Genomic DNA, 57671 nt, shown 5'->3' on the forward strand with positions numbered 1-57671 from the left:
GTATTTTAATTTCCAACCAAATGATAAAAAATTGCGAAAGCGCAGTGCTTATTTTCCAACAAATATCACATCACGCAAAATATCGCATAGCAAAAACAATTTAAAAAATCACCTCTTAAAATGTAAATACGGAGCGTGAATTGCAATATAATCACATTTATACAAAAAATAAAATCAAACAAAAACAATGATATAAAATAAAATAAATCTATTTTATATTATATAAAAACCACTATTTTTTCGCTCTCCACCATCAACTCAGCCATTCTTTTTCGCCGCTCCGCCATATAGTTCCCTCACTGGCACATATCCTGCGAGGTCTTTATGCAACAAGAAGCATTAGGAATGGTAGAAACCAAAGGCTTAACCGCAGCCATAGAGGCCGCTGACGCAATGGTTAAGTCGGCCAACGTTTTATTAGTTGGCTATGAAAGGATCGGTTCAGGCCTGGTGACCGTCATCGTGCGTGGCGACGTGGGGGCAGTTAAAGCCGCCACCGACGCCGGTGCCGCCGCAGCCCGCCACGTGGGCGAAGTGAAAGCCGTACACGTCATTCCCCGCCCCCATACCGATGTTGAAAAAATCTTACCGAAGGGGAATAGCCAATGAGCAGCAATGAGCTGGTTGAACAGATCATGGCGCAAGTCATAGCCCGTGTGGCGACGCCAGAGCAGCAGGCGCTTCCCGATACCCCCCATCCCACAGGAGAGACGGCTATGGCAGAGAAAAGCTGCAGCTTAACGGAATTTGTCGGGACCGCCATTGGCGACACCCTCGGGCTGGTCATCGCCAACGTGGATGCCGCGTTGCTGGAGGCGATGAAGCTCGAAAAACGCTATCGCTCTATCGGCATCCTCGGCGCCCGCACCGGCGCCGGGCCGCACATCATGGCCGCCGATGAAGCGGTCAAAGCCACCAACACCGAAGTGGTCAGCATTGAGCTTCCTCGCGACACCAAAGGCGGCGCCGGCCATGGCTCGCTGATTGTGCTGGGCGGGAATGATGTTTCCGACGTCAAACGCGGGATTGAGGTCGCGCTGAAAGAGCTGGACCGTACCTTCGGCGATGTCTACGGCAACGAAGCGGGTCATATTGAGCTGCAGTATACCGCGCGCGCTAGTTATGCCCTGGAAAAAGCGTTCGGCGCCCCACTGGGCCGCGCCTGCGGCATTATCGTCGGCGCCCCGGCGTCCGTTGGCGTGCTGATGGCCGATACCGCGCTGAAATCAGCCAACGTCGAGGTGGTGGCTTACAGCTCACCGGCCCACGGCACCAGTTTCAGCAACGAAGCCATTCTGGTGATTTCCGGCGACTCCGGCGCGGTGCGCCAGGCGGTGATCTCCGCCCGGGAAATCGGCAAAACCGTACTGGCGACGCTGGGCGCCGAACCGAAAAACGATCGCCCCTCCTACATTTAATACCCGCGAGGCTGATTCATGAGATCGAAAAGATTTGAAGCACTGGCGAAACGCCCTGTGAATCAGGATGGTTTCGTTAAGGAGTGGATTGAAGAGGGCTTTATCGCGATGGAAAGCCCTAACGATCCCAAACCTTCTATCCGCATCGTCAACGGCGCGGTGACCGAACTCGACGGTAAACCGGTTGAGCAGTTCGACCTGATTGACCACTTTATCGCGCGCTACGGCATTAATCTCGCCCGGGCCGAAGAAGTGATGGCCATGGATTCGGTTAAGCTCGCCAACATGCTCTGCGACCCGAACGTTAAACGCAGCGACATCGTGCCGCTCACTACCGCGATGACCCCGGCGAAAATCGTGGAAGTGGTGTCGCATATGAACGTGGTCGAGATGATGATGGCGATGCAAAAAATGCGCGCCCGCCGCACGCCGTCCCAGCAGGCGCATGTCACTAATATCAAAGATAATCCGGTACAGATTGCCGCCGACGCCGCTGAAGGCGCATGGCGAGGCTTTGACGAACAGGAGACCACCGTCGCCGTGGCGCGCTACGCGCCGTTCAACGCCATCGCCCTGCTGGTGGGTTCACAGGTTGGCCGTCCCGGCGTCCTCACCCAGTGTTCGCTGGAAGAAGCCACCGAGCTGAAACTGGGCATGCTGGGCCACACCTGCTATGCCGAAACCATTTCGGTATACGGTACGGAACCGGTGTTTACCGATGGCGATGACACCCCGTGGTCGAAAGGCTTCCTCGCCTCCTCCTACGCCTCGCGCGGCCTGAAAATGCGCTTTACCTCCGGTTCCGGCTCGGAGGTGCAGATGGGCTATGCCGAAGGCAAATCGATGCTTTATCTCGAAGCGCGCTGCATCTACATCACCAAAGCCGCCGGGGTGCAAGGCCTGCAGAATGGCTCCGTCAGCTGTATCGGCGTACCGTCCGCCGTGCCGTCCGGGATCCGCGCCGTACTGGCGGAAAACCTGATCTGCTCAGCGCTGGATCTGGAGTGCGCCTCCAGCAACGATCAAACCTTTACCCACTCGGATATGCGGCGTACCGCGCGTCTGCTGATGCAGTTCCTGCCAGGTACCGACTTCATCTCCTCCGGTTACTCGGCGGTGCCGAACTACGACAACATGTTCGCCGGTTCCAACGAAGATGCCGAAGACTTCGATGACTACAACGTGATCCAGCGCGACCTGAAGGTCGATGGCGGCCTGCGGCCGGTGCGTGAAGAGGACGTGATCGCCATTCGCAACAAAGCCGCCCGCGCGCTGCAGGCGGTATTTGCCGGCATGGGTTTGCCGCCTATTACGGATGAAGAGGTAGAAGCCGCCACCTACGCCCACGGTTCAAAAGATATGCCTGAGCGCAATATCGTCGAGGACATCAAGTTTGCCCAGGAGATCATCAACAAGAACCGCAACGGCCTGGAGGTGGTGAAAGCCCTGGCGAAAGGCGGCTTCCCCGATGTCGCCCAGGACATGCTTAATATTCAGAAAGCCAAGCTCACCGGCGACTACCTGCATACCTCCGCCATCATTGTTGGCGAGGGCCAGGTGCTCTCGGCCGTGAATGACGTGAACGATTATGCCGGTCCGGCAACAGGCTACCGCCTGCAAGGCGAGCGCTGGGAAGAGATTAAAAATATCCCGGGCGCGCTCGATCCCAATGAACTTGGCTAAGGGGTGAAAAATGGAAATTAACGAAACGCTGCTGCGCCAGATTATCGAAGAGGTGCTGGTGGAGATGAAATCAGGCGCAGATAAGCCGGTCTCCTTTAGCGCGCCTGCGGCTTCTGTCGCCTCTGCCGCGCCGGTCGCCGTTGCGCCTGTGTCCGGCGACAGCTTCCTGACGGAAATCGGCGAAGCCAAACCCGGCACGCAGCAGGATGAAGTCATTATTGCCGTCGGGCCAGCGTTTGGTCTGGCGCAAACCGCCAATATCGTCGGCATTCCGCATAAAAATATTCTGCGCGAAGTGATCGCCGGCATTGAGGAAGAAGGCATCAAAGCCCGGGTGATCCGCTGCTTTAAGTCTTCTGACGTCGCCTTCGTGGCAGTGGAAGGCAACCGCCTGAGCGGCTCCGGCATCTCGATCGGTATTCAGTCGAAAGGCACCACCGTCATCCACCAGCGCGGCCTGCCGCCGCTTTCCAACCTGGAACTCTTCCCGCAGGCGCCGCTGCTGACGCTGGAAACCTACCGTCAGATTGGCAAAAACGCCGCGCGCTACGCCAAACGCGAGTCGCCGCAGCCGGTGCCGACGCTTAACGATCAGATGGCTCGTCCCAAATACCAGGCGAAGTCGGCCATTTTGCACATTAAAGAGACCAAATACGTGGTGACGGGCAAAAACCCGCAGGAACTGCGCGTGGCGCTTTAACAAAGGATATCCCGATGAATACCGACGCAATTGAATCCATGGTACGCGACGTGCTGAGCCGGATGAACAGCCTACAGGACGGGATAACGCCCGCGCCAGCCGCGCCGACAAACGACACCGTTCGCCAGCCAAAAGTTAGCGACTACCCGTTAGCGACCCGCCATCCGGAGTGGGTCAAAACCGCTACCAATAAAACGCTCGATGACCTGACGCTGGAGAACGTATTAAGCGATCGCGTTACGGCGCAGGACATGCGCATCACTCCGGAAACGCTGCGTATGCAGGCGGCGATCGCCCAGGATGCCGGACGCGATCGGCTGGCGATGAACTTTGAGCGGGCCGCAGAGCTCACCGCGGTTCCCGACGACCGAATCCTTGAGATCTACAACGCCCTGCGCCCATACCGTTCCACCCAGGCGGAGCTACTGGCGATCGCTGATGACCTCGAGCATCGCTACCAGGCACGACTCTGTGCCGCCTTTGTTCGGGAAGCGGCCGGGCTGTACATCGAGCGTAAGAAACTCAAAGGCGACGATTAACANNNNGTAAGCATGCGCTATATCGCTGGCATTGATATTGGCAACTCCTCGACAGAAGTCGCCCTGGCGACGGTCGATGACGCAGGTGTGCTGAACATTCGCCACAGCGCGTTGGCTGAAACCACGGGTATAAAAGGCACATTACGAAATGTGTTCGGTATCCAGGAGGCGCTAACGCAGGCGGCAAAAGCGGCCGGCATTCAGCTCAGCGATATTTCGCTTATTCGCATTAACGAAGCCACGCCGGTCATTGGCGATGTGGCGATGGAAACCATCACGGAAACCATCATCACCGAGTCCACCATGATCGGCCATAACCCGAAGACACCCGGCGGCGTCGGACTGGGGGTCGGCATCACCATCACACCAGAGGCGCTGCTGTCCTGCTCCGCGGACACTCCCTATATTCTGGTGGTCTCCTCGGCCTTTGACTTTGCCGATGTCGCCGCGATGGTCAATGCGGCAACGGCAGCGGGCTATCAGATAACCGGCATTATTTTGCAGCAGGATGACGGCGTGCTGGTCAATAACCGGCTACAGCAACCGCTACCGGTGATCGACGAAGTTCAGCATATCGACCGGATTCCACTTGGCATGCTGGCGGCCGTCGAGGTCGCTTTACCCGGTAAGATCATCGAAACGCTCTCCAACCCCTACGGTATTGCGACCGTTTTCGATCTCAACGCCGAGGAGACCAAAAATATCGTGCCAATGGCGCGGGCGCTGATTGGCAACCGCTCGGCCGTGGTGGTGAAAACCCCCTCCGGCGACGTCAAGGCCCGCGCTATTCCGGCAGGTAATCTGCTGCTCATCGCTCAGGGGCGCAGCGTACAGGTTGATGTGGCCGCCGGGGCGGAAGCCATCATGAAAGCGGTTGACGGCTGCGGCAAACTGGACAACGTCGCGGGAGAAGCGGGCACCAATATCGGCGGCATGCTTGAGCACGTGCGCCAGACCATGGCGGAGCTTACCAATAAGCCAGCTCAGGAGATCCGCATTCAGGATCTGCTGGCCGTTGATACGGCGGTGCCAGTCAGCGTGACCGGCGGTCTTGCGGGAGAGTTCTCGCTGGAGCAGGCGGTGGGTATCGCCTCGATGGTCAAGTCGGATCGCCTGCAGATGGCCCTCATCGCCCGTGAAATTGAGCACAAACTGCAGATTGCGGTTCAGGTGGGCGGCGCCGAAGCGGAGGCGGCCATTCTTGGGGCGCTCACCACTCCCGGCACCACGCGCCCGCTGGCGATCCTCGATCTGGGCGCCGGGTCGACCGACGCCTCCATTATCAATGCGCAGGGAGAGATCAGCGCCACTCACCTGGCCGGCGCCGGCGATATGGTCACGATGATCATCGCCCGCGAGCTGGGGCTTGAGGACCGCTACCTGGCGGAAGAGATCAAAAAATATCCGCTGGCAAAAGTCGAAAGCCTGTTTCATCTGCGTCATGAAGACGGCAGCGTCCAGTTTTTTCCGTCGGCCTTACCACCGGCGGTATTTGCCCGCGTCTGCGTGGTGAAACCGGATGAACTGGTTCCTCTGCCCGGCGATCTGCCGCTGGAGAAAGTGCGCGCCATTCGCCGTAGCGCCAAATCACGCGTCTTTGTCACCAACGCCCTGCGAGCGTTACGCCAGGTGAGCCCTACCGGCAACATTCGCGACATCCCGTTCGTGGTGCTGGTGGGCGGCTCGTCCCTCGATTTCGAGATCCCCCAGCTGGTCACCGACGCGCTGGCGCACTACCGGCTGGTTGCCGGGCGCGGCAACATCCGCGGCTGTGAAGGCCCACGCAATGCGGTCGCCAGCGGATTACTCCTTTCCTGGCAAAAAGGAGGCACACATGGAGAGTAGCGTAGTCGCCCCCGCCATCGTCATTGCCGTCACTGACGAATGCAGCGAACAGTGGCGCGATGTCCTGCTGGGCATTGAAGAGGAAGGCATTCCTTTTGTTCTGCAGCCGCAGACCGGCGGCGATCTTATCCATCACGCCTGGCAGGCGGCGCAGCGTTCGCCGCTGCAGGTAGGCATCGCCTGCGACCGGGAACGGCTCATCGTGCACTACAAAAATTTACCCGCATCAACTCCGTTGTTTTCGCTGATGTATCACCAGAACAGGCTGGCCCGGCGAAACACTGGCAACAATGCGGCTCGTCTCGTCAAAGGGATCCCATTTCGGGATCGAAATGCTTAATCCACAGGAGAACGCAGTATGAATAACGCACTAGGACTGGTTGAAACGAAAGGCCTGGTTGGCGCCATTGAAGCCGCTGATGCAATGGTGAAATCCGCCAACGTGCAGTTGATTGGTTACGAAAAAATTGGCTCCGGGCTGATTACCGTGATGGTCCGCGGAGACGTCGGCGCGGTCAAAGCCGCCGTTGACGCCGGCAGCGCGGCGGCCAGCGTGGTCGGCGAGGTCAAGTCCAGCCATGTGATCCCGCGCCCGCATAGCGATGTTGAGGCCATTCTGCCGAAATCCGTCTGACCCTCAAAAAAGGAGCACCGCGTGAAGCAATCACTGGGATTACTTGAGGTCAGCGGTCTGGCCCTGGCCATCACCTGCGCCGACGCTATGGCGAAAGCGGCCGCCATCACGCTGCTCGCCCTGGAAAAGACCAACGGTTCCGGCTGGATGGTGGTGAAGATCGCCGGTGATGTGGCCTCTGTCCAGGCGGCGGTGATGACCGGGGCCGAACTCGCCGAACGGCAGCAGGGGCTGGTAGCGCAGAAGGTTATCGCCAGGCCCGGGGAAGGCCTGCTGCCGGCCCGCGTCCAGGCGCCTTCACAAGCGCCTGACGTCGCCGTGACGGAGGAGAACACGGCCCTCACAGACGCCCCCTCCCACTCTACGGAGCGGGTGACCTGCAACCTGTGCCTGGACCCACACTGCCCACGACAAAAAGGCGATCCCCGCTCGCAGTGCCTGCACGCCGGTAAACGAGGTGACGCGTAATGGATAAACAACAGCTGGCTTCGACAGTCAACAAAGTGCTGGATGAGATGCGCCAGCGTCCCATTCCAATCGGTATCTCCAGTCGCCATATCCATTTAGCGGCGGCTGACTATGCCAGGCTTTTTCCCGCGCAGCCCATCCAGCCGAAAAAAGCGCTGCTGCAGCCGGGACAATATGCTGCAGAGCAGACGGTGACCCTGGTTGGCCCCAAAGGGCGATTAAACAACGTGCGCCTGCTCGGCCCTTTGCGCCAGACCAGCCAGGTGGAAATCTCACGCACCGACGCCCGGATCCTCGGTATCGCCGCGCCGCTGCGCATGTCCGGCAATCTGCAGGGCACGCCGGGGATCCGCCTGATAAGCCCCTTTGCCGAACTGGAGCTGAGCGGCGGGACGATTGTTGCCCAGCGACATATTCATATGTCGCCACTTGATGCGTTGATCCTGCGCGTCTCCCATGGCGATAGCGTCGCGGTGGCGATCGAAGGCAGCGACAGGCGGCTTATCTTCGACAACGTGGCGGTCCGCGTTGCCCCGGATATGCGTCTTGAGATGCACATCGATACTGACGAGGCTAATGCGGCAGGCGCTGACGCTGCGCAAGCCTGGGCAACGCTGGTGACGAAGCCATGAACCACGCGATGCTGCAGCGTATCGTCGAAGAGGTCGCCGCCCGTCTGCGCCGTCGCGCCCTCAGCACGGCCACGCTCAGCGTGGCCCAGCTCGGCGAAGCGGATATCCGCAGCCTGCTGTGCCAGCACGCTTCGCTGCGCATCGTGCAGGTGGATTTACCGCTGCTGGAGCAGCTTGCCGGCCAGCGTGCGCTGGCGGCAGCCGGTTGCGCACTGCATGAGGCGATGGCCTGGGGCGTTCGGGTACAGCTAACGCTGCTTCCCGCCCTGCTCCCCGCGCTGGCGGTAAAAAAACTCGCCCGCTTGCCGCTGACGTTCAGCGATCCGCTTGGCCAGCCCGTCAGGCTTCACGCCGCGTCGGTGCTCACCTATACCGACGTAGCCCATTTCAGTGGCGGCTATCTGGTGCTGCGCCGCCGCCCCATTATCACCGCCCTCGCCCGCGAAGCGGCCGTNGCGCGGCATGTTCAATTGATTAAGCAGGAGTGAACTATGCATCTGGCACGCGTGACCGGCGCCGTCGTCTCGACGCAAAAATCGCCCTCTCTGAACGGCAAAAAACTGCTGCTGGTGCGCCGGGTAAGCGCGGACGACGATCGTCCGATTCTCCCCACGAGCGGCGATGAAGTGGCGGTAGATTCGGTTGGCGCTGGCGTCGGCGAGCTGGTGCTGCTCTGCAGCGGCTCGAGCGCACGCCACGTTTTCAGCGGCCCGAATGAGGCCATCGATCTTGCCGTCGTGGGCATTGTTGACTCACTTTCACGCTAAGGGGGCGCCTGTGGCTATCTATACCCGAACCGGCGATGCCGGCAGTACATCACTCTTTACCGGCCAGCGGGTCAGCAAGACGCATCCGCGCGTCGAAGCCTACGGCACCCTGGATGAACTGAACGCCATGCTGAGCCTGTGCGTCTGCGCCGTCGCTGAAGAGGAACAGCGCACCCTGCTCGAAGCCCTGCAGCAGCACATTTTTTGGTTCAGCGCGGAGCTCGCCAGCGACAGCGAACAGCCATCACCGGGTAAGCGCTATATCAGCAGCGAAGAGATTGCCCTGCTGGAGCAGACCATCGATCGCGAGATGGCCCGCGTGCCGGCGCTGCACCAGTTTGTATTGCCCGGACGCTGTGAAGCCGCCAGCCGTCTGCACCTGGCCCGCACCGTTGCCAGACGGGCGGAGCGCCGGCTGGTCGAGCTGGGGGCAGAGGTTACTATCCGTCAGATACTGCTGCGTTATCTGAACCGCTTATCTGACTGCCTGTATGCCCTGGCGCGCAGCGAGGATCATGCCGCTCACCAGCGCCGCCTTGTGACGGAGATCGCGGCCCGCTATCTGGCCGCCAGCAGGTCGCCTGCGCCCGACGCGCCCAAAGCCCAGGCCGGGTCGCTCTCCTTTCACGAGCTGCATCAGCTCATCCGTCAGGCCATTGAACACGCCCGCCAGCTGCAGGTGCCGGTGGTGATCAGCATCGTTGACGCACACGGCACCGAAACCGTGACCTGGCGAATGCCCGATGCGCTGCTGGTCAGCAGCGAGCTGGCGCCGAAAAAAGCCTGGACCGCCGTCGCCATGAAAACCGCCACCCACGAGCTCGCGACGACCGTACAGCCATGCGCTGCGCTGTACGGTCTGGAGAGCCATCTGCAGGGCAAAGTCGTCACCTTTGGCGGCGGATATCCGCTGTGGCGCGATGGCCAGCTAATAGCCGGCCTCGGCATTAGCGGCGGCAGCGTCGAGCAGGATATGGCTATTGCACAGGCTGCCATGGCGGCCATTAACGTGAGAACTCATCAATGAATACAGCAGAACTGGAAACCCTTATCCGCACCATCCTCAGTGAAAAGCTCGCGCCGACGCCCCCTGCCCCTCAGCAAGAGCAGGGCATTTTCTGCGATGTCGGCAGCGCCATCGACGCCGCTCATCAGGCTTTTCTCCGCTATCAGCAGTGTCCGCTAAAAACCCGCAGCGCCATTATCAGCGCCCTGCGGGAGACGCTGGCCCCCGAGCTGGCGACGTTGGCGGAAGAGAGCGCCACGGAAACCGGCATGGGCAACAAAGAAGATAAATATCTGAAAAATAAAGCCGCTCTTGAAAACACGCCGGGCATAGAGGATCTCACTACCAGCGCCCTCACCGGCGATGGCGGGATGGTGCTGTTTGAGTACTCGCCGTTCGGGGTTATTGGCGCCGTGGCGCCCAGCACCAACCCAACGGAAACCATTATCAACAACAGTATCAGCATGCTGGCGGCGGGTAACAGCGTCTATTTCAGCCCCCATCCCGGCGCGAAAAAGGTCTCGTTGAAGCTTATCGCCAGGATCGAAGAGATCGCCTACCGCTGCAGCGGGATCCGTAACCTGGTGGTGACCGTTGCCGAGCCGACCTTTGAAGCCACCCAGCAAATGATGTCCCACCCGCTGATTGCCGTTCTGGCTATCACCGGCGGCCCTGGCATTGTGGCGATGGGCATGAAAAGCGGTAAAAAAGTGATCGGCGCTGGCGCCGGCAATCCGCCGTGCATCGTTGATGAAACCGCCGATCTCGTCAAAGCCGCCGAAGATATCATCAGCGGCGCCGCCTTCGATTACAACCTGCCCTGTATCGCCGAAAAAAGCCTGATCGTCGTCGCCTCCGTCGCTGACCGCCTGATCCAGCAGATGCAGGATTTTGACGCGCTGCTGTTGAGCCGACAGGAGGCCGATACCCTGCGTGCCGTCTGCCTGCCCGACGGCGCGGCGAATAAAAAACTGGTCGGTAAAAGCCCGGCTGCGCTGCTGGCGGCGGCGGGTCTCGCCGTTCCGCCTCGCCCCCCTCGCCTGCTGATAGCCGAGGTGGAGGCGAACGACCCCTGGGTGACCTGCGAGCAGCTGATGCCGGTGCTGCCGATCGTCAGGGTCGCCGACTTTGACAGCGCCCTGGCGCTGGCCCTGCGCGTTGAGGAGGGTCTGCACCACACCGCCATTATGCACTCGCAGAATGTCTCGCGGCTCAATCTGGCGGCACGCACCCTGCAGACCTCCATTTTTGTCAAAAATGGCCCGTCTTACGCGGGAATCGGCGTCGGCGGCGAAGGGTTTACCACCTTCACCATCGCCACGCCAACCGGAGAAGGCACCACCTCCGCGCGGACGTTCGCCCGCCTGCGGCGCTGCGTGTTGACCAACGGTTTTTCCATTCGCTAACCGGGGGCGCCATGCATACCTTTTCTCTGCAAACGCGCCTCTACAGCGGCCCGGGCAGCCTGGCCGCGCTGCAGCGCTTTAGCCATCAGCACATCTGGATCGTCTGCGACGGCTTCCTGGCGCGCTCGCCGCTGCTTGACCGACTGCGCGCCGCGCTGCCCGCCAGCAACCGCGTCAGCGTGTTCAGCGATATTACACCGGATCCGACCATTCACACCGTGGCGAAAGGGATAGCGCAGATGCAGACCCTGCGTCCGCAGGTGGTGATCGGCTTCGGCGGCGGCTCGGCGATGGATGCCGCCAAGGCTATCGTCTGGTTCAGCCAGCAGGGCGGTCTGCCTGTCGACACCTGCGTGGCGATCCCCACCACCAGCGGTACCGGTTCGGAAGTGACCAGCGCCTGCGTCATCAGCGACCCGGAAAAAGGGATCAAGTACCCGCTGTTCCATGAGGCGCTCTGTCCCGACATGGCGATCATCGACCCGACGCTGGTGGTTAGCGTACCGCCCACCATCACAGCCCATACCGGGCTGGACGCGCTGACCCACGCCCTGGAGGCATGGGTCTCGCCGCAGGCCACCGATTTTACCGATGCGCTGGCGGAAAAGGCCGCCAGGCTGGTGTTTCGCGCCCTGCCCGTTGCGATTCGTCAGGGCGACTGCATTGCGACCCGCAGCAAAATGCACAATGCATCAACCCTCGCCGGTATGGCCTTTAGCCAGGCTGGCCTTGGGCTCAATCATGCGATCGCCCATCAGCTTGGCGGCCAGTTTCACCTCCCCCATGGCCTGGCCAATGCGCTGCTGCTGACCGCGGTGATCCGCTTCAATGCCGGCGAGCCGCGAGCGGCTAAGCGCTATGCACGCCTGGCCAGGGCCTGCCGCTTCTGCCCGCCCGCAGCTGGCGAACAGGAGGCTTTCCAGGCGCTGCTTACCGCGGTGGAAACGCTGAAACAGCAGTGCGCCATTCCCACCCTCAAGGGCGCGCTGCAGGAAAAGTATCCCCTTTTCTTATCGCGAATTCCCGCCATGGTGCCGGCCGCGCTGGCCGACGCCACCCTGCGCACCAACCCGCGTCCGGTCGATGGCGCGGCCATCGCGCAACTGCTGGAGAACCTGCAATGAGTGAAGCGATAGGGCCACTATCAAGCATTGATGCAGCGGAGATCCGCGAACGCGTTCGGGCCGCTGGCGTCGTAGGAGCCGGTGGCGCAGGCTTTCCGACCCACATCAAACTGCAGGCCCGGGTGGACACCGTGCTGGTGAACGCCGCCGAATGCGAACCGATGCTGAAGGTTGACCAACAGCTGATGGCTCAGCAGGCTGACCGACTGATTCGCGGCCTGGGTTACGCGATGACCGCCACTGGCGCCCGGGAAGGGATCATTGCCCTGAAGGCGAAATATGCTCCGGCGATTGCGGCATTAACCCCACGACTCCCGGAATGGGCCCGGCTGCATATTCTGCCTGACGTCTATCCGGCCGGGGATGAGGTGCTCACTATCTGGCTGGCGACGGGACGCCGCGTACCACCTGCCGCGCTGCCGGTCAGCGTCGGCGTGGTGGTCAATAACGTGCAGACGGTGCTCAATATCGCCAGAGCCGTGGAACAGGGCTATCCGGTAACTCGCCGGACGTTGACCGTCAATGGCGCCGTCGCCCGTCCGCTGACGCTGGCCGTACCACTGGGTATATCGCTGCGCGAGGTGCTGGATCTGGCCGGCGGCGCGACGGTTGACGATCCGGGGTTTATCAACGGCGGTCCGATGATGGGCTCGCTTATTACCTCCCTCGAGACACCGGTCACCAAAACCACCGGCGGCCTGCTGGTGCTCCCGGGCAACCATCCATTGATCCAGCGACGGCGGCAGGATGAACGAACGCTGCTCGCCATCGCCCGCACCGTCTGTGAACAGTGCCGTTTATGCACAGATTTATGCCCCCGGCACCTGATCGGCCATGAGCTTTCCCCTCATCTGCTGGTGCGGGCGGTGAACTATCGCCAGGCGGCCACCCCGTCGCTGCTGCTCAGCGCCCTGACCTGTTCGGAGTGCAACGTTTGCGAGAGCGTCGCCTGCCCGGTGGGTATTTCCCCCATGCGCATCAACCGTCTGCTGAAACGTGAGCTGAGGGCGAAAAACCTGCGCTACGACGGACCGCTGCGTCCGGCGGACGAGATGGCGAAGCACCGCCTGGTGCCGGTCAAGCGGCTCATCAGCAAACTGGGACTTGATCCCTGGTATCAGGAAGCGCCGCTGACGGCGGTGGAGCCGGAGGTGGCCTGCGTCACCCTGCCCCTGCGCCAGCATATCGGCATCAGCGCCGTGCCCTGCGTCGCGCCGGGAGAGCGGGTAACGCGCGGCCAGCTACTGGCGGATATCCCCGCCGACGCCCTCGGCGCGCCGGTGCACGCCAGTATTGACGGCCTGGTCTCCGCCATCACGGAGCAGGCCATTACGCTTGTAAGAGGTTAATCATGACCCAGGCTATCGGAATTTTAGAACTGACCAGCATCGCCAGGGGNATGGAGCTGGGTGACGTCATGCTGAAAAGCGCGAACGTACAGCTCCTGCTCTGCAGAACCCTTTGCCCCGGGAAATTCCTGCTGATGCTCGGCGGCGACGTCGGCGCCGTGCAGCAGGCAATCGCCGCCGGCACCGCGCGCGCTGGGGAGATGCTGGTGGACAGCCTGGTGCTGGCCAACATTCACCCCAGCGTACTACCGGCGATCAGCGGTCTCAACGTGGTCGGGCAGCGGCAGGCGGCGGGGATCGTCGAAACCTGGAGCGTGGCGGCGTGCATCAGCGCCGCCGACCACGCGGTGAAAGCGGCCAACGTCACCCTGGTGCGGGTCCATATGGCGTTTGGTATCGGCGGCAAATGCTACATGGTGGTGGCGGGTGATATCGCCGATGTCGACAACGCCGTCACGGTGGCCAGCGACAGCGCAGGCGAGAAAGGATTACTGGTTCACCGGGCAGTGATCCCGCGACCGCACGATGCGCTGTGGCAACAGCTGATGGAGGGATAATGGAACCGCAAACCCCTACCGAACGCATGATCCAGGAGTATGTCCCGGGCAAACAGGTCACTCTGGCGCATCTCATTGCCAATCCTGGCAAAGATCTGTTCAAAAAGCTGGGTCTGCCGGACGCGGTCTCCGCCATCGGCATTCTTACCATTACCCCCAGTGAAGCATCGATTATCGCCTGCGACATCGCTACCAAGTCCGGCGCGGTGGAGATCGGTTTTCTCGATCGCTTCACCGGCGCGGTGGTGTTGACCGGCGATGTCTCCGCCGTGGAGTACGCGCTCAGGCAGGTCACCCGCACCCTCGGTGAGCTGATGCGCTTCACCGCTTGCCCAATTACCCGGACCTGAGCCCATGAAACGCCTGATGCTAATCGGACCCAGCCAGTGCGGCAAAACCTCGCTGACCCAGGTATTGCGTGGCGAAACCCTGCGCTATCAGAAAACCCAGGCCATCGTCTGGACGCCGGCCGCCATCGATACCCCCGGGGAATATCTGGAAAACCGCTGCCTGTACAGTGCACTGCTCACCAGCGCCTGCGAGGCCGATGTCATCGCGCTGGTACTAAATGCCGATGCGCCCTGGTCACCTTTTTCTCCGGGGTTTACCGCCCCGATGAACCGCCCGGTCATCGGGGTGATCACTAAAGCCGATTTGGCCGCCCCGCCCCGTCTGCAACAGGTCCGGACATGGCTCGAGACGGCGGGCGCCGGACATATCTTTATCACCAGCGCGTTAACCGGCGACGGGCTTGATGACCTGTTCGCCTGCCTAAATGCAGAGGAATATCAATGACCTATAAAATCATGGCGATTAACGCCGGCAGCTCCTCCCTGAAGTTTCAGCTGCTTAACATGCCGCAGGGGGCGTTGCTCTGTCAGGGGTTGATCGAACGTATCGGCCTGCCCGAGGCCCGCTTCACGCTGAAAACGTCGGCACAGAAATGGCAGGAGACGCTGCCCATCGCCGATCACCATGAGGCAGTGACCCTCCTCCTGGAGGCGCTGACCGGCCGCGGGATCCTGAGCAGCCTGCAGGAGATCGACGGCGTTGGCCACCGCGTCGCCCACGGCGGCGAACGCTTCAAAGACGCCGCGCTGGTCTGCGACGATACCCTGCGGGAGATCGAGCGCCTGGCGGAGCTGGCGCCGTTGCATAACCCGGTCAATGCGCTGGGCATTCGTCTTTTTCGCCAGCTGTTACCCGCGGTACCGGCGGTGGCGGTTTTTGATACCGCCTTTCACCAGACCCTGGCGCCGGAGGCCTGGCTCTATCCCCTTCCCTGGCGCTATTACGCCGAGCTGGGCATTCGCCGCTACGGTTTTCACGGTACCAGCCATCACTATGTCAGCAGCGCGCTGGCGGAAAAGCTGGGCGTACCGCTGAGCGCCCTGCGGGTAGTAAGCTGCCATCTGGGCAATGGCTGTAGCGTCTGCGCCATCAAAGGCGGGCAGTCGGTGAATACCTCAATGGGCTTTACTCCCCAGTCCGGGGTGATGATGGGCACCCGCAGCGGCGATATCGACCCGTCGATCCTTCCCTGGCTGGTGGAGAAAGAAGGGAAATCCGCCCTGCAGCTCAGCCAGCTGCTGAATAATGAATCCGGGCTGCTGGGCGTCTCCGGTGTGTCATCTGATTACCGCGACGTCGAACAGGCAGCTGACGCCGGCAACGAACGGGCGGCTCTGGCGCTGTCGCTGTTTGCCGAACGCATTCGCGCGACTATCGGCAGCTATATCATGCAGATGGGAGGTCTGGACGCGCTGATCTTTACCGGCGGCATAGGCGAGAATTCCGCCCGGGCGCGGGCGACGATCTGCCGCAATTTGCATTTTCTCGGCCTCGCGCTGGACGACGAGAAAAACCAGCGGAGCGCGACCTTTATTCAGGCGGATAATGCGCTTGTCAAAGTGGCGGTGATCAACACCAATGAAGAGCTAATGATTGCCCGCGACGTCATGCGTCTTGCATTGCCGCAGGCGCGCGAGCTGGCGGTGTCGGCATAAACGACGCGCCTCCTCTTGCGGAGAATCATGGTAACCGGCGGGTCGCCATGCCACTATGCGCCCTGGCGAAGGTAAGCGGAAAGGTGAAAACGTGGCTGTTGCACAATGTCCCGCCTCGTGCGGAGAACTTATCCAGGGCTGGATCCTCGGCAGCGAAAAGCTGGTCTCCTGTCCGGTGGACTGGTACAGCACCGTCGAGGTCGAGACCGGGGTACCGCGAAAAGACGAGCGGCCGCTGTCGCGGGCGATGGTCGACCAGCTGCTGGCCCACTGGGGCTACCCCCCAGCGCTGAGCCAGCAGATCCGCATCACCCTGCACTCAACGATCCCGGTGGCCAAAGGGATGGCCAGCAGCACCGCCGATATCGCTGCCACCGCCGTCGCCACCGCCCATCATCTGGGCCATCTACTGGATGAGCCGACGCTGGCGCGCCTGTGCGTCGCGCTGGAGCCTACCGACAGCACCCTGTTTCGCCAGCTGACGCTGTTCGACCATAATACCGCCGCCACGCAAATCGCCTGTCCCCCTCCGCCGGCGCTCGACCTGTTAGTGCTGGAGAGCCCGCTGACGCTGCGCACCACCGACTATCACCAGCTGCCGCGCGAGCCGGGCCTGTTGGCAAACGCCTCCCGGCTGCAGCTGGCGTGGGAGAAAGTACAGCAGGCCTGCCACTGCGGCAACCCGCAGCTGCTGGGCGAAGCAGCGACCATCAGCGCCATTGCCAGCCAGCAGCTGTTGCCTAAGCCGGGGTTTGACGCGCTGCTGGACCTGGTGGAAAGCGCAGGGCTCTATGGTCTCAACGTGGCGCACAGCGGCAGCGTCGTCGGCCTGCTACTGGACCGCCGTCGGCATGACGTCGAATTTCTGCAATGGCGGCTGGCAGACAGCGACATCGCCGCCCACTGGCCGCAGCAGCATCTGTTGGCAATGGTGCCCGGGGGCGTCATCCTGCAGTAGGCCTCAGGCCAGCACCCGGCGCAACGCCGCCAGCAGCTGGTCGTTTTCCTCGGCGCTGCGGATCGCCACCCGGAAATAGCGGCTATCCAGCCCCGGGTAGTTGGCGCAGCTGCGGATCAGCACATGCTGGCGCAGCAGGGCATATTGCAGGTCAAAATCGGCTCTGTCGCAGCGCAAGAACAGGTAGTTAGCACGCCCGGGCCACACGGTCAGCCCGGCCATCTCCTGCAGCTGCGCATAGAAACGCGCTCCCTCCTCCTGCAGCCACTGCCAGGTGGCCCGCTGATACGCCCGATCCTGGAGAATAATTTCCCCGGCCAGGGCGGCATAGGCGTTGATGGACCACGGCATTTGTCGCGCGCGCAGTCGGGCCACCGCCTGGGCATCAGCGTTCAGCAGGTAGCCGAGACGCAGCCCCGGAATGGCATAAAATTTGGTCAGCGATCGCAAAACCCAGACGTGCGGATGCTGCGCCAGCAGAGGAATAAACCCCGGCTGGTCGGGGATAAAGTCGAGGAAGGCCTCATCGAGGATCAGGCTGATGTTCAGCGCCCGGCAGCGCTGCGCAATGGCTTCCAGCAGGCCCCGCTCCGGCAGCAGGCCGGTGGGGTTGTTCGGGGTGCAGAGAAACAGGCAGTCCAGCGCCGGAGTCAGGGCATCGAGGATCGCGTCGGTCAGCTGCCAGCCATCGCGCTCCCGCAGGGCATACTCCACCACCTCACAGTCCACCGTCTGCAGCGCCCGCCGGTACTCCGCAAAACCGGGAATGACGATCATCGCCCGCCGCGGCTTAACGCCGTGGACGAGGGTGAAGATCGATTCAGTTTCGCCGTTGCCGGCGAGGATATGCGCCGCCGGCAACTGATGGTGGGCAGCCAGCGCCTGATGCAGCTGTTGATACTCGACGTCAGGGTAGCGTTCGGCGCAGCCTGGGTTGTCAACGATCGCCTGCCTGAGCGAGGCAGGCATCCCCAGCGGATTGATGTTGGCGCTAAAATCCAGCAGCTCGCCGGGGGCTATGCCCAGCAGGGCGGCGGCCTCGCGGATATTGCCGCCATGGGCGCTTTTCAGTAAGGCCATGTCCCTTTCCTGTGTGGTTATCCGCGGCGGGCCAGCGTCGCGCCGTCGGCGAAGTAGGCTTTAATCCCGGCGAGGATCGACTCGGCCACCTCCTGCTGGAATTTGGCCGTTTTCAGTTTCCGCTCTTCTTCCACGTTACTGATAAACGCCGTCTCCACCAGAATGGAGGGGATATCAGGCGCCTTCAGTACCGCAAAGCCCGCCTGCTCTACCCGATTCTTGTGCAAATTATTGATATTGCCCATTTTCTCCAGCACCGCCTTTCCGAATTTGAGGCTGTCGGCGATGGTGAGGGACTGCACCATATCGAACATGGTGTGGTCGACATAGCGGTCGCCGCTCTTGCTGACCCCACCGATCAGATCCGAGGCGTTCTGCGTCTGGGCGAGATATTTTGCCGCGGTACTGGTGGCCCCCTTGGTGGAGAGGGCAAACACCGAAGAGCCGCTGGGCTGGCGGCTGGTAAAGGCGTCGGCGTGAATCGACACGAACAGGTCGGCGCGCTGCTTCTGCGCCTTGGCGACACGCACTTTCAACGGGATAAACACGTCTTCGTTGCGGGTCATATAGGCCTTCATATTGCCTTCTTTGTCGATCAGCGCCCGCAGGCGACGGGCGATCTGTAGCACCACATCTTTCTCGCGGGTGCGATACTTCCCCACGGCACCGGAGTCTTCGCCGCCGTGCCCGGGATCGAGCATGATGACAATCGGCCGGTCGCGCCCGGCTTTGCCCGGCTGCGGCCCGCTTTGCGCCGGCGGCACCTGCCGCTCCAGATCGCCTTTGTTGTAATCCTCGAGCAGCGCCAGCAGCGGATCCTGAACATCGGTAGCGTTGGCGGGGTAGAGATCCATCACCAGACGCTCTTTAAAGCCGGCCACCGGCGCGAGGGCAAACAGCTGCGGCTTAACGTTCTGCTTGAGTTCGAAGACCATGCGCACGGTTTGCGGATCAAACTGGCCCACCCGGGCGGACTTAATAAAGGGATCGTCAGCGCGGATCTGGCCCCCCATGCCCTTCAGTACCGAGTTCAGGTTAACCCCCTCCAGATCGACCACTACCCGTTCCGGATTACTGAGGGCAAACTGCCGGTATTTCAGCACATGATTCGATTCCACCGTGACGCGGGTGTAGGTCGATGCTGGCCAGACGCGAACAGCGACCACCCGCGCGGCGGCGGCCAGCCCAACAGGGCTCACGCTCATTAACCACATGGCGCCCGCCCCCTGCAATAAACGGCGACGGCTTAATCCAGAGTTGTTTCCCGACATGCCACTCCCAAGCAATAAAAACGCATTTATACCCAAAACAAACAGATTGACCAGAAACTTTAACGAAAGGCATATAACCTGTCATCTATAAAAGGGTAAACATTCATTGACACCCTGCGCCGGGTCACATGTTTTTCGCGGCTTAGCCTCAAATTGGGGCTTGCGTTTAACGGCAAAACAGAATAAAAATACAATAATTACGAATAATCATGCATTGAGGGTTTGTCATGGTGAAGGAACGTCGCACTGAACTGGTAGAAGGATTCCGCCATTCTGTTCCCTATATTAATGCCCATCGGGGAAAAACGTTTGTCATCATGCTGGGCGGCGAAGCCATTGAGCATGAAAATTTCTCAAATATTGTCAATGACATAGGATTATTGCATAGCCTGGGCATTCGCCTGGTGGTGGTCTATGGCGCCCGCCCGCAGATTGACGCTAACCTCGCCGAGCACCATCACGAGCCGGTCTATCACAAGCAGACGCGAGTGACTGACGCCAAAACGCTGGAGCTGGTTAAGCAGGCGGCGGGGATGCTGCAGCTGGAGATCACCGCCCGTCTGTCGATGAGCCTCAACAACACCCCGCTGCAGGGGGCCCATATCAACGTTGTCAGCGGCAACTTTATCATTGCCCAGCCGCTGGGCGTCGATGACGGCGTCGATTATTGCCACAGCGGACGCATTCGCCGCATTGACGAAGAGGCGATTCATCGTCAGCTCGACAGCGGCGCCATTGTCCTGATGGGGCCGGTCGCGGTGTCGGTCACCGGCGAGAGCTTTAACCTGACTTCGGAAGAGATCGCTACCCAGCTGGCCATCAAGCTGAAGGCGGAGAAAATGATCGGCTTCTGTTCGTCGCAAGGGGTTTACAACCAGGCCGGGGAAATTGTCTCCGAACTGTTCCCTAATGAGGCGCAAGCCCGCGTCGAAGAGCTGGAAGCAGACGAAGACTATAACTCCGGCACCGTGCGCTTCCTGCGCGGGGCGGTGAAGGCCTGCCGCAGCGGCGTACGGCGCTGCCACCTGATCAGCTATCAGGAAAATGGCGCGCTGCTGCAGGAGCTGTTTTCACGCGACGGCATCGGCACCCAGATCGTCATGGAGAGCGCGGAGCAGATCCGTCGGGCGACCATCAATGATATCGGCGGTATTCTTGAGCTGATAAGCCCGCTCGAGCAGCAGGGCATTCTGGTACGCCGTTCCCGCGAACAGCTGGAGATGGAGATCGACAAATTCACCATTATTCAGCGCGATAACACCACCATCGCCTGCGCCGCCCTCTATCCTTTCCCGGAAGAGAAGATCGGCGAAATGGCCTGCGTGGCGGTGCATCCGGATTACCGGAGCTCGTCGCGGGGAGAGGTGCTGCTGGAGCGTATTGCCGCTCAGGCCAGGCAGATGGGACTGAGCAAGCTGTTCGTGTTAACCACCCGCAGCATCCACTGGTTCCAGGAGCGCGGCTTCACGCCGGTGGATATCGACCTGCTGCCGGAGAGTAAAAAGCAGATGTATAACTATCAGCGCCGGTCGAAGGTGCTGATGGCCGACCTCGCTTAAGCCCTTCTCCTCTCTATCTAACGGCCCGGGATAGCGCGACGCTTATCGCTTTATCCCCGGCCGGTCTCCCGCCCCTCTTCCCGCCAGCCTGGCGTACGCACGCGGGCGAAATTCCTGGTTTCCGCGCAGGCCATTTCTTTCTCGCTGGCTCACCGATATGCTATTGGCTGTCGACAGGACGTCGACTGGCGCCGCGGCCGCCACCCGCCCTGTAAGGATCGCTTAAAGAATGGAACCCAAACCGAACTGGCTGGTCAGACATATTAATCTCATTACCACCGCGGTCGCCCTCTATCCGTGGTTGCTGATGATACTGCTCCTCTGGGATAACCAGCGCCATCATCAGCATGGCTATGCCGCGCTCGGCGCCGCCATCGCGATATTATTTCTGCTGGCCCTGACGTCCGGCATGAATCTTCTCATCTCCTCGCTGGTGATTTTTTGTGCCCGCTGTTCCACCCCACCGCTGGCCGGCGGCGCAGCAGTCCGCTTTTTCGCCATGAACTCGATCTCGGCGCTCTGGCTTATCCCTCTGTTCTTCAGTTACTGATTTTTCCGCCAGCCCGGGCAACGGCTGCAGCATTTTCCATCGCCCGGACCCGGCGTCTCAGGGGGCTTCGCGCCCGGCGAAAATCTCCGCCAGGCCGCTGCGCCGTTCGGTGCGCGTCACAATGGCCTGGGAGAGCACCTGCTCGTCGGCATAGAGCGACAACCGCCGTTTCGCGCGGGTGATCGCCGTGTAGACCAGTTCGCGGGTCACCAGCGGGACGCTGCGCGCCGGCAGGATCAGCGCCGCGTGTTCGAACTCCGAGCCCTGCGATTTATGCACGGTCATCGCCCAGGCGGTATCATGCTCCGGCAGACGGCTCGGCTGCACCGACTTGATGGCGCCGTCGGGCATCAGGAACCACACCCGCAGCTCGCCGTTGCGCTCCAGGGCGATGCCGATATCGCCGTTAAACAGCCCCAGCGCGCTGTCGTTGCGCGATATCATGATCGGTCGGCCATCATACCAGCGAGAGTGGCGCGGCAGGGCGATCGCCCGCTGTCGGTTGAGCCGCTGCTCCAGCCGCTCATTGACGCCGCTCACGCCGTACGGCCCCTCGCGCAGCGCGCACAGCAGCTGGAATTCGCTGAAAGCGGCCAGCATGGCCTGCGGTTCGGCCCGCTCGCGGCGCAGCTGCAGGTAGCGCTCATAGCCCTGCTGAGCCGCGCCGAGCATGGCTTCGTACTCTTCGGTCGTGCTGAGGGGATGAAGCGCGATATCGTCAAACGGCTGGCCCAGCGTGGCCTTCACCTCCGCGCGCGCGCCAGCGTTCACCGCCCGCGCCAGGCTCCCGATGCCGGAGTGACTACCGAAGCGATAGCTCTTTTGCAGCAGGCACAAACTGTCTCTCAGCGCGCCCGCGATAGCCCCCTCGCCCGCCGGCACCGGCGAACCGGTCAGCCGGGTCAGCTCCTGCGCCCGCGCGGCGGTATAGCCCGAACTCGCCCAGGCGCAGATATCCCCCAGCACCGCCCCCGCTTCTACGGAGGCCAGCTGGTCGCGATCGCCGAGGAAAATCACCCGCCCGTGGGCCGGCAGCGCGTCGATAAGCCGCGACATCATCGGCAGGTCGATCATCGAGGCTTCATCCACCACCAGCACGTCCAGATGCAGCGGGTTGCCGGCGTGATAGCGCATCCGCTGGCTGCCTGGCTGGGCGCCCAGCAGACGATGCAGCGTGCTGGCCTCGGTGGGAATCAACGCTTTCTGCGCGTCGGTCAGCGGCAATTTTCTCAGCGCCGCGCCCAGCGATTCGGTCAGACGCGCCGCCGCTTTCCCGGTTGGCGCCGCCAGGCGAATACGACAGCGCGGGCTGTCTTCGATCTGGATCAGCGCCGCCAGAAGCTTCGCCACGGTGGTGGTCTTCCCGGTCCCGGGACCGCCGGAGATCACTGAGATGCGGCGGGTCAGCGCCACCGCCGCGGCCACTTTTTGCCAGTCGGTTTCGCCGGTGGCAGGGAACAGGGCATTCAGGGTTGACGCCAGCCGGGCCTCATCCATCTCCAGCACCCGGTTGGCTTCATTGAAGAAGCGGGCGACGGTCAGCTCGTTGCGCCACATCCGGTTGAGATAGAGCCGGTCGCCGCACAAAATCATCGGCGCCGGAGCATCGCCGCAGCTCACCGCCGACGACGCGAGCAGCAGTGCGGGCCAGTCCTCCGGCGCGCCGGCTTCGGCCAGCAGCCGATCGCGGATCTCCCCCGCTTTACCGCTCAGCGCCTCGTCGCCGCTCAACCGCGAGAGCGGCAGACAGACGTGCCCCTCGCCGGCATCCCGGCTCAGCAAGGCCGCCGCCAGCTTGACCGCCGGCGGGTCGTTTTGCGCCACCATCAGGGCAAACTGGACGTCCAGCGGCCGCAGCAGACGCTGCTCCACCGCCGCCAGCAGTAGTTGTTCGAAAGTCATGAGGCCTCCTCCTGAGTTTCTCCGGCAAAAAGCTGATCCAGACCGTCAATCAGCGGTCGCACCGGCCGGGTGGTGAAGATCCCCTGCCCCCCCTCCTGCCCGTCCATGCCGCGCAGGAAAAGATAAATCACGCCGCCGAAGTGGCGGTCATAGTCATAATCGGCCAGCCGGTGGCGCAGATAGCGGTGCAGCGCCAGGCTATACAGCTGATACTGTAGATCGTAGCGGTGGGCACGCATCGCCTGCTCCATCGCCGGCCGGGTGTAGGCCTCGCGATCTTCCCCCAGCCAGTTGGATTTGTAATCCAGCAGGTAATAACGGCCTTCGTGACGGAAGACCAGATCGATAAAGCCCTTCAGCATGCCGCGCACCTGGCGGAAATCCAGCGGCGGCGTGTCGGCAGAGAGGGGATCGTACTGGCGGATAAGCGCGTCAAGGCGCTCCGCCGTCAGCAGCTGGGCGATGGGCAGGTAAAATGCCATCTCCACCTGTTTATCCCGCGCCGCAAGCTGATTGAGCGCGATATCCGGCCCCGGCAGGCGGGTCTTCAGCACGCCCCCCAGCCAGTCGGTCAGCACCGGCGCCCACTGCGCGTCAAACCCGCTCAGCTGCAGCTTCTCCGCCATCCACCCTTCCGGCACCGGCTGGGTGAAGTCCAGCTCCTCAAACAGGCTGTGCAGGAAGGTCCCCGGCGCGGCGCCGCGCGGGAACTGGTGCGGAGTCAGCTGCGGCTCTTCCACGACTTCGCCGACGCCGGCGGCATCAACATCCAGACGCGGCAGCAAATCCTGCCCGCCGCTGAAACCATGCTGCTGCAGTCCGGAGTAACTGGTCACCCGCCAGTCGTCGGCGATGCGGCGCTGCAGCTCGCGCGCCGACAATCGCGGGATGGTCGCCGCGGGCGCCTGCCACGGGGTGAGATCCAGTTCGCCCGGTCTCTGTAATGCAATATCGCCATGACAGAAGTCCGCCAGCCGCGCAGCCAGCCCGGCGGCGTCCATGGCTTCGCCCGCCTGCAGCAGCCGTCCCAGCGCGCTGAGGTGGAAATCGCTGTTGCCAGATTTCCGGCTGCTGAGCGGCGCCACGCCGAGGCTGCAGTGCCAGACCGCGCGGGTCAGGGCCACGTACAGCAGGCGCAGATCTTCCGCCAGTCGTTCCGCCTCCGCCAGCTCGAGGCTGGCCTCATCCTGGCCCAGATCCAGCACCGCCGCGAACGTCTCGCGATCGTGGTAAAACGCCTGGTCCTGTTTACGAAACCGGGCGATAAACGGCAGCCAGACCAGGGGGTATTCCAGCCCTTTTGACTTGTGAATGGTGACAATTTGCACCAGGTGCTTATCGCTTTCGAGACGCATCTGCTGGCTGGCGGCGTTGCTGTCCGGCTCGGCGATATGCTGCGCCAGCCAGCGCACCAGGGCATGCTCGCTTTCCAGCTGGCTGGCCGCCTCCTGCAGCAGTTCGCTGATGTGCAGAATGTCGGTTAAACGCCGCTCGCCACCGCGGGTCGCCAGGAGATTCTCGGCGATATGTCGGGCCGTCATCAGCGCCCGCAGCATCGGCATCACCCCGCGCTGCCGCCAAATCTGGCGGTATTCGCTGAACTCTTCCACCAGCGCGTCCCACGCCTGCTCGTCCTGGTTCAGGTTTTCAATATCCAGCGCGGTCAGGCCAAACATCGACGTCGCCAGCGCGCTGCGCAGGGTATTTTCCCGCTCCGGGGCCAGCACCGCCTGCAGCAGCCAGAGCAGCTCCTGGGCCTCAAGCGTCTCAAAAACGCTGTCGCGGTTAGAGAGGTAGACTGAGGGAATGCCCAGCGTCTGCAGCGCTTCACGCACCTGCGCCGCCTCCAGCCGGTTGCGCACCAGCACGGTAATATCCGAAGCCTGTACCGGGCGCGAGGTTTCCCCGCGCCACAGCAGCGCGCGCCCCTGCTGACCGGCGCTCAGCCAGTCGCGGATCTGCGTGGCGCAGAGCTGCGCCATAAAGGTCTGATAATCGCCAGACCCGACAGTGTCGCCGGGCATCAGCCAGACGTTCATCGCCGGTACGTCCGCCGCGTCAACGGTAAAGCGCAGCCCCTTGTTCTTCGCCGCCGCCTTCACCGGCAGGAACGGGATCTCGTGGAACATGAAGGGGTTATCGCTGAGGCTGAACAGCCGATTGACGCTGCCCACCATGCCCGGCGAGGAGCGCCAGTTGGTATCGAGGGTGTAGTGCGCGGCAACGTCGCCGCGCGCTTTCATATAGGTAAAGATATCGGCGCCGCGAAAGGCGTAGATGGCCTGCTTCGGATCGCCGATCAGCAGCAGAGCCGTCTCCGGCTGCCGGCGCCAGATGCGGCGAAAAATCCGGTACTGCTGAGGGTCGGTGTCCTGAAATTCATCGATCATCGCCACCGGAAAACGCTGGCGAATGGCGCTGGCCAGCGTCTCGCCGCTGTCGCCGCGCAGCGCCTCGTCAAGCCGGCTGAGCATATCGTCAAACCCCAGCTCGCCGCGGCGGCGCTTTTCGCGGGCGACCGCATCGCGGATCTCGACCATCGCTCTCGCCAGCACCAGATCGGTGAGCGTCAGCGAGGAGGCCAGCAACGACTCTACGGCGCTAAACAGGGGATGCACCGGCGGTTCGCCACCGGCTTTGGTGCGCTCGAGCAGAAACGACTGGGCAAATTTCTCCAGCGCGTCGGGCAGTTGGTAGCTTAACGTCTCTTCCTGCGCCCAGGCGTTCACTTTCTCCATCCACTTGCCCTGGTTGCCGCGATTAAACTTCCGCCGGTCAAGGCCGGAATTTTCCAGCACGCCTTCGATCTCGCCCACCTGCTCGCGCCACTGCTGCTTGAGCGAGTCAATGCGGGCGATGATCTGCTGATGGCGTTCGGCCAGCGTCTCGTTAGGGGCTGGCGGCGACTTAAGTTGCGGCGCTTCGCCCTGCAGCCAGCGGTCAAGGGACTTCAGCAGATCGCGCGGCCCTTTCCAGACGTCGTGGATCACCGCCGCGATATCGCGGGTCAGGGGATAGCAGTGGCGGCGCCAGAAATCGGCGCAGGCCTGATAGCGCAGGCGGGATTCATCCTCGATCAGCTGTTGCTCGAACAGCATGCCCGACTCGAAGGCGTTAAGGCTCAGCATCCGTTGGCAAAAGCCGTGGATGGTGAATACCGCCGCCTCGTCCATCTGCCGTTCAGCCAGCAGCAGCGTCTTCGCGGCGTCGTCTTTATCGGCGATCTCCGCCAACAACGCGCTGTAGAGCGGATTGTCGGATTCGCCGCGCAGGCAGGCGATGCGCAGTTCGTGGATGTTGCTGCGGATACGGCCGCGCAGCTCTTCGGTCGCCGCCTCGGTAAAGGTCACCACCAGCAGTTCTTCAACGCTGATGGCGCGGGGATAGGCGGCCTCACCGCCCAGCCCCAACAGCAGCCGCAGATACAGCGCGGCGATGGTAAAGGTTTTTCCGGTGCCCGCAGAGGCTTCTATCAGGCGCTCGCCGATCAGGGGCAAGCGCAGGGGATCCAAAGACTCAGCGGTGTCGGTCATTCATTCTCTCGCATCAGGGGTAAGGATTGCTGCAATGCGCTGACGTTTTCCCACACTTTGCCGCCTTTCGGCTGGGCATAGTCCGCTTTGCCATTCTGGCTACCGGAAATCTGGGACAAGATCGTCATGCCCTGCGGATCCACCACCGTCTGATGGAAGAAGTCGGCAAGTTTTTGCGGCGTCAGCAGTTTAATCTGAGCCACTACTTTATCACGTGAATCAAAACGCATATTACCGCGATCGAAATCTTTGCTCAGTTTCGAGGCTTCATCGCCCAGCGTCTGCGGCGCCTGCAGCATCTGGCTTATCACCGCCTGCTGGAGCTGAGCAAACTCTTCCGGCTTCATCGCCCGCAGCTTCGCCTCCGCGGTGGGGAAGAAGGCCTGGAACCGCTGCCAGAGGAAGGCCGGCTGCTTATCGCTACTCTGCAGCAGGAAGCCCATGCCCCACTGTCGCCCCACGTTCATCGGGAAGGCAAAGACCGCGTAGCCGAGCTGCTCTTCGGTACGCAGCTGGTTGTAGAACCACGGCTGAATAATCTGTCCCAGCAGGGTGCTGGCGGCGGTGCTGCTGAACTCATCCACATTGGGCGGCGCGAACACCGCGGCCAGCGCGGAGTCGGTGCTGTTGCCCGCTTTGTTGAAGATCGCCAGCTGCTGCCGGTTCACCACCACGTCTTTATTACGGCACCATTCGTTGCCGTCGGCGCCCAGCTGCTGCTGGATCTGGCGGGCCAGGGTCGTGGCGGCATCGGCGGTCATATTGCCGATCACCATCAGTTCAGGACGCCCCCTGGTTTTCAGGTTGGCGCGGTAGTCGAGCACCTCTTTAAGAGTGATGGAGGGCAGCAGCGCCCGGCGCACTTCGCGCTGGAAGTACGGCACCTGCGAGACCATCTGGATCGGCATTATCGCCTGATCGTAGGCTTTGCCTTTCTCGGCGGAATCCATCATCTGCGCATACCAGGATTTGGCCTGCTCCAGCTGCTCCTCGGTCGGCGTATAGCTGAAGTATCCCTGCAACAGATCGCTGAACAGCGCCGGAAGATGCTGGGTATAGCCGTTGGCATTGACCATTAATCCGTTATTAGCGCCGGTAGAGAACGAAATGCCGCCGACCGCCGCCTGGTTACTGAGCTGGTCGAGGGCGATGCCGGCGAGATAATCGTTGAGGGCAAACATCACCTGCCGGCGAGCGCTGTCCATCGCCTGGGGATTACGCAGCACCAGGGAGATGTCCGCCTTCGGCTCGCTGGCAAAATACTGGCTCGGGGCATACACCACCCGCAGCGTCGGTTCATCAAGGATCAGCTGCGGATGCGGCCAGGCTTTATCGCTTTTGATAAGGGTGAAGTCATCCGGAATATAGGGGTTGAGCGCCGGCAGCTGCAGCTGGATGGCCTGGGATTTGTGCTGCCAGTCAGCGAACGTCTGCTCGCTAATCTTATCCACCTGATACGGCGCATCGACAAAGTAGGCCGTCTTGTTATGCGGCTCCTGGGGGCTGATATACCAGATGCGGGCGTTCTGCGGGGTCATCATCGCCAGCCGGTCTTTGATCGCCTGCGGGTCGTACTGGTCGGCAATGTTGACTACGTCCAGCGCATGCTCGACCGGCACCCGGATCATGGTGTCCGCCAGCCATTCCACGTAGTCCATGTCGCGGTTGATCGACGGATAGCGGAAATCGAGCGCCAGCACATGCGCCAGTTCGTCGAAATAGCGTTTGTCGATGCCCTGAGTACGCAGGAGGTCGAGGTAGCTGAAAATGGCCGCCGTCACTTCATCGCGGTGCGCCAGGCCTTTGTCGGTGAGGGTGGCTGAGATCGCCAGTACGCCGCTGTTGCCGTTTACCACCGGATCGGAATCGGCACGGATACCTTCCGCCAGACCCTGTTTTTGCAACCAGTCAGAGAGCGTGCCCGGGCTGCGGTTGCCGATAAGATAGGTGACCAGCTCATCGGTTTTGCTGCGGAAGCGATCGCTGTTGTTGTCGATGCGAAACTCGACGCGCAGCACTTTACGCGGCATCGCCGGCACATAGTGAATAATGATGCCTTTTTGCGCATCCGTGACCACCGGGACGGTAATTTCCGGCCTGCTGATCTGACGATTCGGCACGCGGCCAAAGGTGTCCGCAGCCATGCGCGCCAGCGCCGGCAACGGCTTGTTGCTGTAGATCACCGCTTTCATCAGATTGGCGGAGTACCAGCTATCGCGGAAGGTGTGCAGCGCATCAAGCACCGGGCTGCCGGGCTTATCGCTGAGCGTCTCGAGGTTGCCACCCGAGAAGTGGGCCGCCGGGTGAGCCGGGTTGATGGTCTCCGCGCTGACCTGGGCCATGCGCATCCCGTCTCGCGTCCGGGCCATCGTCAGCTCGGCGTTGACCGCGTTACGTTCGCGGTCGGCATATTTTTTATCCAGCAGCGGCGCGGCGATGGCGTCGGCCAGGCGATCTACGGCCCCGTCCAGCGCATCATTTTCCACTTCAAGATAAAACGCGGTGCGGTAGGGCGCGGTACTGGCGTTATGGCTGCCGCCGTGCAGCTTAAGAAACTCTGCAAGGCTGTCAGGCTGGGGATATTTTTGCGACCCCATCAGCGTCATATGTTCCAGAAAATGCGCCAGCCCCTGATGATCTGCCGGATCCTGCAGGGATCCCACCGGCACCACCAGCGCCGACAGCGATTTCACCGCCTGCGGATCGGAAACCAGCAGCACGACCATGTCGTTATCAAGGCGGATCGCCTGATACTGACGCGTATCTTTTTCGCTTTTGCGGATCGTCTCCTGAATCGGCTGCCATCCGGTGTCGGCCTGACTAAACGGCGCCCAGAGGGCGGCCAGCACAACAAAAACCTTGAACCATAAACTGCGGGGCATTCACGAACCTCATCATTAACAAACTTGCGCTGCACAGCGTGCAGCCTTTTATGTCCATCAGTCCGTGATACGTTGCGCATATTAAATGAACCGCCATTCAGTGCGCAATTTTTATACTATTTAAATTTGTGTGGACCGATGGTAACGATATAGCGGTAACAGATAACGCTGCGTCTGGGCAATGATTTCTTCGTAATGCGCCGGCTCCAGCGAACGCCACAGGCGTTGATACCAGATATCGGCGCCCTCCCCGCTGACCACCATGTTCCCTTCGTAGGTCTGCAGGAATTTGCTCCGCGCTTTCTGCTGCGTCTCTTCGTCCATTAAGATGACATCCTTTTCGGCGTCGTAACAGGCTTTCAGCCAGGCGCCACCGCTTTCCGGCAGCAGCAGCAGCGGCTGCGACATCCCCAGCAAATAGCCATCCACCAGCTCGTTAAGGTACGCCTGCGCCTCGGCGGGCGCCAGCGCCGGAAAGCGCCACTCTCCCTCTTTCCGCACAAACAGCCGGCTCTCGCCGGTGCCGCCGCTGGCGCAGTAGACAAGGTGTTCCAGCCAAAGTTGCATCCCCTGGGAGACGCTCAGCAGCGAAGGCCGCCAGCGCAGCAGACCGTCCGGCTGCACCTGCTGCAGCCAGCCGGTCAGGTTCACGCCGCCGCACTGCAGATCGATCTCCATGCTCTGCGCCTGCTGGCGCTCGGCCATCACCCGCTCGGCCAGCGCCTGCATCTCCAGGCGCTGCGTCTCCCAGACCAGCTCGCCAAAGGCGCCATACGGCAGCTCGCCGGCGGCGCGAAAGCGGCGGAACATAGCCGAGACGTCCTGCTCCTCAATAAGCGTATTGAGCAGTTGCTGATTCAGTTGATAACGGCTCAGCCCTTCAAGAGTGAACGGCTCGTCGTCTGGAATATCGTCCTCTTCGGCGCGGAAATTGACCCGCAAACGCTGCTGAAAGAACGCGCGTACCGGGTGCTGCCAGAAGCGCAGGAGCTGATCGAACGGCAGGCTGTCAATCGGCGGCGCGGTGAGCGGCTGTATAAAATCGCTATGCGCCTCTCCCTGCTGGCCGGCGGCCGCCAGCCATTCACGAGCGTAGCTCTTGTTCTCGTCTTCCTGGAAATTGGCAACGTCGAACGGCATGCGCGTATGCAGATGGGTGATGTGGGCTTTAACCCGCGCTTCGCTGGCGTCGCAGTCAAGCTCTTCGTCACCGGCGAGACAGTGACTCTGGCCGATATAATCCACCAGCTCCTGCACCAGCACCGAAGGAAAACGCTCGCTGTTGTCCTGGATCGAACGGCCGATATAGCTGATATACAGCGTCTGCTCGGCGGACATCAGCGCTTCGAGGAACAGATAGCGGTCATCATCGCGCCGGCTGCGGTCGCCGCGCTGCGGCTTCTGGCTCATTAAATCAAAGCCCAGCGGCGGTAGCGTGCGCGGATAAACCCCGTCATTCATCCCCAGCAGGCACACCACCTTAAAGGGGATCGAACGCATCGGCATCAGGGTACAGATATTGACCGGGCCGGCAAGAAAGCGCTGGCTGATCCGCTGCTGATCGAGGCGCTGGGCCAGCTCATCGCGCAGCAGCGTCAGCGGCACCTGCTCGCCATACTGCGCCTCCAGACCGCTATCAATAACCGCCAGCCACTGCTGCTCAATCAGCGCCAGCGCCGCTTCGGTCTCGCTGTCCGGCAGGAAAAAGTCATTCAGCAGATCGCGACAGACCGGCAGCCACTCCGCCAGCGGCCGCTGCTGGGCCAGGCCGCGTCGCCACAGATTAAGCTGCATCAGCAGCGACGCGAGGTTGCCCACCAGCTCGGCGATCAAACCGCTGGATTCGTCATACGGCAGCACCGACTGCCATTCTCCCTCGCGGCTGTCCATCGCGTAGCCCAACAGCATGCGGGTGAGGCCGAACCGCCAGGTATGCTGCCCGGTCGCCGGCAGATCCAGCTCACGGACGTTGTCGTCATCCATTCCCCAGCGGACGCCGGACTCGTTCACCCACTGGCGCAGGTAGCGCAGCCCTTCTTCCGTGATATTAAAGCGCGCCGCCAGCACCGGGACGTCCAGCAGCGCCAGCACATCTTCACTGGCGAAGCGGCTGTCCGGCAGCGAGAGCAGCGTGATAAACGCCTGCAGCACCGGGTGCGACTCTCGGGCGCGACGGTCGGAGATCGCCCACGGCAGCCAGCGATCGCCGCTGGCTGCGCCAAACACCGCCTGTATATAGGGGCTGTAGCTGTCGATATCCGCCACCATGACGATGATATCCCGCGGCGTGAGCGTCGGATCCGCCTCCAGCATCGCCAGTAGCCTATCGTGCAGAACCTCCACTTCGCGCTGCGGACTGTGGCAGACGTGAATGCTCAGACTGCGGTCATCCAGCGCCAGCGGACGTTTGTCGCGACTGTGGGCGAATGCCTCTGCGCTCTGCCCGGCCACCGCCGCGTTGCGCAGTTCGAGGATATCCGATTGCAGGTTATGCAACAGGTTATCGGGGGCGATGTCGACAAAAGCGTCCAGTTCCTCATAGCGCTCCAGCCCTGCCAGCAGGTAGATATAGTCGCGCCCCAGTTTGCCCCAGGAGGCGAGCAACGGGTTGCCGACATCCTGTTCCCCGGCGTCATTAAACAACCCCGGCGCCTGCTCGGTGTCGCGAAACAGAGGTAGCGCGCGCGCCTCGCGGTGATGGCGCCGCTGGCGCGACAGCAGCTTCGCCAGGAACGCCGGATCCTTAATGTCTCCCCAGTAGTAGCGGCAGGGGTTGGTAAACAAGACATAGACATCGACATGCTTACCCAGCGCCTGCAGCGCCTGAAGATAGACCGGCGGCAGCGCGGAAATCCCGCAGATGAAGACGCGCGACGGCAGCCCGGCGGGCGGTTCGTCCGCTTTTTCCAGGGTACTGATAAAGCGCTGGTAGAGATTGGCGCGGTGCCACTGCGGCTGCCCCAGCTCGGCGGTATAGCTCACCAGCGCCTGCCACAGCGGCGCCTGCCACTGCTGGGCATCGCCGAGACCTTCCACCCGCTGGCCGGCCTCCCAGCGCATCAGCCACTCCGGGCGATAGACGAGGTACTGGTCATAGAGGTCCGCCACCCGGGCGGCCAGCTGAAACAGCTTGCGCTTGTCGCCGTCATCACTCAGATACTGGCGCAGCAGGATAAAATCGTCTTCCTCCAGGTGCTGCGGCAGGAGGGTCATCAGCTTCCAGCTCATGCTCTGCTTGCTGAAGGCGCTTTCGCCCGGAATATCTTTCAGGACGCGCACGAACATATCCCAGATAAAGCTCGCCGGCAGCGGGAACTCGATATTGGCGGCAATCCCGAAGCGCGCGGCCAGGGTCATCTGCAGCCACTGCGCCATGCCGGTACTCTGCACCAGCACCATTTCGGCCTGAAAAGGGTCATCCAGCCGCTGGCGCTCGACGATAAACTCCATCAACGCCTCGAGAACATCCAGCCGGTTTGAGTGGTATACCCTTAACATAATTGCTCCTGACTACTGGCTGACCGGGCAATGCAGCCGGGTCATCTGCACCCGCTTTGCAACGGGTCTACTGATCGTTACCGTGATGCTGACACATCTTTGCCTCGATGTCTGCATACGGCTTACCTGCCCGCGTGCCGGCGACGGCGGCGCGGAGAGCTGACTATAGCGCCACGCGTCGCGCCACAGTTGACGGGTCTGGTTCAACTGGACAATTCCTTGCGCCATTCCGCGCTGATAGCCGCCCAGCGCGGTGACCGTCAGCACCATCAGCGCCATCGCCAGCACGGTCTCCGGCAGGCTAAACCCCCGCTGACGCTTCAGGGCATTTGACATAAGCTCGCCTCTCTGAGCGGGCAAAAATCGCTCCAGCCGTGGGCGGAAAAACGCACCTGCCCGCCGCGCACCTCGCCGGACTGCCAGACCTGCACCTCGCCGCTGGCGCTGCTGAGCACCAGTGAACCGTCGCCGAAGATACGCAGACAGGCGCGCCAGCCCTGCGGCGCCTGCTCCCGGCAGGCCAGCGCCACCTGCGCCGACCAGACCTGCTGTTTTCCCCACTGCAGCGCGGAATGGGCTATCGCCGTATCGCGGATCGCCTGCGTTTCGCTGGCGGTTTGCGCCAGCAGCGCCCGCTGCTGCAGGTTAAGCCCCTCGAGTAACAGGCTGCCGAGGGTCAGCAACAGGAGCACCATCAGCAGCGACGACATTCCACGCTGGCGGATCACAGGTTATACCCCGTCACCCGCTGCTCAACCTCGCTCGTCAGGCCCGTCTGTTGCGCGGAGCGCGCCGCCAGCGTCACGCTCAGCTCCGGCGCGAAGCCCGGGGTGACCTGACGTTGTACCGAGAAGCGCGTCACCACGATGGCGGCCGGGTTGGTGATTTTCTCCCACCCGCCGCCGCGGCAGTCGCTGGCCCCGCGCAGGGTCTCCAGCGCGCCGTCGCGCAGGCGAAAGCCGGTGCTCTCCGCCGCTGCCGCGGGGGAGGTTTCCCATCTCCCGTTGCTGTTCGCATCCCAGCGCACAATCAGACACTCGCCGCCAGCGGCTAGCTCCAGCCCGGCTCCGCCGCACGATCCCCGGCAGTACCCGGCGCGCTGAAGATGTTTTCCCACGGCATGCACGCGCTGCCACAGCTCGTTCTCCAGGGCCAGCTGTTCGCCCTGGCGCAGAATATGACGCTGCAGGGCAGGCAGAAAGCGGCAGGCCCCCATCAGCAGCAGCGAGCCGATGGCCATGGCGATAAGCGCCTCCGCCAGGGAAAATCCGCGGCGGCTCACTGACACCCTCCTGCGCTGTCGCTGCGGCATAAACGAATCCGCCCCCAGTGTGAGATCACAATGCTCCAGCTGCCGGCCGCGCTCTGCAGCCGCAGATTCCCCGCCCAGGCGGTGCTGCGCAGACCATAAAACCCCAGACCAGGCGTAACGCCAGCCAGCGTGATCCCCGGCCAGCGCGGGCGCAGCGTGAAGGATGTCCCCGAGGCGCAGTCAGGCCCCTCCCCCTCCGCGCTCAGGCACCAGCCCACTTCGTCCTGGCCGACGCGAAGCACGCGGTCCCGGTTGTAGGCGTTGGCGTCATCGCGCAGAAAGAGCAGAAAATCCCGCACCTGGACGGCGGTTTGCCACAGTCGTTGCTGCTGCTGCCAGCGCTGCCAGCCGTACAGGCCGCCGACGCTGAGGATCATCATCAGTGTCAGCGTTACCAGGGTTTCCATCAGGGTGTAGCCATGTTCTCTGTTCATGGCGTCGAGTATGCCGCGGCGATTGGCCCTGGCGCGACGACGGAAAATAGCTTTCCCGGCCAGATACGCAAAAAAGCTTTGCATACTCGACAGAAGAACATTTTTTTGCGAACGTCTACCCAACTTCGCCCACCGCAACCACCTGTGGCCTNNNGCAGGTGAAAACAACCTTCTCCCGGTGGTAACGGAAAGCGCTCCCATCGGGTGGTGCGAAGGGCATAAAAAAACCGGCGCCATCGGGCGCCGGTTAGTCATCTCTGCTGGGGNTTAAATCGCCACCGGCGCTTTAATGCCCGGGTGCGGATCGTAACCTTCAATCTCGAAGTCTTCAAAGCGATAGTCGAAGATCGACGCCGGCTTGCGTTTGATGACCAGCTTCGGCAGCGGACGCGGTTCGCGGCTTAGCTGCAGGTTGGTCTGCTCAAGATGGTTGCTGTACAGATGGGTGTCTCCGCCGGTCCAGACGAAATCACCGACCTGCAGATCGCACTGCTGCGCCACCATATGCACCAGCAGCGCGTAGCTGGCGATATTGAACGGCAGGCCGAGGAACACATCGCAGGAACGCTGATACAGCTGGCAGGAGAGCTTGCCGTCGGCGACGTAGAACTGGAAGAAGGCGTGGCACGGCGCCAGCGCCATTTTATCCAGCTCGCCGACGTTCCATGCCGAGACGATGATCCGGCGGGAGTCCGGGTCGTTTTTCAGCTGGTTCATCACCGTGCTGATCTGGTCGATATGGCGGCCGTCCGGCGCAGGCCAGGAACGCCACTGTTTGCCGTAGACCGGCCCCAGGTCGCCATTCTCATCCGCCCACTCGTCCCAGATGGTGACGTTGTTCTCGTGCAGATAGGCGATGTTGGTGTCGCCCTGCAGGAACCACAGCAGTTCATGGATGATGGAGCGTAAATGACAGCGCTTGGTGGTCACCAGCGGGAAGCCTTCCTGCAGGTTAAAACGCATCTGATGGCCGAAAATGGAGATCGTGCCAGTGCCGGTGCGGTCATTTTTTGGCGTGCCCTCGGTGAGCACTTTCTGCATCAAATCAAGATACTGTTTCATGGTTCCTCAAGAATTCTGTTGCTGCGGACGGTGGCGGTAAGCCCAAACCATCATAATGATACCCGCAAGCACCATCGGGATCGAAAGAATCTGCCCCATACTGATGTACTGCACCCAGCCGCCGGTGAACTGGGCGTCGGGCTGGCGGAAGAATTCCACGATGATGCGGAACAGGCCGTAGCCAATCAGGAACAGACCGGAAACGGAGCCGGTCGGGCGCGGTTTACGGATAAACAGGTTGAGGATCAGGAACAGTACCACGCCTTCCAGCGCCAGCTCGTACAGCTGCGACGCGTGACGCGGCAGCGCGCCGTAGGTATCGAACAGCGATTGCCATTCCGGATGCGTCGGCAGAAGCGCCAGGTCTTCGGCACGGGAGCCCGGGAAAATCATCGTGTAGTGGAAGCTCGGGTCTACGCGGCCCCACAGCTCGCCGTTGATAAAGTTGCCCAGACGCCCGGCGCCAAGACCAAACGGGATCAGCGGCGCGATAAAATCGGAGACCTGGAAGAAGGTGCGTTTGGTGCGTCTGGCGAAGATAATCATCACCAGGATCACGCCGATCAGGCCGCCGTGGAACGACATGCCGCCGTCCCAGACGCGGAACAGATACAGCGGATCGGCAAGAAATACCGGCAGGTTGTAAAACAGCACGTAGCCGATACGACCGCCCAGGAAGACGCCGAGGAAGCCCGCGTAGAGCAGGTTTTCCACTTCATTTTTCGTCCAGCCGCTGCCCGGACGATTCGCCCGACGGGTGGCCAGCCACATCGCAAAGACAAAGCCCACCAGGTACATCAAACCGTACCAGTGGAGGGAGACCGGGCCTAGAGAAAAAATGACCGGATCGAACTCCGGAAAATGCAGGTAGCCACTATTCATCTGTCACCATAAAGACTTGTTATTCCGCCGAAAGTGGACAGCGGTGATGATCCATACCCGAACAAAACGGGCACGCCGAAGGAGGCGAATCATAGCATAAGCCACAAGAGCGATCCGCGCCGAACGTGTAAAAGATATGTATACGGATGCTAACAGAATGCCGTTTTCCCGGCGGTACCCTACTTTGCCGGAGGGTGCGAGCAGAGGATCCCCGGGTTACGGCTTACGCCTCACCCGGGCTGGCGCTACCGCCCGCCGCGGATCAGGCCGCCGAGACCACGACGCTCCATAAAGGCCGCCACCTGATGGCGCACCTCGGCGGTCATCTGCGCATCGAGGCTGCGACGCGACAGCTCCTGCGCCTCTTCGATATCAATGCGGCGCAGCAGATACTTCACCCTCGCCACCGAGCGGCCGTTCATCGACAGATGGCGGTAACCGAGGCCGATAAGGATCGTCACGCACATCGGGTCGCCCGCCATCTCGCCGCACAGGCGCAGATCGATGCCAAAGCGCTCCGCGTCATGGGCGATCATCGCCAGCGCACGCAATACCGCAGGATGCAGGCTGTCATACATGCTGGCGACCCGGGTATTGTTGCGGTCGACGGCCAGCAGGTACTGGGTCAGGTCGTTCGTCCCTACCGAGATAAAATCGATCCGGCTGGCCAGCTGCGGCAGCATAAAGACCATCGACGGGACCTCCAGCATCACCCCCAGGCGCGGACGTGGGATGGCGTAGCCGATCATCTCTTCCACTTCCCGGCTGGCGCGATCGATCAGCCGACGGGCCTCATCCACCTCCTCCAGACTGGTCACCATCGGCAGCAAAATGCTGAGGTTGCCGGTGGCGGCGTTGGCGCGCAGCATCGCCCGCACCTGGATCAAAAAGATCTCCGGCTGATCGAGGGTGATGCGGATCCCGCGCCAGCCGAGGCACGGGTTCTCTTCGCTGATCGGCATATACGGCAGCTGTTTATCCGCGCCGATGTCCAGGGTACGCAGGGTCACCGGTTTGCTGTTAAACATCTGCAGCATGCCCTGATACTGGGCGACCTGCTCCTCTTCTGAGGGGAAGCCGCTCTGCAGCATAAAGGGAATTTCGGTGCGGTAGAGGCCAATGCCGTCAACAAAGCTGCCGAGCTTCTCTTCGTGCTCGGGGCTTAAGCCGGCGTTAAGCATGACTTTCACCCGCTCGCCGCTTTTCAACTCCGACGCGCGCTGGAGATCGTCCTCCGCCAGGCGGCTGAGTTCGTTCTCTTCGCTGATAAGGCGCTGATACTCCTGCAACAGGACAGGTTCAGGATCCACCAGCAGCTCACCGCGATAGCCATCGACAATCAGCGTATGGCCATGCAGCAGCGAGGGCTGAATATCGGCGCCCATCACCGTTGGGATGCCGAGGGCCCGCACCATAATAGCGGCATGGGAGTTGGCGGCGCCATCGCGCACCACCACGCCGGCCAGGCGATCCTGCGGCACTTCGGCGAGGGTGGTGGCCGACAGCTCGTCCGCCACGAGGATAATGCGCGCCGGCCAGGTGTTGGGCCCCTGAATACTGTCGTCGAGATGGAACAGCAGACGCTGGCCCAGGGTACGCAGATCGCCGGCCCGCTCTTTCAAATAGCCGTCGCTCAGCGCGGCAAATTGTTCGGCGAACTTCTCAATGATCTTTTTGACGGCCCACTCGGCGACGGCGCCTTTGTCAACTTCGGCAAACAGCTCGCGACGCAGGCGGGCGTCAGAGAGCAGGTGCGAGTAGAGATCGAAGATCGCCGCCGTCTCTTTTTGCGCCCCGGCGGCGTAGCGTTTGCTGTAGCGACGAAACTCGTTGGCCGCCTCTTCCAGCGCACCGGTCAGGCGTTCGCGTTCCGAGGCGGTGTCCAGCGTCGAGGCTTCATACACCTGCTCCATCAGCGGCAGGCTGACGTCCATCCAGCCCTCGGCGATCGCCACCCCGGAAGAGGCCGGCAGAGCGCGAATGCGCGTTTGACGATACTGGCCGAACAGGGCGTTCAGCTGGGACTGGGAGAGGATCGCCGCCATCTGGGTGGCGAGGGTGACGAGGAAAGACTCTTCGCTTTCATCAAACTGACGCAGCTCGCGCTGCTGGACCACCAGCACGCCCAGCAGCTGGCGGCGCTGAATGATCGGCACGCCAAGGAAGGCGCGGAAGCGGTCCTCTTTGACGGCGGGGATATATTTGAAGCTGGGGTGTTTTTGCGCATCGGCGAGGTTGATGGGTTCCGCCAGGCGGCCAACCAGCCCCACCAGGCCTTCATCGAACGCCAGCGCAACGGTGCGCCCGCGAGGTTTTTTTAACCCGCGGGTGGCCATCAGGTAATAGCAGCGTCGGTCATTGTCAGCCAGGTAAACCGAGCAGACTTCCGTCTCCATCGCCTGGCAGACATCCGTCACCAGAATATCCAGCGCCTCGTTTAAACGCGGCGCGCTCGCGACCTTCTCGACTATTTCTCGCAACCGAGTGAGCATAATGTGCGTGGCTTAACCTCTTTTACGTCGATAAGCAGGCGCGTTTTGCGGCTTAGGTGCGCTCTCCGCCAGCGACATGGTCACGCTGGCGAACTCTTTCATCACCCGGCGGTAGACGTCGCGCTTAAACGACACCACCTGGCGAACCGGGTACCAGTAACTCACCCAGCGCCAACCATCAAATTCAGGTGTACTGCTGGTTTGCATATTGATGTCCGCATCATTGCCGATCAACTGCAAAAGAAACCACTTTTGTTTCTGGCCGATACAAACCGGCTTTGTGTCCCAACGCACCAAACGTTTAGGCAACTTGTAACGCAGCCAGTTACGGGTTGAGGCCAGGATCCGCACATCTTTACGGCTTAACCCGACCTCTTCAAACAATTCCCGATACATCGCCTGCTCTGCGGATTCTCCTGGATTAATGCCCCCTTGCGGGAACTGCCACGAGTGCTGACCATAGCGCCGGGCCCACATCACCTGGCCCTGACGATTACAGATTACAATACCGACATTTGGGCGGTAGCCATCGTCATCAATCACCGGACTACCTCAAGATAAGCTTCAATGTGAATGATTGTTTCACACTCGCCGGAAACGGTAAACCACTCTGTTCGCACACTGAGAACGGATAACATTTGAATAACTCACAGTAATTGCCAGAGTTATAAACAATGAAAGCGCGTGACAGCCGATTTTATTCACTTTTTCTGTGGATAGAGTTGTGAAGAAGTACGGAATTAACCCGGGAAAACCCAGAGTAATCCGAACATCGCATCGCTAGCATCTGAAAATAATAGTATCATATTCATAAAGTTAGAATATATTCCTTTCACACATTACAGCATAACGTGACGATCATCACACATGCGATCCGCCGACTGATGAAAGATCGAGCAATGTCGATTTTATCCACAGATTACGCGCAGGCCACCGGCAGATTTTCTCTAAAAATTCGATTTTCGTCGCACGTCAAGGCTGTAAATCGAACCAGTAGTGAGTCTTTTCCCCAGTTATCCCACTTTTCTGTGGATAACATGGTGTAAGATCCTGTTTATTGTCAGTGACCAGTTCTGGAAAACCCGTTTACACCGTTTTCATAAGCCGCATGATGAGTTTAAAAAGCCATATAAATCATGAGATTGGTATAGTTACTCAGAAAACGGTAAACTCTATCCACAACGCGCAAAATTAGCGCTCACTTTTTAACCAAAGGTATTGCCCTATGCCCGCTATCGCTCCGCTCGCCTCACCGCCGCAAAGTCAGGAACAGCTGCTGGCCCAGGCCCGCCAGCTGGCCGGCTATTCGCTGGGCGAGCTGGCGGCGCTGGCGGGGATCCCCATTCCGCGCGATCTGAAGCGCGATAAAGGCTGGACGGGCATTCTGCTGGAGCTGTGGCTGGGCGCCAGCGCAGGCAGTAAACCCGAGCAGGATTTCGCCGCGCTGGGGGTCGAGCTCAAAACGATCCCCATCGACAGCCGGGGACGCCCGCTGGAGACCACTTTCGTCTGCGTCGCCCCGTTAACCGGCAATAGCGGCGTCACCTGGGAGAGCAGCCATGTACGGCATAAGCTGCAGCGCGTCCTGTGGATCCCGGTGGAGGGTGAACGCACCATCCCGCTGGCGGCGCGGCGCGTCGGCGCACCGCTGCTGTGGAGCCCGGACGAAGACGAGGAGCGCCAGCTGCGCATGGACTGGGAAGAGCTGATGGATCTCATTGTTCTCGGTGAGGTCGAGCGCATTACCGCCCGCCACGGCGAGGTACTGCAGTTAAGACCGAAAGCCGCCAACAGCAAGGCGCTGACCGAAGCCATCGGCGCCCGCGGGGAGACAATCCTCACGCTGCCGCGCGGTTTCTATCTGAAAAAGAATTTTACCGCCGCTCTGCTTGCCCGCCATTTCTTGTTACAACACGATTAATTTTTTGTTCTGCGTTGGGGGTTGCATATAATTGCTGCTTTCTATTTTGCAGGACTTGGAACAATGTTATTTGCATGGATAACCGATCCTAACGCCTGGCTGGCGCTGGGCACATTGACGCTGCTGGAGATCGTGCTCGGGATCGACAATATTATTTTCCTCTCTCTGGTCGTGGCTAAGCTCCCCACCGCCCAGCGCGCCCATGCGCGCCGGATCGGTTTGATGGGCGCGATGGTCATGCGTCTGGCGCTGCTGGCCTCAATCGCCTGGGTCGTTAAGCTTACCAACCCGCTCTTTACCGTTTTCGGTCAGGAGATCTCGTTTCGCGATCTGATCTTGCTGCTCGGCGGGCTGTTCCTTATCTGGAAAGCCAGTAAAGAGATCCATGAATCTATCGAAGGTGAAGAGGAGGGGCTGAAGACCAACGTCCACTCCTTCCTCGGCGCCATCGTGCAGATCATGCTGCTGGATATCATCTTTAGCCTCGATTCCGTCATCACCGCCGTCGGCCTGTCGGATCATCTGTTCATCATGATGGCGGCGGTGGTGATCGCGGTGGGGGTGATGATGTTCGCCGCGCGACCCATCGGCGATTTTGTTGACCGTCATCCTTCGGTGAAAATGCTGGCGCTGTCGTTTCTGATCCTCGTCGGCTTTACCCTGATGCTGGAAAGCTTCGACGTCCATGTGCCGAAGGGATACATCTATTTCGCCATGTTCTTCTCTATCGCGGTGGAGAGCCTTAACCTGCTGCGTAATAAGAAAAACCCGCTGTAAACCACAAAATTGCAGCCTGGTCACAGGCTGCAACCCTTTTTCAGACTTTACTGCTTTTTATGTCTCACAAATCAGGCTATTAATAGACGGGTATGGGGTGCAGCTACTGAAGAGGTGTTGACGATGAAGAAATGGGCAGTATTGATTTCCGCCGTAGGACTGGCGTTCTCGGTTTCCGGTTGCAGCAGCGATTACGTCATGGCGACCAAAGATGGGCGAATGATCCTGACCGACGGTAAACCTACCGTGGATGACGATACCGGTTTAATCAGTTACGAAGATCAGCAGGGTAATAAAATGCAGATCAATCGTGACGACGTTTCGCAAATCATTAAGCGTTAATCTTTCCCTGTCGGCCCCAGCTTCTGTTGACGCTGCGCTTACCGACCACCAGTCTTTTGAGAAGAGTCGGGATATACCAGGACGCCGCGGGTTTCACCCACCGCCCCTCCTCGTCACCCGGCTTTTTTGATTTTTTACTTNCTCTTTTTCTCACCCTCTGCCATGTTGATACTCCTTTGTCGGGGAATGCCTGACCTTATAAATAAAAAGGAAGCTGGCTATGCAGTATCACCGTATCCCACACAGTTCTCTTGAAATCAGCACCCTCGGGCTGGGAACCATGACTTTTGGCGAACAGAATAGCGAGGCCGATGCCCACCAGCAGCTCGATTACGCGGTTGCCAACGGCATCAACCTGATCGATGTCGCTGAAATGTACCCGGTCCCGCCGCGCCCGGAAACCCAGGGGCTGACTGAAACCTACGTCGGCAACTGGCTGGCGAAACGCGGCAATCGCGAAAAGCTGGTGCTCGCCTCGAAAGTCAGCGGGCCCGCGCGCAATAACGACAGCAGCATTCGGCCCAATCACGTCCTGGACCGCAAAAATATCCGCGAGGCGCTGCACGCCAGCCTGAAGCGGCTGCAGACCGATTATCTCGATTTATATCAGGTTCACTGGCCGCAGCGGCCAACCAACTGCTTTGGCAAGCTGGGCTATACCTGGGCCGACGCCGCGCCCGCCGTGACGCTGCTGGATACCCTCGAAGCGCTGACCGAGTTCCAGCGCGCCGGGAAGATCCGCTACATCGGCGTGTCGAACGAAACCGCCTTCGGCGTGATGCGTTATCTGCACCTGGCGGATAAGCACGACCTCCCGCGGATCGTGACTATTCAGAATCCTTACAGCCTGCTGAACCGCAGCTTTGAAGTCGGCCTCGCGGAAGTGAGTCAGTTCGAAGGCGTGGAGCTGCTGGCCTACTCTTGTCTGGCTTTCGGCACACTGACCGGCAAGTATCTCAACGGTGCGAAGCCGGCAGGGGCGCGCAATACGCTGTTCAGCCGCTTTACGCGCTACAGCAGCGAGCAGTCGCAGAAAGCGGTAGCGGCCTATGTGGATATCGCCAAACGCCACGGCCTCGATCCGGCGCAAATGGCGCTGGCCTTTGTGCGTCGGCAGCCGTTTGTCGCCAGCACCCTGCTGGGGGCGACGACCATGACGCAGCTGCAGGCCAACGTGGAAAGTTTGCAGCTTGAGCTGAGCGAAGAGGTATTAGCGGAGATTGAGGCGGTGCATCAGGTTTATACCTACCCGGCGCCGTAAGAAAGCAAAGCCCCGGGTAAGGCTTATACGCCTTACCCGGGCTACTGAAGAGCAGATATTGGCGACCCCCTCGCCCAGTCAAGCGCAGCGCAAGCCGGGAGGTTATTTACGCCGCCCCCAGACCCACAGCGCGGCAATGGCCACGGCGAATACCGCGCCAAAGCCTATCCCCACGGCGACCGGTGGAACGCCCACGCTCACCGCCAGGGAATAGAGCCCCAGCATCAGCAGCATCGCCACGTTCTCACCGAGGTTCTGTACCGCAATGGCGTTACCTGCCCCGACCGAATGTTTCCCACGCTCCTGCAGCAGCGCGTTCAGCGGTACGATAAAGAACCCGCCGAACACCCCGAGCAGCAGCAGCAGACCGAACGCCGGCAGCAGCGACTGCTGCACCGCAAAGGCTATCACCGCGATACCGATCAAAATCCCGGCCGGCATACAGCGCGACACCGTCTCCAGGGTCACCAGCTTCGCCGCCGCCCCGGCACCCAGCACAATCCCCACCGCCACCATCGCATTAAGATAGGTGGGCATGGCGTTGCTGGTAATGCCCAGCGCCACCGGCACCCAGATCACCAGCAGGAAACGCAGGGTCACGCCAGCGCCCCAGAACAGGCTGGTGCCCATCAGCGAAAAGCGGGTTTCGCCGTTGCGCCACAGCGTCCGGCAGGCGCTGAAGAAGCTGTGCGTCATTGGCTTAAAACGCCACGACTGCCCCGGACGCGCTGCCGGCAGCCTGGGTATCCACAGGTTAGCCACTACCGCCCCGCCGTAGACCAGCGCGCAGACGATCAGCGCCGCCAGCACGTGCCAGTCGGCGAGGATCCCGCCGGCCATGGAGCCCAGCAGGATCGCCGCGATGGTCGAGGACTCCATCAGTCCGTTAGCCTTCACTAACTTATCGCCGGTGGTGAGTTCGCCGAGAATGCCATACTTGGCCGGCGAATAGGCGGCGGCGCCAATCCCCACCAGCGTATAGCCGATAAACGGATTGACGCCGAAGCAGATGCAGCCGGCGCCGAGCAGTTTCAGGCCGTTGGCCACCATCATCACCCGGCCTTTGGCAAAGCTATCGGCGAACTGGCCGACAAAGGGGGCAAAGAGGATGTAAGCGCCCACAAACAACATCTGCAGGACCGGCTGGCTCCACTCCGGATAATAGAGCTGCTTCATCAGCGCCAGGGTGGCGAAGAGAAGCGCATTGTCGCCGAAGGCCGACAGGAACTGGGCGCAGATCACCGCCAGCATCCCTTTCGAGTACAGCGAAGGGTTAGTATGTACTGACTCACTCATGGGTTGTTTCCGCCTCGTCGACCATATTTTTCAGGGTGACATAGTCTGGCTTGCCGCTGCCGAGCACCGGTAGCTGTTTCAGCCAGCGTATATCTCGCGGCACCGCCAGCTCCGGTACGCCGTGCTGGCGGGCGTAGCGCAGCAGGGCTTCACGAGTCAGTTCATTATCGGTGGTAAACAGCACCAGCGCCTCGCCTTTGCTGGCGTCCTGTTTAATCGCCGTGGCGTGCATTTTGTCCGGCGACGCGCCGAGGGCCACCTGCTCCACCATCTCGAGGGAGATCATCTCGCCGGCGATTTTGGCGAAGCGCTTCGCGCGGCCCTGAATGCGGACATAGCCCTGCTCGTCGAAGGTAACGATATCCCCGGTGTCATACCAGCCCGCTTCCATCTCGCCGTGCTGGTTTTCCGCCGCAGGCGCTTCCAGCACGCCGGGGTTTTCCACCCGCAGGTAGCCTTTCATGATGTTCGGCCCTTTCAGCTGCAGCCGCCCCCCTTGATCAATGCCTGGCATCGCCAGCAGGCGGGCGTCCATCCCCGGCAGGATGCGGCCCACGGTGCCGACCTTCGCCGCCATCGGCACGTTAATCGAGACCACCGGCGCGCACTCGGTCACGCCATAGCCTTCGAGAATGCGCAGGCCGAATTTATCCTGCCACAGCTGTTTGGTGCTCTCCTGCAGCTTCTCCGCCCCGGCGACCACGTAGCGCAGGCGGTAAAAATCGTACGGATTGGCGAAACGGGCATAGTTGGCGAGGAAGGTCGAAGTGCCGAACAGCACCGTACAGTTGCGATCGTAGACCAGCTCCGGCACCACGCGATAGTGCAGCGGGCTGGGATAGAGAAACACTTCCGCCCCGGTAAGCAGCGGCGTCAGCAGGCCGACGGTGAGGCCAAAAGAGTGGAACAGCGGCAGCGCCGACATAAAGCGGTCATTGGCGGTAAAGTCGGCGATAGTTTTGATCTGCTCGACGTTGGACAGCAGACTCTTATGGCTGTGCACCACCCCTTTCGGATTGCCCTCGGAACCGGAGGTGAAGAGGATCATCGCCGCGTCTTCCGGCTGCTGCTTAACCTGCGCCAGACGCGGCGCCAGCAGATGAGCAAAAATCCACAGTTTGTCAGCGAGGGTGATATCGCCTTTAAGATCTTCCAGGAATACCCAGCGCACCTGGGTCAGCTGCTCCGGCAGGTGCCAGAGTTTGCCTTTATCGAGGAAGGTGCGCGAGGTGAAAATGGTGTTGAGCTCCGCGGCGGCTATCGCGCTGCTGAGCCCTTTCACCCCGGCGGTATAGTTCATCATCGCCGGAATACGCCCGCGGGCGATAGCGCCGAAAATCACCGCCGCGCTGATGCCGGCGTTAGGCAGCATCAGGCCGATCTTCTCGCCCGGCTGGCTGTATTTTTCCAGAATGCGGGCGACAAACAGGGTTTTGGTTAGCAGCTTGCGATAGGTATCCGGCTGGAAGTTGATATCCTCCACGCAGGGTTTGCGCGCGCCGAAGCGGTCCTGCGCCGCCAGCAGCGACTCATACAGGGTTTCCCGCGGGCGCACCGCCATCCGGGCTTCCATCATGATCTGATGCAGCATCTCCCCGGCGATTTTGCGCCGGTCGCGGGCGCGCGGCGCCTCGGGCATCGGCAGATGGGTGGGCGGCAGGAGATGCAGCTGAATACGCGGGAACAGGCGACGTTTCACCAGCCCCTTCAGCCGGCTGAAGGGCGTCAGTTCGGCGCCTTCAATACGCAGCGGCACAATGGTCGCCTGCGATTTGGCGGCGACAAAGGCGGCGCCGTCATAAATTTTCATCAGCGAGCCGCTGACCGAAATTCGCCCTTCCGGGAAAATAACCACCGGCCGCCCCTGCTCAATCAGGCGCACCAGATGTTTGATCGACATCGGCTTGGTCGGGTCCAGCGGCACAAAATCGATAATCGGCGTCAGCGCGCGCATAAACCAGCGCTGGCTGATTGAGGTATAGACCGCAAAAACCGGTCGGACCGGCAAAAACAGCGCCAGCAGAATGCCGTCGAGGAAAGAGACGTGGTTCGGGGTGATTAAGACCTTTTGCTGGTATAAAGCCTGCGTGTCGCCGGTCAGTCTGACCCGGTATAACCCCTTGAACAGCAGTCTGAAAAATCCCAAAAGCATAACAACTCCATGTGACCGGTTGATGAGTCAAAGCAGGTTACACGAGAAGGCATGGGAAAGCAGTGCAGCGGGGGGATTTTCGGAATAAAAAAAACCTGCGCATCCGCGCAGGTCGGTGTAAGACGTTCAGTACGAAGAGCGTACCTGAGAAACTCACCTATCAATACCTCTGGGATCTCGATTGTCACGTTTTTTGGCCGTAACGGGCCAGCGGGAAAACGCAAGGGAGTGAGCCTAAGTGCAACGAGGTATTACGATTTTCGCTATCTGTAACAACGCCGATAGCGGGCAAAAAAAAACCTGCGCATCTGCGCAGGCTGGTGTAAGTAAAGTGGTCAACGTGACGTTGACTCCACCTATCAATACCTCTGGGATAGCCAGAATATCAACCGGATCCGCGAACAAACCAGCGAACATTCGCAACAGCGCATCGCAAAGTGTAAGCAAAGGTTTGTATTTTCCTGCGCCGGTTTCAATTACCGATCGCGTCAATGTAAACAGGTCACCGATAAGCCCGCGCTGAATCACATTTGCGCCATTCCTTCGCCGCCGCGCCTTGAATCTGCCGCTCTTTCCCGTAACATAGCAGTATGTAAACGCTTACCCTAGAAAAGGCATGGTATGGCGACTATTAAGGATGTAGCCCGACTCGCAGGAGTCTCCGTCGCTACCGTCTCCCGCGTCATCAACAACTCTCCCAAAGCCAGCGAAGCTTCGCGTCAGTCCGTGGGCGCGGCGATGGAAACCCTGAACTATCACCCCAACGCGAACGCCCGGGCGCTAGCCCAGCAGTCAACGGAAACCGTCGGTCTGGTGGTGGGCGATGTCTCCGACCCCTTCTTCGGCGCGATGGTCAAAGCCGTCGAACAGGTGGCCTACCGCACCGGCAATTTTTTGCTGATTGGCAATGGCTACCACAACGTGCAGAAGGAGCGCCAGGCGATAGAGCAGCTGATCCGCCATCGCTGCGCGGCGTTGGTGGTGCACGCCAAAATGATCCCCGATGAGGAACTCGCCGGGCTGATGAAACAGATCCCGGGTATGGTGCTGATCAACCGCATCCTGCCCGGATATGAAACCCGCTGCGTGGCGCTGGACGACCGCTACGGCGCCTGGCTGGCGACCCGCCATTTGATCCAGCAGGGGCACACGCGTATCGGCTATCTGTGCTCAAACCATGATATCTCCGATGCGGAAGATCGGCTGCAGGGGTACTACGCGGCGCTGGAGGAGAGCGGCCTGCCGTGCAACGACCGGCTGGTCACGTTTGCCGAGCCGGATGAAAGCGGCGGCGAACAGGCGATGACCGAACTGCTTGGCCGCGGCCGCCACTTTAGCGCCGTCGCCTGCTATAACGACTCGATGGCCGCCGGCGCGATGGGGGTGCTGAATGACAATGGCATCGACGTTCCGCGGGAGATTTCGCTGATTGGCTTCGACGATGTCCTGATTTCGCGCTATGTCCGCCCGCGGTTGACTACCGTCCGCTATCCGATCGTCACGATGGCGACCCAGGCGGCCGAGCTGGCTTTAGCCCTGGCGGAGCAGCGGCCGGCGCCGGAGATCACCCATCTGTTCAGCCCGACGCTGGTCCGTCGTCACTCGGTGGTCGCCCCGCAGGAAGGCGATAAGTCATAGCGATAGAGGTGCACGGCGGTGGCCGGGTAATCCAGCCCCTCGCCGATGTAGCGCCAGCCGAAGCGTTCATAGAAATCCCGGCAGGTGGAGTAGAGATAGAGCTCCCGAAAGCCCGCGCGGCGGGCATAATCGATCACATGCCGCTGCAGTTTTCCGGCCAGCCCCTGACCGCGGGCGGCGGGCGCGACGTACAGCGCCGCCAGCCAGGGAAACAGATCCTGGCGGCTGATCAAATCGCAGCGCCAGAGGCCAATCGTGCCGAGCAACTGCTCGCCTTCCACGGCAATAAAGGTCAACGGCAGCGCCTCCGCCGTCTGGCTATGCTGCACGATGCTGGCGAAGAATTGCCGCGGCAGCGTCTCGCCGCCAAAGGCCTGCCACAGCCAGTCGGTCACCTGCGGGGCATACTGCGGCGCAGCGTACAGCGGCAGGATCGTCATACCAGCTTCCCCTGAAAAATCGGCACTGAGTCGAACAGATAGCCGTCAAAGTCGGGGGCGTCCTCATCGGACAGCTCCAGCAGGCTGTTTTTGACGTTTTCCAGATGCTGCCACATCGCCTGCCAGGCGCCCATTACATCGCGACGCCGCAGCGCGGCGAGCAGGGTCTGCCGGTCGCCGAGCCATTTCAGCCGCCAGGCGCGGCTGGCAATATGCACATTGAACTGCTGCCACAGCGGGCTGCTGTCCATCTGCAGCCAGATCCGCTCTACCGTCGCCAACAGCATCTGGTTCTGCGTCGCCCCGGCGAGCACCAGATGGAACAGACGAGCGTTATCCTGCGCGGTGTCGTTGAGAGCGATTGCCCGCTGCTCCTGTTCAATAATCCGCTTCAGATTGTCGATATCGGCGCGGGTGGCCATTTTCGCGGCAAAGGCGGCGATGTTGCTCTCCAGCAGCTGGCGCGCCTGGAGAATTTCAAACGGGCCGACGTCGCTGCTGAGCAGCTGCTCCTCTTCGCTGTCGTTCTCGTGGGGAATGCGCATGACATACACCCCGGATCCCTGACGAATATCCACCGTCCCCTGCAGCTCCAGCATCAGCAGCGCTTCGCGCACGATGGTCCGGCTGACGCCATAGGTTTCGGCAATATGGCGTTCCGGCGGCAAACGCGACCCGACCGGGTAGCGCCCCTGCGCGATCTGGGCGCGCAGGTCATCACCAATCTCCTGATAGGGCTTCTTTTCCGGCGGAACTATCGCTTTTTCCACAAAATCACCTGTGCGTTACATGCCTGCGAGTCAAATACGCCGCTATCTTAGCAAATATTGCCCCCGGCTAGCGGTATTCATCATCGATATCCAGCACCAGTTCACGCCGTTCGCCCAGTTGACGAAACCAGTGCGCCGAGGCTTTGGGTCGCCGGGCGCGATGGTTTTGCAGATCGATTTCGATAAGCCCGTAGCGGTTTTTAAAGGCGTTCATCGGCGATACGTTGTCGGTAAACGCCCACAGCATATAGCCCTGGCAGTTGGCCCCTGCCTCGCGGGCGCGCAGGGTGTGCCACAGATGTTCGCTGATAAAACGAATGCGGTAGCTGTCATCGATGACGCCTTCGCGGTTACGGAACTGGCCTTCGTTTTCCACCCCCATCCCGCTCTCCGCCACGAACCACGGGATGTTGCGATAGTCATTTTTTATCCGCATCGCCATATCAAAGATGATTTGCGGGTAGATTTCCCAGCCGCGGGAGGCGTTCATCCGCCGGCCGGGCAGCTCAAACGGCTCATAATACCAGGCCGGATGGAACGGGGTATGCGGATGCCAGGCCCGCGACGGGGCTTTGACCCGGTGCGGGTAGTAAAGATTAATCCCCAGCTCATCGACGGTGTGCTCGCGGATAACCGCCAGATCCTCCTCGCTGGTCTCCCACGTCACCTGATGCTGCTCAAGCAGCGCGAGAAGCTCCGGCGGCCAGACGCCGTGCACCAGCGGGTCGAGGAACATGCGGTTGTAGAACAGATCGTAGATCTCCGCCGCGCGCAGGTCATGGGGGGCGCGTGAGCGTGGGTAGGTCACCTCCGGATTGAGGATGCAGCCGACGGTCCCGGGATAGCCGAGCTCGCGAAACCGCTTCACGACGCTGGCGGCCGCCAGCACCTTATGATAGTTCCACTGCATCCAGGTGCTGGTGTTCTGCTCATAGGGCCAGCGCAGAGCATCCAGATAGACCCGAGTCTGCACCACAATTGGCTCATTAAAGGTAAACCAGCGCGTCACCTTCGGGTGGTAGCGGGCAAACACCTTCTCCGCATAGCGCACAAACAGCTCAACCACCGTTTTCGACCCCCAGCCGCCATACTTTTCCAGCAGATAGCCGGGCAATTCATAATGCTCAAGGCAGATCATCGGCGTGATGCCGTTGGCTAGCAGCGCATCGAACAGCTGGTCGTAATAGGCCGCATACTCCTCATCCACCGTGACGTTTTCATAGTCGGTCAGAAAGCGCGACCAGTTGATTGAGGTGCGGTAGTGGGTCAGCCCGGCCAGCTTCATCAGCTGCACATCTTCCTGAAAGCGGTTGATAAAATCGGTGGCCACCGCCGGGCCATAGCCGTTATGCCAGACGTGGCGATCGTTTTTGTACCAGAGATCGGGCCAGGAGTCCTGCCCTGGTTTTTTCCCGCTCCAGCCTTCGGTCTGCCAGGCGGAAGCCGCCGCGCCAAGGATAAAATCATCGGGAATGGTCATCCGTACGGTAGTCATAGGCTCCTCAGACAGGGTTGGCGGTTTGTTGATTGTCTACCTGACGCTGCGCGGCATCGGCACGGCGGGAGGCGATTTTGACGAAAGGCAGATAGATAAGCACCGCGACGACGATGCAGATAAGCTGGGTCACCACCGCCCCCATCGAGCCGGCGGTGGAGAGCCAGGCGTTGATCAGCGGCGGCGTGGTCCAGGGCACCATCACCACCGCCTTGCCGGCGAAGCCGGTCAGGGTGGCGAAATAGCCGATGCTGCCGGTCACCAGCGGGGTGATGATAAACGGGATGGCGAGGATCGGGTTGAGCATGATCGGCATCCCGAAGATCACCGGCTCGTTAATATTGAACAGCCCCGGGCCTATCGACAGCTTGGCGATCTCTTTCATCTCTTTGCGCCTGGTGGCGATCATCACCGCAATCAACAGGCCGATGGTCAGCCCCGAGCCGCCGATGCTCATGTAGACATCCCAGAAGGGCATCGTGATGATGTTCGGTACCTCTTTCCCCTGCTCAAAAGCGCTCATATTGACGGTGATCGCTCCCAGCAGCAGCGGCTCGCGGATCGGCTTGATCATCTGGTTGCCGTGAATGCCGATCACCCAGAACAGCTGGGCGACGAACATCAGCAGCAGGATCCCCGGCAGGCTCTGCACCACCCGCTCCAGCGGCTGCTGCACCACCTGGTAGACCGCATCGTAGANATACATTCCCGTCAGCTGGTGAAAGAGAAAACCAAAGGTGGCGATCGCGGTGGTAGTGATGATCGCCGGGATCAGCGCGGAAAAAGAGGCAGAGACGTTCGGCGGCACGGTATCCGGCATTTTGATCTTCAGTCCCTTGCGCCCTTCCAGCCAGCAGTAAATCTCCACTGACAGAATGGCGATGAACATCCCAAGGAACAGACTGCGGGTATCGGAAAACTGGCGCAGCAGGACATCTTTCACCACGTGCATCTGGCCATCGACCATCATCTCCACCGTGGTCGGCGTGACGCAGATAAAGCAGATCACCGCCAACAGGCCGGGAAACAGGCTTTTGATGCCGTTGATCCGCCCCAGCTCAATACCGATCAGAAACACGGCGCCGATATTGAGGAAGTTGAGCGTAGCGTAGTTAAGCGCGCTGGTGATCGGCTTCAGCGCCGCAAGAAAGGAGAGCGAGGAAAAGCTGGCGAGCCCATTCTTCGGATCCAGCACCATATTGGAGATCAGCACCGAAAAGGCCCCGACGATGATCACCGGCATCAGGGTAATAAACGCCGATTTGATCGCCATAATGTAGCGATAGCTGTTGAATGTCGTCGCGAAACGCCCCAGCGCGTCGATCAGTTTGTCCTGTAATGCCATAAAAGAGTACCTCAGAGTAAAGGGCTTATTGCGGCCAGGTGAACAGCCAGAGACTTTTGGCATACCAAAACATAGTCGCCAGGCAAAAATAGTTCTGTGACAGCGCTCGCAACGCGCACAGTGGTATCCCAAATATCCGATAAAATCGACATTGGCATACCAGAGTCTGTCGGCTCGTCAGTTCCTGCCAAAAGCGTGATCGCGATGGTTTTTCCGCCCCGCCCCGTCGATATGTCCCTTTTCGGTCTGTGATAAACTGCGCTTTACCACGTGAAATCAGGAATCGATGAATGGCTACAATGCTGGATGTCTCAATTCGCGCAGGCGTCTCGAAAGCGACGGTTTCCCGCGTGTTGAACGGCACAGGTCAGGTGAAAGAGAGCACCCGCCAACAGGTCTTTAAAGCGATGGAAGAGCTGGGCTACCGGCCCAATTTCCTTGCCCGCTCGCTGGCCAATCAGACCAGCAATAGTATCGGGCTGGTCGTCTCCACCTTTGACGGCTTCTACTTTGGCCGTCTGCTGCAGCAGGCGTCACGCCAGACCGAAGCCTGGGGAAAGCAGCTTATCGTCACCGACGGCCATGATACGCCGGAGCGCGAAGAGGAAGCGGTGCAGATGCTCGCCGACCGGCAGTGCGATGCGATCATCCTCTATACCCGGCACATGAGCGAGAAGGCGATCATGTCGCTGATTAACTCGATCGCCATGCCGCTGGTGGTGATTAACCGCGATGTGGCGCAGGCCCGCGAACGCTGCGTGTTCTTCGAACAGCAGGAAGCCGCCTTCCAGGCCGTGGAGTATCTGATTACCCAGGGCCACCGCGATATCGCCTGCATCACCGTCCCGATGCATACCCCTACCGGCCAGGCTCGCCTGCAGGGCTACCGCAACGCGCTGATAAAACATGGTATTGAGTGGGATCCGAGCCGGGTGAAGTATGGAGACTCGACGATGACCCGCGGCTACGAACTGTGCCGGGAACTGCTGGACGAGAAAGCCCGCTTCAGCGCGCTGTTTTCCTGTAACGATGATATGGCGCTGGGGGCGTCAAAGGCGCTGCATCAGGCGGGGCTGCGTATTCCACAGGATGTGTCGCTGTTTGGCTTCGACGATGCGCCAAGCGCGAAATGGCTGGAGCCGGGGCTGTCGACGGTTTATCTGCCGATCGACAACATGATCACTACGGCTATCGACCAGGCGATCAAGCTTGCCAATCAGCAGCCGATAGAAACGATCCCGCCGTTTACCGGCACGCTGGTGCTTCGCGAGTCGGTGACGACGGGACCTTTTTTTAAATAAGCTCTAAGGCCAGCAGCTCCTGGATGGTCTGGCGACGGCGGATCAGCCGCGCCTTGCCGCCATCAAACAGCACCTCCGGCAGCAGCGGACGGCTGTTATAGTTGGATGACATCGAAGCCCCGTAGGCGCCGGTGTCATGGAGCACCAGATAATCCCCAGGCGCTACCGCCGGCAGCAGGCGGGTCTCGACTTTGCCCCCCTCCTGCTGGGTAAAGACATCCCCGGATTCGCACAGCGGCCCGGCCACCACGGTTTCGACCTGCGGCGCGGCGCTGAGATCCCGGCCATCCCCCGCCAGAGCGGTGATATGGTGATAGCTACCGTACATTGCCGGGCGCATCAGGTCGTTAAAGCCGGCGTCAATCAGCACGAAGTGACGGCTGCCCATCTCTTTCACGCTGCGCACCTGCGACACCAGCACGCCGGACTCGGCCACCAGGAAGCGTCCTGGCTCAATCTCCAGTTTCACCGGGTGCCCCAGATGGGCCGCGATCTGCTCCCGGGCGCGGTTCCACAGGCCATAATAGTGGGCGGTGTCGATGGCCTCTTCACCTTCGCGGTAAGGAATCGACAGACCGCCGCCGGCGGAGATAGCCTGCAGATCCTGGCCAAAGTCGACGACCTGGCGCACCATCGCGCCGCACACCTGCTCCAGGTGACCATAGTCAACGCCAGAGCCGATATGCATATGGATCCCGACCAGCTGCAGCTGATAGCGACGCATCACTTCCAGCGCCGCCGGCAGGTGGCTGTACCAGATGCCATGCTTGCTATTCTCACCGCCGGTATTGGTTTTCTGGCTGTGGCCGTGGCCAAAGCCCGGGTTGACGCGCAGCCAGACGCGATGGCCCGGCGACACCTCGCCCAGCTGGCTCAGCATGTCGATCGAGCCGGCGTTCACCGGGATCTGTAACGCCTTCACCCGATCGAGGGTGGCGTCGTCGATCAGATCGGCGGTGAAGACGATATCCTCGGGATTCTGCTGCGGATCGTAGCCTGCCGCCAGCGCCCGCTCGATCTCCCCCAGCGACACCGAGTCCACCTTCACCCCCTGCTCACGCATCAGACGCAGAATATGAATGTTAGAGCAGGCTTTTTGCGCAAAACGCACCACGTCGAACTGGCTGAGCTGGGCTATCTGGCGGCGAATAATCTGCGCATCATAGACCCAGACCGGGCAGCCAAATTCCGCCGGCAGGCGCAGCAGGTTGTCCGCGGTCAGGTCAGTATCGGTGGCGTAAAGCGAGTGTGGCATAAGAACTCCGGTGCAGTGCGTGTGTTGGTCGCTGTTTTTTCTGATTACGCCACAGTGACAGACGAATAAAAAATATCGTTTTATCGCGACTCTATGCAAAAATGATATGGTTCCAGCCGAGCCTCACGGAGACCGCATGCCAGCCGTCAATTTGCGTCATATCGAAATCTTTCACGCGGTGATGACCACCGGCAACCTGACCGAAGCGGCGCGGATGCTGCACACCTCGCAACCCACCGTCAGTCGCGAGCTGGCGCGCTTTGAGAAGGTGCTCGGCCTGCAGCTGTTTGAGCGGACCCGCGGTCGCCTGCAGCCGACGGTGCAGGGCCTGCGTTTGTTTGAGGAGGTTCAGCGCTCCTGGTATGGCCTGGACCGTATCGTCAGCGCCGCCGAGAGCCTGCGCGAGTTCCGCCAGGGCGAGCTGTCGATCGCCTGTCTGCCGGTGTTTTCCCAGTCCTTTCTGCCGCTGCTGTTGCCGCCGTTTCTCGCTCGCTACCCGGAGGTCAGCCTGCAGATCGTCCCCCAGGAGTCGCCGCTGCTGGAGGAGTGGCTCTCCGCCCAGCGCCATGACCTTGGCCTGACGGAGACCCTGCATACCCCCGCGGGCACCGAACGCACCCCGCTGCTGACGCTGAATGAAGTCTGCGTGCTGCCCGCCGGCCATCCGCTGGCGGCGCAGGCGACGCTGACCCCCGCCGATTTTCAGGGCGAAAACTACATCAGCCTGTCGCGCACCGACAGCTATCGCCAGCTGCTCGACGCCCTATTCCTTGAGCATCAGGTTAAACGGCGGATGGTGGTCGAAACCCACAGCGCGGCCTCGATCTGCGCCATGGTGCGCGCCGGCGCCGGGATCTCGGTGGTGAATCCGTTAACCGCCCTGGACTATGCCGATAGCGGCGTGGTGGTGCGCCGCTTCAGCGTCGAGGTGCCGTTTACCGTCAGCCTGATCCGCCCTCTCCACCGCCCGCGCTCGGCGCTGGTCGACGCCTTTGTTGCCCACCTGCAGCAGAGTCTGCCGCAGATCCTCACGCCGCTGGCGTCGGTCCTGCAGAGAGCATAAAGTTGACCGCGTCTTCCGCGTGGATCGCCGCGGTGTCAAAGACCGGCAGCGGGCTGAGCTCGGCAGGCACCAGCAGGCCAATCTCCGTACAGCCGAAAATAACCCCTTCCGCCCCCTGCTCCGCCAGGGCGGCGATCGTCTGCAGATAATAATCCCGCGACGCCTCGCTGAAGGTGCCGAGACAAAGTTCGTCGAAGATGATCTGATTGATCTGCGCCCGATCGTCAGCCTCAGGGATCAGCGTCTCGATGGCAAACTGCTCCTGCAGACGACCGCGATAAAAGGTCTGCTCCATGGTATAGCGGGTGCCCAGCAGCGCGACCCGGCGCTGACCTTTGGCGGCAATCGCCCGTCCGGTGGCATCGGCAATATGCAGGAAGGGAACCTGGCAGCGGGCGGCGATGGCATCTGCGACTTTATGCATAGTGTTGGTGCACAGGACAATGCCTTCGGCCCCCGCCTGCTGCAGCCCGACCGCGGCCTCAGCAAGGATCTCCCCGGCGCGATCCCAGTCGCCGGCGGACTGGCAGGCTTCGATGTCGTGAAAATCGACGCTGTGCAGCACCAGGCTGGCAGAGTGCAGGCCGCCCAGTCGCGCCTTAACGCCCTCATTGATCAACCGATAATAGGGGATCGTGGACTCCCAGCTCATGCCGCCTAACAGGCCAATGGTTTTCATCTTCTGCTCCTTATGTCGTTTCTGCCAGTGAAGCAAACTTGTGATCAACTTTCCACTTCTCTGGCCGCGTATTTCTTTTTCATGAAGAGTGGGATAAGTTAAATGAAACAATGTTTCACTTTAACAACAGGATCGCCCGATGTTTATTTTTCATAAAGACACCACCCTTGAAGACCTCGGCAATGGCGTAACCCGCCGCATTCTGGCCCACGACGGCAAAATGATGGCCGTGGAGGTGAATTTTGCCGCCGGTGCCGTCGGCCCGATGCATAACCATCCTCACGAACAGCTCACCTATGTGCTTTCCGGCGAGTTCGAGTTCACCATCGGCGAGGAGACGCGCGTCGTCAGCGCCGGCGATACGTTGTATAAGCGGCCGGGGATTAT

At 60.8% G+C, this 57671-nt stretch carries 54 protein-coding genes (1 of these 54 running past the window's edge); 32 read left to right on the forward strand and 22 right to left on the reverse strand.

Features of this window, described 5'->3' with window-relative positions; translation table 11 throughout:
• Positions 1–324: 324 nt before the first annotated feature.
• The 21 genes from pduA to VZP09_RS16235 all read left to right on the forward strand — a co-directional run bounded on the left by pduA (position 325) and on the right by VZP09_RS16235 (position 17092).
• Complete coding sequence (gene pduA / locus VZP09_RS16135; RefSeq protein WP_002915737.1) at positions 325–609, forward strand: propanediol utilization microcompartment protein PduA; 285 nt, start codon at positions 325–327, stop codon at positions 607–609.
• Positions 606–1418 carry a propanediol utilization microcompartment protein PduB gene (gene pduB, locus VZP09_RS16140; protein ID WP_002915739.1) on the forward strand — a complete coding sequence of 271 codons (813 nt, stop codon included), beginning with the start codon at positions 606–608 and terminating at the stop codon, positions 1416–1418. Before pduA ends, pduB begins: the two co-directional genes overlap by 4 nt.
• An 18-nt stretch (positions 1419–1436) precedes the next feature.
• On the forward strand, positions 1437–3101 hold the full coding sequence (gene pduC / locus VZP09_RS16145) for a propanediol dehydratase large subunit PduC (RefSeq protein ID WP_002915744.1): 1665 nt from the start codon (positions 1437–1439) through the stop codon (positions 3099–3101).
• 10 nt (positions 3102–3111) lie between these two features.
• Positions 3112–3801 carry a propanediol dehydratase medium subunit PduD gene (gene pduD, locus VZP09_RS16150; RefSeq protein WP_002915746.1) on the forward strand — a complete coding sequence of 230 codons (690 nt, stop codon included), beginning with the start codon at positions 3112–3114 and terminating at the stop codon, positions 3799–3801.
• 14 nt (positions 3802–3815) lie between these two features.
• Positions 3816–4340, forward strand: coding sequence for a propanediol dehydratase small subunit PduE (gene pduE, locus VZP09_RS16155; protein WP_002915750.1), 525 nt, complete (start codon positions 3816–3818; stop codon positions 4338–4340).
• Between the two features lie 12 nt (positions 4341–4352).
• Entirely contained in the window at positions 4353–6185 is a 1833-nt protein-coding gene (locus VZP09_RS16160; RefSeq protein WP_009485657.1) for a diol dehydratase reactivase subunit alpha, read from the forward strand.
• Positions 6175–6525, forward strand: a complete 351-nt coding sequence (locus tag VZP09_RS16165; RefSeq protein WP_004174562.1) for a glycerol dehydratase reactivase beta/small subunit family protein — start codon at positions 6175–6177, stop codon at positions 6523–6525. Before VZP09_RS16160 ends, VZP09_RS16165 begins: the two co-directional genes overlap by 11 nt.
• Positions 6526–6543: 18 nt before the next feature.
• Entirely contained in the window at positions 6544–6819 is a 276-nt protein-coding gene (gene pduJ, locus VZP09_RS16170) for a propanediol utilization microcompartment protein PduJ (RefSeq protein WP_002915806.1), read from the forward strand.
• 21 nt (positions 6820–6840) lie between these two features.
• Positions 6841–7287 (forward strand): BMC domain-containing protein, encoded by a 447-nt coding sequence (locus tag VZP09_RS16175; protein ID WP_328795280.1) that lies wholly within the window; start codon positions 6841–6843, stop codon positions 7285–7287.
• Entirely contained in the window at positions 7287–7919 is a 633-nt protein-coding gene (locus VZP09_RS16180) for a phosphate propanoyltransferase (protein WP_002915810.1), read from the forward strand. The genes VZP09_RS16175 and VZP09_RS16180 overlap by 1 nt, the downstream gene beginning before the upstream one ends.
• Entirely contained in the window at positions 7916–8407 is a 492-nt protein-coding gene (gene pduM / locus VZP09_RS16185) for a microcompartment protein PduM (protein ID WP_328795282.1), read from the forward strand. The genes VZP09_RS16180 and pduM overlap by 4 nt, the downstream gene beginning before the upstream one ends.
• 3 nt (positions 8408–8410) lie before the next feature.
• Entirely contained in the window at positions 8411–8686 is a 276-nt protein-coding gene (locus VZP09_RS16190) for a EutN/CcmL family microcompartment protein (RefSeq protein WP_002915814.1), read from the forward strand.
• Between the two features lie 10 nt (positions 8687–8696).
• Positions 8697–9713, forward strand: a complete 1017-nt coding sequence (gene pduO / locus VZP09_RS16195) for a two-domain cob(I)yrinic acid a,c-diamide adenosyltransferase PduO (protein ID WP_328795283.1) — start codon at positions 8697–8699, stop codon at positions 9711–9713.
• Positions 9710–11098: a CoA-acylating propionaldehyde dehydrogenase PduP gene (pduP, locus tag VZP09_RS16200; protein ID WP_004143947.1), complete on the forward strand. Its 1389-nt coding sequence runs from the start codon at positions 9710–9712 to the stop codon at positions 11096–11098. The genes pduO and pduP overlap by 4 nt, the downstream gene beginning before the upstream one ends.
• Before the next feature lie 11 nt (positions 11099–11109).
• Positions 11110–12222 (forward strand): 1-propanol dehydrogenase PduQ, encoded by a 1113-nt coding sequence (gene pduQ / locus VZP09_RS16205; RefSeq protein ID WP_025367910.1) that lies wholly within the window; start codon positions 11110–11112, stop codon positions 12220–12222.
• The gene (locus tag VZP09_RS16210) at positions 12219–13571 is read left to right on the forward strand and encodes a 4Fe-4S dicluster domain-containing protein (RefSeq protein WP_004181170.1); all 1353 of its coding nucleotides are present in this window, start codon (positions 12219–12221) and stop codon (positions 13569–13571) included. The genes pduQ and VZP09_RS16210 overlap by 4 nt, the downstream gene beginning before the upstream one ends.
• A 2-nt stretch (positions 13572–13573) precedes the next feature.
• Positions 13574–14128 (forward strand): propanediol utilization microcompartment protein PduT, encoded by a 555-nt coding sequence (gene pduT, locus VZP09_RS16215; protein ID WP_004181171.1) that lies wholly within the window; start codon positions 13574–13576, stop codon positions 14126–14128.
• A complete protein-coding gene (gene pduU / locus VZP09_RS16220) occupies positions 14128–14478 on the forward strand; it encodes a propanediol utilization microcompartment protein PduU (protein ID WP_002915850.1) in 351 nt (116 codons plus the stop codon). Before pduT ends, pduU begins: the two co-directional genes overlap by 1 nt.
• 4 nt (positions 14479–14482) lie before the next feature.
• Positions 14483–14923, forward strand: coding sequence for a propanediol utilization protein PduV (pduV, locus tag VZP09_RS16225; protein WP_002915858.1), 441 nt, complete (start codon positions 14483–14485; stop codon positions 14921–14923).
• Positions 14920–16134, forward strand: coding sequence for an acetate/propionate family kinase (locus tag VZP09_RS16230; protein WP_032421799.1), 1215 nt, complete (start codon positions 14920–14922; stop codon positions 16132–16134). Before pduV ends, VZP09_RS16230 begins: the two co-directional genes overlap by 4 nt.
• 91 nt (positions 16135–16225) lie before the next feature.
• Positions 16226–17092, forward strand: a complete 867-nt coding sequence (locus tag VZP09_RS16235) for a GHMP family kinase ATP-binding protein (RefSeq protein ID WP_004193729.1) — start codon at positions 16226–16228, stop codon at positions 17090–17092.
• A gap of 3 nt (positions 17093–17095) precedes the next feature.
• Here the strand turns inward: VZP09_RS16235 and cobD are convergent, their stop codons facing one another.
• Both cobD and amiC read right to left on the reverse strand, forming a co-directional pair.
• Positions 17096–18172, reverse strand: coding sequence for a threonine-phosphate decarboxylase CobD (cobD, locus tag VZP09_RS16240; RefSeq protein ID WP_328795284.1), 1077 nt, complete (start codon positions 18170–18172; stop codon positions 17096–17098).
• A gap of 17 nt (positions 18173–18189) precedes the next feature.
• A complete protein-coding gene (gene amiC, locus VZP09_RS16245; RefSeq protein ID WP_004174538.1) occupies positions 18190–19443 on the reverse strand; it encodes an N-acetylmuramoyl-L-alanine amidase AmiC in 1254 nt (417 codons plus the stop codon).
• A gap of 227 nt (positions 19444–19670) precedes the next feature.
• Here amiC and argA point away from each other — a divergent pair, with 227 nt between their 5' ends.
• Positions 19671–21002: an amino-acid N-acetyltransferase gene (gene argA, locus VZP09_RS16250; protein ID WP_004149616.1), complete on the forward strand. Its 1332-nt coding sequence runs from the start codon at positions 19671–19673 to the stop codon at positions 21000–21002.
• A gap of 229 nt (positions 21003–21231) precedes the next feature.
• Complete coding sequence (locus tag VZP09_RS16255; RefSeq protein ID WP_004185486.1) at positions 21232–21552, forward strand: hypothetical protein; 321 nt, start codon at positions 21232–21234, stop codon at positions 21550–21552.
• Positions 21553–21609: 57 nt separating this feature from the next.
• Here the strand turns inward: VZP09_RS16255 and recD are convergent, their stop codons facing one another.
• The 12 genes from recD to rppH form a co-directional block, all read right to left on the reverse strand.
• On the reverse strand, positions 21610–23454 hold the full coding sequence (gene recD, locus VZP09_RS16260; protein ID WP_023317253.1) for an exodeoxyribonuclease V subunit alpha: 1845 nt from the start codon (positions 23452–23454) through the stop codon (positions 21610–21612).
• Positions 23451–26987 carry an exodeoxyribonuclease V subunit beta gene (gene recB, locus VZP09_RS16265; protein ID WP_004211883.1) on the reverse strand — a complete coding sequence of 1179 codons (3537 nt, stop codon included), beginning with the start codon at positions 26985–26987 and terminating at the stop codon, positions 23451–23453. Before recB ends, recD begins: the two co-directional genes overlap by 4 nt.
• Entirely contained in the window at positions 26984–29869 is a 2886-nt protein-coding gene (ptrA, locus tag VZP09_RS16270; RefSeq protein ID WP_004181181.1) for a pitrilysin, read from the reverse strand. Before ptrA ends, recB begins: the two co-directional genes overlap by 4 nt.
• 120 nt (positions 29870–29989) lie before the next feature.
• Positions 29990–33367: an exodeoxyribonuclease V subunit gamma gene (recC, locus tag VZP09_RS16275; protein ID WP_004211885.1), complete on the reverse strand. Its 3378-nt coding sequence runs from the start codon at positions 33365–33367 to the stop codon at positions 29990–29992.
• A 12-nt stretch (positions 33368–33379) separates the two neighbouring features.
• Positions 33380–33703: a prepilin-type N-terminal cleavage/methylation domain-containing protein gene (locus VZP09_RS16280; protein ID WP_002915888.1), complete on the reverse strand. Its 324-nt coding sequence runs from the start codon at positions 33701–33703 to the stop codon at positions 33380–33382.
• Positions 33688–34095: a DUF2509 family protein gene (locus VZP09_RS16285; RefSeq protein WP_004181182.1), complete on the reverse strand. Its 408-nt coding sequence runs from the start codon at positions 34093–34095 to the stop codon at positions 33688–33690. Before VZP09_RS16285 ends, VZP09_RS16280 begins: the two co-directional genes overlap by 16 nt.
• Positions 34092–34649 carry a prepilin peptidase-dependent protein gene (locus tag VZP09_RS16290; RefSeq protein ID WP_016947373.1) on the reverse strand — a complete coding sequence of 186 codons (558 nt, stop codon included), beginning with the start codon at positions 34647–34649 and terminating at the stop codon, positions 34092–34094. The genes VZP09_RS16285 and VZP09_RS16290 overlap by 4 nt, the downstream gene beginning before the upstream one ends.
• The gene (locus tag VZP09_RS16295) at positions 34646–35197 is read right to left on the reverse strand and encodes a prepilin peptidase-dependent protein (RefSeq protein WP_002915932.1); all 552 of its coding nucleotides are present in this window, start codon (positions 35195–35197) and stop codon (positions 34646–34648) included. Before VZP09_RS16295 ends, VZP09_RS16290 begins: the two co-directional genes overlap by 4 nt.
• A 183-nt stretch (positions 35198–35380) precedes the next feature.
• On the reverse strand, positions 35381–36175 hold the full coding sequence (gene thyA, locus VZP09_RS16300) for a thymidylate synthase (protein WP_002915933.1): 795 nt from the start codon (positions 36173–36175) through the stop codon (positions 35381–35383).
• Between the two features lie 6 nt (positions 36176–36181).
• Entirely contained in the window at positions 36182–37057 is an 876-nt protein-coding gene (gene lgt / locus VZP09_RS16305) for a prolipoprotein diacylglyceryl transferase (RefSeq protein WP_002915934.1), read from the reverse strand.
• A gap of 245 nt (positions 37058–37302) precedes the next feature.
• On the reverse strand, positions 37303–39549 hold the full coding sequence (gene ptsP / locus VZP09_RS16310; RefSeq protein WP_002915935.1) for a phosphoenolpyruvate--protein phosphotransferase: 2247 nt from the start codon (positions 39547–39549) through the stop codon (positions 37303–37305).
• 12 nt (positions 39550–39561) lie between these two features.
• Positions 39562–40092 (reverse strand): RNA pyrophosphohydrolase, encoded by a 531-nt coding sequence (gene rppH / locus VZP09_RS16315; protein WP_002915936.1) that lies wholly within the window; start codon positions 40090–40092, stop codon positions 39562–39564.
• A 453-nt stretch (positions 40093–40545) separates the two neighbouring features.
• Between rppH and VZP09_RS16320 the strand changes: the two genes are divergently transcribed.
• From VZP09_RS16320 to VZP09_RS16340, 5 genes are all read left to right on the forward strand, one after another.
• A complete protein-coding gene (locus VZP09_RS16320; RefSeq protein ID WP_004218186.1) occupies positions 40546–40689 on the forward strand; it encodes a hypothetical protein in 144 nt (47 codons plus the stop codon).
• Between the two features lie 85 nt (positions 40690–40774).
• On the forward strand, positions 40775–41470 hold the full coding sequence (gene mutH, locus VZP09_RS16325; RefSeq protein ID WP_004143967.1) for a DNA mismatch repair endonuclease MutH: 696 nt from the start codon (positions 40775–40777) through the stop codon (positions 41468–41470).
• A gap of 63 nt (positions 41471–41533) precedes the next feature.
• Positions 41534–42247 carry a TerC family protein gene (locus tag VZP09_RS16330; protein ID WP_002915973.1) on the forward strand — a complete coding sequence of 238 codons (714 nt, stop codon included), beginning with the start codon at positions 41534–41536 and terminating at the stop codon, positions 42245–42247.
• 123 nt (positions 42248–42370) lie between these two features.
• Positions 42371–42589 (forward strand): YgdI/YgdR family lipoprotein, encoded by a 219-nt coding sequence (locus VZP09_RS16335; protein WP_002915974.1) that lies wholly within the window; start codon positions 42371–42373, stop codon positions 42587–42589.
• A gap of 220 nt (positions 42590–42809) precedes the next feature.
• Positions 42810–43850, forward strand: a complete 1041-nt coding sequence (locus VZP09_RS16340; protein ID WP_002915975.1) for an NADP(H)-dependent aldo-keto reductase — start codon at positions 42810–42812, stop codon at positions 43848–43850.
• Positions 43851–43952: 102 nt separating this feature from the next.
• Here VZP09_RS16340 and lplT read toward each other — a convergent pair whose 3' ends face one another.
• Both lplT and aas read right to left on the reverse strand, forming a co-directional pair.
• On the reverse strand, positions 43953–45146 hold the full coding sequence (gene lplT, locus VZP09_RS16345) for a lysophospholipid transporter LplT (protein ID WP_002915976.1): 1194 nt from the start codon (positions 45144–45146) through the stop codon (positions 43953–43955).
• Positions 45139–47298 (reverse strand): bifunctional acyl-ACP--phospholipid O-acyltransferase/long-chain-fatty-acid--ACP ligase, encoded by a 2160-nt coding sequence (aas, locus tag VZP09_RS16350; protein ID WP_002915977.1) that lies wholly within the window; start codon positions 47296–47298, stop codon positions 45139–45141. The genes lplT and aas overlap by 8 nt, the downstream gene beginning before the upstream one ends.
• Positions 47299–47919: 621 nt before the next feature.
• Between aas and galR the strand changes: the two genes are divergently transcribed.
• Positions 47920–48936: an HTH-type transcriptional regulator GalR gene (gene galR / locus VZP09_RS16360; RefSeq protein ID WP_002915981.1), complete on the forward strand. Its 1017-nt coding sequence runs from the start codon at positions 47920–47922 to the stop codon at positions 48934–48936.
• On the opposite strand, the gene VZP09_RS16365 is transcribed toward galR, so the two are convergent.
• The 4 genes from VZP09_RS16365 to VZP09_RS16380 all read right to left on the reverse strand — a co-directional run bounded on the left by VZP09_RS16365 (position 48897) and on the right by VZP09_RS16380 (position 52986).
• Positions 48897–49376, reverse strand: a complete 480-nt coding sequence (locus VZP09_RS16365) for a GNAT family N-acetyltransferase (RefSeq protein ID WP_032433583.1) — start codon at positions 49374–49376, stop codon at positions 48897–48899. The two genes, galR and VZP09_RS16365, sit on opposite strands and share 40 nt — an antisense overlap.
• Positions 49373–50146: a GntR family transcriptional regulator gene (locus VZP09_RS16370; protein ID WP_002915985.1), complete on the reverse strand. Its 774-nt coding sequence runs from the start codon at positions 50144–50146 to the stop codon at positions 49373–49375. The genes VZP09_RS16365 and VZP09_RS16370 overlap by 4 nt, the downstream gene beginning before the upstream one ends.
• Positions 50147–50213: 67 nt before the next feature.
• Positions 50214–51641 (reverse strand): glycoside hydrolase family 1 protein, encoded by a 1428-nt coding sequence (locus VZP09_RS16375; RefSeq protein WP_135729526.1) that lies wholly within the window; start codon positions 51639–51641, stop codon positions 50214–50216.
• Between the two features lie 7 nt (positions 51642–51648).
• Positions 51649–52986 (reverse strand): PTS sugar transporter subunit IIC, encoded by a 1338-nt coding sequence (locus tag VZP09_RS16380; RefSeq protein ID WP_328795285.1) that lies wholly within the window; start codon positions 52984–52986, stop codon positions 51649–51651.
• Positions 52987–53285: 299 nt separating this feature from the next.
• Between VZP09_RS16380 and VZP09_RS16385 the strand changes: the two genes are divergently transcribed.
• Positions 53286–54287: a LacI family DNA-binding transcriptional regulator gene (locus VZP09_RS16385; protein WP_004229436.1), complete on the forward strand. Its 1002-nt coding sequence runs from the start codon at positions 53286–53288 to the stop codon at positions 54285–54287.
• Here VZP09_RS16385 and lysA read toward each other — a convergent pair.
• Positions 54280–55542 (reverse strand): diaminopimelate decarboxylase, encoded by a 1263-nt coding sequence (gene lysA, locus VZP09_RS16390; RefSeq protein WP_002915990.1) that lies wholly within the window; start codon positions 55540–55542, stop codon positions 54280–54282. The genes VZP09_RS16385 and lysA overlap by 8 nt on opposite strands.
• Before the next feature lie 136 nt (positions 55543–55678).
• On the opposite strand from lysA, the gene VZP09_RS16395 reads away from it, so the two are divergent.
• Entirely contained in the window at positions 55679–56605 is a 927-nt protein-coding gene (locus VZP09_RS16395; protein ID WP_002915991.1) for a LysR family transcriptional regulator, read from the forward strand.
• Here the strand turns inward: VZP09_RS16395 and VZP09_RS16400 are convergent.
• Positions 56571–57284: an aspartate/glutamate racemase gene (locus tag VZP09_RS16400; protein WP_002915992.1), complete on the reverse strand. Its 714-nt coding sequence runs from the start codon at positions 57282–57284 to the stop codon at positions 56571–56573. The genes VZP09_RS16395 and VZP09_RS16400 overlap by 35 nt on opposite strands.
• Before the next feature lie 139 nt (positions 57285–57423).
• On the opposite strand from VZP09_RS16400, the gene VZP09_RS16405 reads away from it, so the two are divergent.
• Positions 57424–57671: the 5' portion of a cupin domain-containing protein gene (locus VZP09_RS16405; RefSeq protein ID WP_002915993.1), read on the forward strand. 79 nt of this gene lie beyond the right edge of the window; 248 of the gene's 327 nt are visible here — the first part of the coding sequence; it begins with the start codon at positions 57424–57426; the stop codon falls past the right edge of the window.

The sequence above is a fragment of the Klebsiella sp. EMBS2024 genome (genome assembly GCF_036233805.1).
Taxonomy (GTDB): domain Bacteria; phylum Pseudomonadota; class Gammaproteobacteria; order Enterobacterales; family Enterobacteriaceae; genus Klebsiella; species Klebsiella pneumoniae.

Coding starts and splice junctions, on each gene's coding strand:
- pduA (WP_002915737.1), top strand. CDS start 325: ATGCAACAAGAAGCATTAGGAATGGTAGAAACCAAAGGCTTAACCGCA.
- pduB (WP_002915739.1), top strand. CDS start 606: ATGAGCAGCAATGAGCTGGTTGAACAGATCATGGCGCAAGTCATAGCC.
- pduC (WP_002915744.1), top strand. CDS start 1,437: ATGAGATCGAAAAGATTTGAAGCACTGGCGAAACGCCCTGTGAATCAG.
- pduD (WP_002915746.1), top strand. CDS start 3,112: ATGGAAATTAACGAAACGCTGCTGCGCCAGATTATCGAAGAGGTGCTG.
- pduE (WP_002915750.1), top strand. CDS start 3,816: ATGAATACCGACGCAATTGAATCCATGGTACGCGACGTGCTGAGCCGG.
- VZP09_RS16160 (WP_009485657.1), top strand. CDS start 4,353: ATGCGCTATATCGCTGGCATTGATATTGGCAACTCCTCGACAGAAGTC.
- VZP09_RS16165 (WP_004174562.1), top strand. CDS start 6,175: ATGGAGAGTAGCGTAGTCGCCCCCGCCATCGTCATTGCCGTCACTGAC.
- pduJ (WP_002915806.1), top strand. CDS start 6,544: ATGAATAACGCACTAGGACTGGTTGAAACGAAAGGCCTGGTTGGCGCC.
- VZP09_RS16180 (WP_002915810.1), top strand. CDS start 7,287: ATGGATAAACAACAGCTGGCTTCGACAGTCAACAAAGTGCTGGATGAG.
- VZP09_RS16190 (WP_002915814.1), top strand. CDS start 8,411: ATGCATCTGGCACGCGTGACCGGCGCCGTCGTCTCGACGCAAAAATCG.
- pduP (WP_004143947.1), top strand. CDS start 9,710: ATGAATACAGCAGAACTGGAAACCCTTATCCGCACCATCCTCAGTGAA.
- pduQ (WP_025367910.1), top strand. CDS start 11,110: ATGCATACCTTTTCTCTGCAAACGCGCCTCTACAGCGGCCCGGGCAGC.
- VZP09_RS16210 (WP_004181170.1), top strand. CDS start 12,219: ATGAGTGAAGCGATAGGGCCACTATCAAGCATTGATGCAGCGGAGATC.
- pduU (WP_002915850.1), top strand. CDS start 14,128: ATGGAACCGCAAACCCCTACCGAACGCATGATCCAGGAGTATGTCCCG.
- pduV (WP_002915858.1), top strand. CDS start 14,483: ATGAAACGCCTGATGCTAATCGGACCCAGCCAGTGCGGCAAAACCTCG.
- VZP09_RS16230 (WP_032421799.1), top strand. CDS start 14,920: ATGACCTATAAAATCATGGCGATTAACGCCGGCAGCTCCTCCCTGAAG.
- cobD (WP_328795284.1), bottom strand. CDS start 18,172: ATGGCCTTACTGAAAAGCGCCCATGGCGGCAATATCCGCGAGGCCGCC.
- amiC (WP_004174538.1), bottom strand. CDS start 19,443: ATGTCGGGAAACAACTCTGGATTAAGCCGTCGCCGTTTATTGCAGGGG.
- argA (WP_004149616.1), top strand. CDS start 19,671: ATGGTGAAGGAACGTCGCACTGAACTGGTAGAAGGATTCCGCCATTCT.
- VZP09_RS16255 (WP_004185486.1), top strand. CDS start 21,232: ATGGAACCCAAACCGAACTGGCTGGTCAGACATATTAATCTCATTACC.
- recD (WP_023317253.1), bottom strand. CDS start 23,454: ATGACTTTCGAACAACTACTGCTGGCGGCGGTGGAGCAGCGTCTGCTG.
- recB (WP_004211883.1), bottom strand. CDS start 26,987: ATGACCGACACCGCTGAGTCTTTGGATCCCCTGCGCTTGCCCCTGATC.
- ptrA (WP_004181181.1), bottom strand. CDS start 29,869: ATGCCCCGCAGTTTATGGTTCAAGGTTTTTGTTGTGCTGGCCGCCCTC.
- recC (WP_004211885.1), bottom strand. CDS start 33,367: ATGTTAAGGGTATACCACTCAAACCGGCTGGATGTTCTCGAGGCGTTG.
- VZP09_RS16280 (WP_002915888.1), bottom strand. CDS start 33,703: ATGTCAAATGCCCTGAAGCGTCAGCGGGGGTTTAGCCTGCCGGAGACC.
- VZP09_RS16295 (WP_002915932.1), bottom strand. CDS start 35,197: ATGCAAAGCTTTTTTGCGTATCTGGCCGGGAAAGCTATTTTCCGTCGT.
- thyA (WP_002915933.1), bottom strand. CDS start 36,175: ATGAAACAGTATCTTGATTTGATGCAGAAAGTGCTCACCGAGGGCACG.
- lgt (WP_002915934.1), bottom strand. CDS start 37,057: ATGAATAGTGGCTACCTGCATTTTCCGGAGTTCGATCCGGTCATTTTT.
- ptsP (WP_002915935.1), bottom strand. CDS start 39,549: ATGCTCACTCGGTTGCGAGAAATAGTCGAGAAGGTCGCGAGCGCGCCG.
- mutH (WP_004143967.1), top strand. CDS start 40,775: ATGCCCGCTATCGCTCCGCTCGCCTCACCGCCGCAAAGTCAGGAACAG.
- VZP09_RS16330 (WP_002915973.1), top strand. CDS start 41,534: ATGTTATTTGCATGGATAACCGATCCTAACGCCTGGCTGGCGCTGGGC.
- VZP09_RS16335 (WP_002915974.1), top strand. CDS start 42,371: ATGAAGAAATGGGCAGTATTGATTTCCGCCGTAGGACTGGCGTTCTCG.
- VZP09_RS16340 (WP_002915975.1), top strand. CDS start 42,810: ATGCAGTATCACCGTATCCCACACAGTTCTCTTGAAATCAGCACCCTC.
- lplT (WP_002915976.1), bottom strand. CDS start 45,146: ATGAGTGAGTCAGTACATACTAACCCTTCGCTGTACTCGAAAGGGATG.
- aas (WP_002915977.1), bottom strand. CDS start 47,298: ATGCTTTTGGGATTTTTCAGACTGCTGTTCAAGGGGTTATACCGGGTC.
- galR (WP_002915981.1), top strand. CDS start 47,920: ATGGCGACTATTAAGGATGTAGCCCGACTCGCAGGAGTCTCCGTCGCT.
- VZP09_RS16365 (WP_032433583.1), bottom strand. CDS start 49,376: ATGACGATCCTGCCGCTGTACGCTGCGCCGCAGTATGCCCCGCAGGTG.
- VZP09_RS16375 (WP_135729526.1), bottom strand. CDS start 51,641: ATGACTACCGTACGGATGACCATTCCCGATGATTTTATCCTTGGCGCG.
- VZP09_RS16385 (WP_004229436.1), top strand. CDS start 53,286: ATGCTGGATGTCTCAATTCGCGCAGGCGTCTCGAAAGCGACGGTTTCC.
- lysA (WP_002915990.1), bottom strand. CDS start 55,542: ATGCCACACTCGCTTTACGCCACCGATACTGACCTGACCGCGGACAAC.
- VZP09_RS16395 (WP_002915991.1), top strand. CDS start 55,679: ATGCCAGCCGTCAATTTGCGTCATATCGAAATCTTTCACGCGGTGATG.
- VZP09_RS16400 (WP_002915992.1), bottom strand. CDS start 57,284: ATGAAAACCATTGGCCTGTTAGGCGGCATGAGCTGGGAGTCCACGATC.